General features: G+C 40.9%; 54 protein-coding genes, 2 tRNA genes and 1 other annotated feature (2 of these 57 cut by a window edge). Of the genes, 8 read left to right on the top strand and 48 right to left on the bottom strand.

Going from position 1 to position 57,671, the window contains the following annotated elements; genetic code table 11:
* The 22 genes from AC1D7X_RS08510 to AC1D7X_RS08405 all read right to left on the bottom strand — a co-directional run.
* On the bottom strand, positions 1–728 hold the 5' portion of the coding sequence (locus AC1D7X_RS08510) for a bifunctional folylpolyglutamate synthase/dihydrofolate synthase (protein ID WP_495455257.1). It extends 649 nt beyond the left edge of the window; only the first 728 of its 1,377 coding nucleotides appear in the window; its start codon is at positions 726–728; its stop codon lies off the left edge, out of view.
* A gap of 46 nt (positions 729–774) precedes the next feature.
* Positions 775–3,441, bottom strand: coding sequence for a valine--tRNA ligase (locus AC1D7X_RS08505; RefSeq protein WP_495475005.1), 2,667 nt, complete (start codon positions 3,439–3,441; stop codon positions 775–777).
* A gap of 59 nt (positions 3,442–3,500) precedes the next feature.
* Positions 3,501–3,778: a binding site (T-box leader), on the bottom strand.
* A 153-nt stretch (positions 3,779–3,931) separates the two neighbouring features.
* Positions 3,932–5,131, bottom strand: a complete 1,200-nt coding sequence (locus AC1D7X_RS08500) for a LysM peptidoglycan-binding domain-containing protein (protein ID WP_495455255.1) — start codon at positions 5,129–5,131, stop codon at positions 3,932–3,934.
* Positions 5,132–5,260: 129 nt separating this feature from the next.
* Positions 5,261–6,160, bottom strand: a complete 900-nt coding sequence (locus AC1D7X_RS08495; protein ID WP_495455254.1) for an RluA family pseudouridine synthase — start codon at positions 6,158–6,160, stop codon at positions 5,261–5,263.
* Entirely contained in the window at positions 6,157–7,458 is a 1,302-nt protein-coding gene (gene hemL, locus AC1D7X_RS08490; protein WP_495455253.1) for a glutamate-1-semialdehyde 2,1-aminomutase, read from the bottom strand. Before hemL ends, AC1D7X_RS08495 begins: the two co-directional genes overlap by 4 nt.
* A gap of 76 nt (positions 7,459–7,534) precedes the next feature.
* On the bottom strand, positions 7,535–8,536 hold the full coding sequence (gene hemB / locus AC1D7X_RS08485; protein ID WP_495455252.1) for a porphobilinogen synthase: 1,002 nt from the start codon (positions 8,534–8,536) through the stop codon (positions 7,535–7,537).
* A 566-nt stretch (positions 8,537–9,102) separates the two neighbouring features.
* A complete protein-coding gene (gene cobA, locus AC1D7X_RS08480; protein ID WP_495455311.1) occupies positions 9,103–10,644 on the bottom strand; it encodes a uroporphyrinogen-III C-methyltransferase in 1,542 nt (513 codons plus the stop codon).
* Between the two features lie 13 nt (positions 10,645–10,657).
* Entirely contained in the window at positions 10,658–11,614 is a 957-nt protein-coding gene (hemC, locus tag AC1D7X_RS08475; RefSeq protein WP_495455251.1) for a hydroxymethylbilane synthase, read from the bottom strand.
* 3 nt (positions 11,615–11,617) lie between these two features.
* A complete protein-coding gene (locus AC1D7X_RS08470; RefSeq protein WP_495475004.1) occupies positions 11,618–12,265 on the bottom strand; it encodes a precorrin-2 dehydrogenase/sirohydrochlorin ferrochelatase family protein in 648 nt (215 codons plus the stop codon).
* 8 nt (positions 12,266–12,273) lie between these two features.
* A complete protein-coding gene (gene ccsA, locus AC1D7X_RS08465; protein ID WP_495455249.1) occupies positions 12,274–13,101 on the bottom strand; it encodes a cytochrome c biogenesis protein CcsA in 828 nt (275 codons plus the stop codon).
* A gap of 15 nt (positions 13,102–13,116) precedes the next feature.
* Entirely contained in the window at positions 13,117–14,511 is a 1,395-nt protein-coding gene (gene hemA / locus AC1D7X_RS08460) for a glutamyl-tRNA reductase (protein ID WP_495455248.1), read from the bottom strand.
* A gap of 217 nt (positions 14,512–14,728) precedes the next feature.
* Entirely contained in the window at positions 14,729–15,253 is a 525-nt protein-coding gene (locus AC1D7X_RS08455) for a hypothetical protein (protein WP_495455247.1), read from the bottom strand.
* A gap of 112 nt (positions 15,254–15,365) precedes the next feature.
* Positions 15,366–15,764 carry an adenosylmethionine decarboxylase gene (gene speD / locus AC1D7X_RS08450; protein ID WP_495455246.1) on the bottom strand — a complete coding sequence of 133 codons (399 nt, stop codon included), beginning with the start codon at positions 15,762–15,764 and terminating at the stop codon, positions 15,366–15,368.
* Between the two features lie 273 nt (positions 15,765–16,037).
* Positions 16,038–16,625: a non-ribosomal peptide synthetase module gene (locus AC1D7X_RS08445; protein WP_495455245.1), complete on the bottom strand. Its 588-nt coding sequence runs from the start codon at positions 16,623–16,625 to the stop codon at positions 16,038–16,040.
* Positions 16,626–16,833: 208 nt separating this feature from the next.
* A complete protein-coding gene (gene yihA, locus AC1D7X_RS08440) occupies positions 16,834–17,454 on the bottom strand; it encodes a ribosome biogenesis GTP-binding protein YihA/YsxC (protein ID WP_495455244.1) in 621 nt (206 codons plus the stop codon).
* A gap of 17 nt (positions 17,455–17,471) precedes the next feature.
* A complete protein-coding gene (lon, locus tag AC1D7X_RS08435; protein WP_495475003.1) occupies positions 17,472–19,808 on the bottom strand; it encodes an endopeptidase La in 2,337 nt (778 codons plus the stop codon).
* Between the two features lie 88 nt (positions 19,809–19,896).
* Positions 19,897–21,633, bottom strand: coding sequence for an ATP-dependent protease LonB (gene lonB / locus AC1D7X_RS08430; RefSeq protein ID WP_495455242.1), 1,737 nt, complete (start codon positions 21,631–21,633; stop codon positions 19,897–19,899).
* A 137-nt stretch (positions 21,634–21,770) separates the two neighbouring features.
* Complete coding sequence (gene ispG / locus AC1D7X_RS08425; RefSeq protein ID WP_495455241.1) at positions 21,771–22,880, bottom strand: flavodoxin-dependent (E)-4-hydroxy-3-methylbut-2-enyl-diphosphate synthase; 1,110 nt, start codon at positions 22,878–22,880, stop codon at positions 21,771–21,773.
* 120 nt (positions 22,881–23,000) lie between these two features.
* Positions 23,001–24,275, bottom strand: coding sequence for an ATP-dependent protease ATP-binding subunit ClpX (gene clpX, locus AC1D7X_RS08420; protein WP_495455240.1), 1,275 nt, complete (start codon positions 24,273–24,275; stop codon positions 23,001–23,003).
* Between the two features lie 11 nt (positions 24,276–24,286).
* Positions 24,287–24,877 (bottom strand): ATP-dependent Clp endopeptidase proteolytic subunit ClpP, encoded by a 591-nt coding sequence (clpP, locus tag AC1D7X_RS08415; protein ID WP_495455239.1) that lies wholly within the window; start codon positions 24,875–24,877, stop codon positions 24,287–24,289.
* Between the two features lie 246 nt (positions 24,878–25,123).
* Positions 25,124–26,455, bottom strand: coding sequence for a trigger factor (tig, locus tag AC1D7X_RS08410; RefSeq protein ID WP_495455238.1), 1,332 nt, complete (start codon positions 26,453–26,455; stop codon positions 25,124–25,126).
* 163 nt (positions 26,456–26,618) lie between these two features.
* Entirely contained in the window at positions 26,619–27,383 is a 765-nt protein-coding gene (locus AC1D7X_RS08405) for a hypothetical protein (RefSeq protein ID WP_495475002.1), read from the bottom strand.
* 328 nt (positions 27,384–27,711) lie between these two features.
* On the opposite strand from AC1D7X_RS08405, the gene AC1D7X_RS08400 reads away from it, so the two are divergent.
* Positions 27,712–27,785, top strand: a tRNA-Arg gene (locus AC1D7X_RS08400).
* A gap of 379 nt (positions 27,786–28,164) precedes the next feature.
* Here AC1D7X_RS08400 and AC1D7X_RS08395 read toward each other — a convergent pair.
* From AC1D7X_RS08395 to AC1D7X_RS08370, 6 genes are all read right to left on the bottom strand, one after another.
* Positions 28,165–28,368 carry a sporulation protein Cse60 gene (locus AC1D7X_RS08395; RefSeq protein WP_495455236.1) on the bottom strand — a complete coding sequence of 68 codons (204 nt, stop codon included), beginning with the start codon at positions 28,366–28,368 and terminating at the stop codon, positions 28,165–28,167.
* Between the two features lie 32 nt (positions 28,369–28,400).
* A complete protein-coding gene (locus AC1D7X_RS08390) occupies positions 28,401–28,850 on the bottom strand; it encodes a GreA/GreB family elongation factor (protein WP_495455235.1) in 450 nt (149 codons plus the stop codon).
* Positions 28,851–29,026: 176 nt separating this feature from the next.
* Positions 29,027–29,794 (bottom strand): VOC family protein, encoded by a 768-nt coding sequence (locus AC1D7X_RS08385; protein ID WP_495455234.1) that lies wholly within the window; start codon positions 29,792–29,794, stop codon positions 29,027–29,029.
* Positions 29,791–30,603: a pyrroline-5-carboxylate reductase family protein gene (locus AC1D7X_RS08380; RefSeq protein WP_495455233.1), complete on the bottom strand. Its 813-nt coding sequence runs from the start codon at positions 30,601–30,603 to the stop codon at positions 29,791–29,793. The genes AC1D7X_RS08385 and AC1D7X_RS08380 overlap by 4 nt, the downstream gene beginning before the upstream one ends.
* Before the next feature lie 12 nt (positions 30,604–30,615).
* The gene (locus tag AC1D7X_RS08375) at positions 30,616–31,446 is read right to left on the bottom strand and encodes a MetQ/NlpA family ABC transporter substrate-binding protein (RefSeq protein ID WP_495475001.1); all 831 of its coding nucleotides are present in this window, start codon (positions 31,444–31,446) and stop codon (positions 30,616–30,618) included.
* Positions 31,443–32,474 (bottom strand): uroporphyrinogen decarboxylase family protein, encoded by a 1,032-nt coding sequence (locus AC1D7X_RS08370; RefSeq protein WP_495455231.1) that lies wholly within the window; start codon positions 32,472–32,474, stop codon positions 31,443–31,445. Before AC1D7X_RS08370 ends, AC1D7X_RS08375 begins: the two co-directional genes overlap by 4 nt.
* A gap of 293 nt (positions 32,475–32,767) precedes the next feature.
* On the opposite strand from AC1D7X_RS08370, the gene AC1D7X_RS08365 reads away from it, so the two are divergent.
* Genes AC1D7X_RS08365 through AC1D7X_RS08355 form a run of 3 tightly spaced genes read left to right on the top strand, consistent with a single transcriptional unit; the run spans position 32,768 to position 35,648 of the window.
* Positions 32,768–33,925: an amidohydrolase gene (locus AC1D7X_RS08365; protein WP_495475000.1), complete on the top strand. Its 1,158-nt coding sequence runs from the start codon at positions 32,768–32,770 to the stop codon at positions 33,923–33,925.
* Between the two features lie 44 nt (positions 33,926–33,969).
* Entirely contained in the window at positions 33,970–34,992 is a 1,023-nt protein-coding gene (locus tag AC1D7X_RS08360; RefSeq protein ID WP_495475019.1) for a methionine ABC transporter ATP-binding protein, read from the top strand.
* Positions 34,989–35,648, top strand: a complete 660-nt coding sequence (locus tag AC1D7X_RS08355) for a methionine ABC transporter permease (protein WP_495474999.1) — start codon at positions 34,989–34,991, stop codon at positions 35,646–35,648. The genes AC1D7X_RS08360 and AC1D7X_RS08355 overlap by 4 nt, the downstream gene beginning before the upstream one ends.
* Before the next feature lie 97 nt (positions 35,649–35,745).
* Here AC1D7X_RS08355 and AC1D7X_RS08350 read toward each other — a convergent pair whose 3' ends face one another.
* The 4 genes from AC1D7X_RS08350 to AC1D7X_RS08335 all read right to left on the bottom strand — a co-directional run bounded on the left by AC1D7X_RS08350 (position 35,746) and on the right by AC1D7X_RS08335 (position 37,151).
* Entirely contained in the window at positions 35,746–36,162 is a 417-nt protein-coding gene (locus AC1D7X_RS08350) for a DUF1259 domain-containing protein (protein ID WP_495474998.1), read from the bottom strand.
* 206 nt (positions 36,163–36,368) lie between these two features.
* Positions 36,369–36,442 (bottom strand) — tRNA-Arg (locus AC1D7X_RS08345).
* 172 nt (positions 36,443–36,614) lie between these two features.
* Positions 36,615–36,746, bottom strand: a complete 132-nt coding sequence (locus tag AC1D7X_RS08340; RefSeq protein WP_495455227.1) for a hypothetical protein — start codon at positions 36,744–36,746, stop codon at positions 36,615–36,617.
* A 75-nt stretch (positions 36,747–36,821) separates the two neighbouring features.
* Positions 36,822–37,151, bottom strand: coding sequence for a hypothetical protein (locus tag AC1D7X_RS08335; RefSeq protein ID WP_495455226.1), 330 nt, complete (start codon positions 37,149–37,151; stop codon positions 36,822–36,824).
* A gap of 157 nt (positions 37,152–37,308) precedes the next feature.
* Between AC1D7X_RS08335 and asnB the strand changes: the two genes are divergently transcribed.
* Positions 37,309–39,153: an asparagine synthase (glutamine-hydrolyzing) gene (gene asnB, locus AC1D7X_RS08330; RefSeq protein WP_495474997.1), complete on the top strand. Its 1,845-nt coding sequence runs from the start codon at positions 37,309–37,311 to the stop codon at positions 39,151–39,153.
* A 64-nt stretch (positions 39,154–39,217) separates the two neighbouring features.
* Here asnB and AC1D7X_RS08325 read toward each other — a convergent pair whose 3' ends face one another.
* The 3 genes from AC1D7X_RS08325 to AC1D7X_RS08315 form a co-directional block, all read right to left on the bottom strand.
* Positions 39,218–39,841, bottom strand: coding sequence for an XTP/dITP diphosphatase (locus tag AC1D7X_RS08325; protein WP_495474996.1), 624 nt, complete (start codon positions 39,839–39,841; stop codon positions 39,218–39,220).
* A 1-nt stretch (position 39,842) separates the two neighbouring features.
* Positions 39,843–40,604 carry a ribonuclease PH gene (gene rph, locus AC1D7X_RS08320; RefSeq protein ID WP_495455309.1) on the bottom strand — a complete coding sequence of 254 codons (762 nt, stop codon included), beginning with the start codon at positions 40,602–40,604 and terminating at the stop codon, positions 39,843–39,845.
* 93 nt (positions 40,605–40,697) lie between these two features.
* On the bottom strand, positions 40,698–41,774 hold the full coding sequence (locus tag AC1D7X_RS08315; protein WP_495475018.1) for a GerMN domain-containing protein: 1,077 nt from the start codon (positions 41,772–41,774) through the stop codon (positions 40,698–40,700).
* Positions 41,775–41,908: 134 nt separating this feature from the next.
* Here AC1D7X_RS08315 and AC1D7X_RS08310 point away from each other — a divergent pair, with 134 nt between their 5' ends.
* A complete protein-coding gene (locus tag AC1D7X_RS08310) occupies positions 41,909–42,484 on the top strand; it encodes a phosphatidylglycerophosphatase A family protein (RefSeq protein WP_495474995.1) in 576 nt (191 codons plus the stop codon).
* 139 nt (positions 42,485–42,623) lie between these two features.
* On the opposite strand, the gene AC1D7X_RS08305 is transcribed toward AC1D7X_RS08310, so the two are convergent.
* A complete protein-coding gene (locus AC1D7X_RS08305) occupies positions 42,624–43,613 on the bottom strand; it encodes an MBL fold metallo-hydrolase (RefSeq protein ID WP_495474994.1) in 990 nt (329 codons plus the stop codon).
* 338 nt (positions 43,614–43,951) lie between these two features.
* Here AC1D7X_RS08305 and AC1D7X_RS08300 point away from each other — a divergent pair, with 338 nt between their 5' ends.
* Positions 43,952–44,767 carry a TerC family protein gene (locus tag AC1D7X_RS08300; RefSeq protein WP_495474993.1) on the top strand — a complete coding sequence of 272 codons (816 nt, stop codon included), beginning with the start codon at positions 43,952–43,954 and terminating at the stop codon, positions 44,765–44,767.
* An 88-nt stretch (positions 44,768–44,855) separates the two neighbouring features.
* Here AC1D7X_RS08300 and AC1D7X_RS08295 read toward each other — a convergent pair whose 3' ends face one another.
* The 5 genes from AC1D7X_RS08295 to AC1D7X_RS08275 all read right to left on the bottom strand — a co-directional run bounded on the left by AC1D7X_RS08295 (position 44,856) and on the right by AC1D7X_RS08275 (position 48,948).
* Positions 44,856–45,617 carry an ABC transporter permease gene (locus AC1D7X_RS08295; protein WP_495474992.1) on the bottom strand — a complete coding sequence of 254 codons (762 nt, stop codon included), beginning with the start codon at positions 45,615–45,617 and terminating at the stop codon, positions 44,856–44,858.
* On the bottom strand, positions 45,611–46,387 hold the full coding sequence (locus tag AC1D7X_RS08290) for an ABC transporter ATP-binding protein (RefSeq protein WP_495474991.1): 777 nt from the start codon (positions 46,385–46,387) through the stop codon (positions 45,611–45,613). The genes AC1D7X_RS08295 and AC1D7X_RS08290 overlap by 7 nt, the downstream gene beginning before the upstream one ends.
* The gene (locus tag AC1D7X_RS08285; RefSeq protein WP_495474990.1) at positions 46,368–47,336 is read right to left on the bottom strand and encodes an ABC transporter substrate-binding protein; all 969 of its coding nucleotides are present in this window, start codon (positions 47,334–47,336) and stop codon (positions 46,368–46,370) included. Before AC1D7X_RS08285 ends, AC1D7X_RS08290 begins: the two co-directional genes overlap by 20 nt.
* A 249-nt stretch (positions 47,337–47,585) precedes the next feature.
* Positions 47,586–47,810 (bottom strand): helix-turn-helix domain-containing protein, encoded by a 225-nt coding sequence (locus AC1D7X_RS08280; RefSeq protein WP_438347154.1) that lies wholly within the window; start codon positions 47,808–47,810, stop codon positions 47,586–47,588.
* 229 nt (positions 47,811–48,039) lie between these two features.
* Complete coding sequence (locus AC1D7X_RS08275; RefSeq protein ID WP_495474989.1) at positions 48,040–48,948, bottom strand: YhcN/YlaJ family sporulation lipoprotein; 909 nt, start codon at positions 48,946–48,948, stop codon at positions 48,040–48,042.
* Between the two features lie 171 nt (positions 48,949–49,119).
* On the opposite strand from AC1D7X_RS08275, the gene AC1D7X_RS08270 reads away from it, so the two are divergent.
* Complete coding sequence (locus AC1D7X_RS08270; RefSeq protein WP_495455216.1) at positions 49,120–50,199, top strand: glycosyltransferase family 4 protein; 1,080 nt, start codon at positions 49,120–49,122, stop codon at positions 50,197–50,199.
* A gap of 115 nt (positions 50,200–50,314) precedes the next feature.
* Here AC1D7X_RS08270 and AC1D7X_RS08265 read toward each other — a convergent pair whose 3' ends face one another.
* The 7 genes from AC1D7X_RS08265 to AC1D7X_RS08235 form a co-directional block, all read right to left on the bottom strand.
* Positions 50,315–51,031 (bottom strand): glycosyltransferase family 2 protein, encoded by a 717-nt coding sequence (locus tag AC1D7X_RS08265; protein ID WP_495475017.1) that lies wholly within the window; start codon positions 51,029–51,031, stop codon positions 50,315–50,317.
* A gap of 7 nt (positions 51,032–51,038) precedes the next feature.
* Positions 51,039–51,959, bottom strand: coding sequence for an NAD-dependent epimerase/dehydratase family protein (locus AC1D7X_RS08260; protein WP_495474988.1), 921 nt, complete (start codon positions 51,957–51,959; stop codon positions 51,039–51,041).
* Positions 51,956–52,783, bottom strand: a complete 828-nt coding sequence (locus tag AC1D7X_RS08255; RefSeq protein WP_495474987.1) for a dTDP-4-dehydrorhamnose reductase family protein — start codon at positions 52,781–52,783, stop codon at positions 51,956–51,958. The genes AC1D7X_RS08260 and AC1D7X_RS08255 overlap by 4 nt, the downstream gene beginning before the upstream one ends.
* On the bottom strand, positions 52,780–53,766 hold the full coding sequence (locus tag AC1D7X_RS08250) for a polysaccharide biosynthesis protein (RefSeq protein WP_495474986.1): 987 nt from the start codon (positions 53,764–53,766) through the stop codon (positions 52,780–52,782). The genes AC1D7X_RS08255 and AC1D7X_RS08250 overlap by 4 nt, the downstream gene beginning before the upstream one ends.
* The gene (gene wecB, locus AC1D7X_RS08245; protein ID WP_495455212.1) at positions 53,756–54,850 is read right to left on the bottom strand and encodes a non-hydrolyzing UDP-N-acetylglucosamine 2-epimerase; all 1,095 of its coding nucleotides are present in this window, start codon (positions 54,848–54,850) and stop codon (positions 53,756–53,758) included. Before wecB ends, AC1D7X_RS08250 begins: the two co-directional genes overlap by 11 nt.
* Positions 54,851–54,927: 77 nt before the next feature.
* Positions 54,928–56,589 carry a glycosyltransferase family 4 protein gene (locus AC1D7X_RS08240; RefSeq protein WP_495455211.1) on the bottom strand — a complete coding sequence of 554 codons (1,662 nt, stop codon included), beginning with the start codon at positions 56,587–56,589 and terminating at the stop codon, positions 54,928–54,930.
* A 73-nt stretch (positions 56,590–56,662) separates the two neighbouring features.
* Positions 56,663–57,671: the 3' portion of a CgeB family protein gene (locus AC1D7X_RS08235; RefSeq protein ID WP_495455210.1), read on the bottom strand. The gene runs 92 nt beyond the window's last position; the window shows 1,009 of its 1,101 coding nt (coding positions 93–1,101); its start codon lies beyond the right edge, outside the window; its stop codon occupies positions 56,663–56,665.

The following is a 57,671-nucleotide window of genomic DNA, read 5'->3' as shown; positions in this document are numbered from 1 at the left end:
CGTTCATACGTGAACTGTTCATTTGCAAGATATAACGTTGAGTTGGTTCTCTTGGCTGCTGCTCTAATCACTTCTACAACTTCCGGTTGTGTTGCACAACTAACGACCGGGACACCAGGCTTAATAATTCCTGCCTTTTCCGTAGCAATTAATTGTAACGTATCTCCTAAAATATCGGTATGGTCCATGCCCACATTCGTAATGACCGATACGACCGGATTAACAATATTTGTTACATCAAGTCTTCCCCCTAGGCCCGTCTCCCATACCACAACATCAGGTACACAGACCTGTGCGTAGTATAGGATAGCAAGCGCCGTAGACACTTCAAACATGGTTGGAGAACCAAGTTCAGTTTGTGCAATACTCTCTACTATAGGACGCAAACGATTGGTGAGATCAAGTAAGGTTTCTTCAGGAATATCATCGCCATTATATTGAAAACGATTTGTGAATTTAGTGATATACGGCGATGTGAACGTTCCTACAGAATATCCTGTTTCTAACAGCACTTTTGTTAAAAAAGCGCACGTAGAACCTTTTCCATTTGTTCCTGCTACATGAATGAACTTAAGCCGACGATGGGGTTGTCCTAGTTGCTCCATCATGGCCTCCATGCGAGATAGACCCGGTCGAATTCCAAAAGGGATCAAACCATTAATCCAGTTGACTGCTTCTATATAAGTTGTAAGAGGAGCCTTATGCTCGGTTCCAATCTGATCCTCCATACTCTCTCACCTTCAGGTCTATGAATTGGTTGTTACGTTGTTACGCTTAGCCTTTAAGTTCTTCAATTCTAGCTAATACTTTACTACGTTTATCCGAATAGTCTGCCTGCTTCGCACGTTCTTCATCAATCACTTTCGCAGGTGCCTTAGCAACAAAACCTTGATTACTAAGTTTCTTCTCAACCCGCTCTACTTCAGCATTTAACGTTTGTACTTCCTTTTCCAGACGAGCAATCTCTTGTTCAATATCAATTAATCCAGCTAAAGGTAAGTACAACTCAGCACCTGTTACAACAGCGATCATCGATTTATCTGGGGCTGGAATATCCACACCTACTTGGAAGCTAGATGTATTACAGAAACGTTTCACGAAAATCTCATTACGACTTACAATACCAAACACATCAGCATCTCCAGCTTTAACAATTAATTCTACCTTTTTACTCATCGGTACATTAACCTCAGCGCGGATATTACGAACCGTGCGGATGATATCCATCAACATATTCATTTCGTTAACGGCATCAACATTTTCAAAAGATGCGTTATACTCCGGCCATGCAGCCAACGTAATCGTATCCCCTTCGTGTGGAAGGTGTTGCCATATTTCTTCCGAAATGAACGGCATGAACGGATGAATCAAACGAAGCGTACGGTCAAGAACATAGGCAAGAACCGATTTCGTACTCTTCTTAGCAACTTCATCTTCACCATATAAGGACAATTTGGCAAACTCAATATACCAATCACATAGGTCATCCCATATAAAGTTGTATAACAGTCGTCCTGTCTCACCAAACTCGTAAGCATCTATTAGACGCGTAATGTCACGTGAAGTTTCGTTTAGGCGATGGAGAATCCACCGATCAGACGTTTGTAGTTCTCCGCTGATATCAATATCTTCAAATGTGAACCCTTCTAGATTCATAAGTGCAAATCGAGAAGCATTCCATATTTTATTAGCAAAATTACGTGCTTGTTCAACGCGTTCCCAACGGAAACGAAGATCTTGACCAGGTGTACTACCTGTAGAAATCATATAACGCATAGCATCCGCGCCATATTTCTCGATAACTTCTAGAGGATCTACCCCGTTACCCAGCGACTTCGACATCTTCAGTCCATCGGAATCTCTAACAAGACCGTGCATTAATACATCTTGGAATGGAATCTGATCCGTAAATTCAAGCGCAGTGAAGATCATGCGAGCTACCCAGAAGTAAATGATGTCATATCCCGTAACGAGTACATTCGTTGAATAGTAACGTTTCAAATCTTCTGTATCATCAGGCCAACCTAATGTTGAGAAAGGCCACAACGCTGAGCTGAACCAAGTATCAAGTACATCTTCATCCTGTCTAAGTTCGGTACTTCCACATTTCGTACATGAAGTAACATCATCATGTGCAACATGAAGCTCACCACAAGACTCACAATACCATGCCGGAATACGATGACCCCACCAGAGTTGTCTTGAAATACACCAGTCACGTACATTCTCGATCCAATTCAGATAGATTTTCTCGAAACGGTCCGGTACAAAGTTAACACCCTTACCTGATTTCTGTACCTCAATGGCTTTTTCAGCCAATGGCTTCATCTTAACAAACCATTGCGTAGAAAGGTACGGCTCAACTACAGCTCCCGTACGTTCACTATGTCCAACTTGATGAACATGATCTTCGATCTGAATAAGAACACCTTGCTCTTGCAAATCCTTAACAATCTGCTTACGGCAGTCACTGCGATCTAGACCTTCATATGGGCCTGCTAGATCATTCATAGTGCCCGTATCGTCCATAACACTAATCTGTTCCAACTGATGACGCTGTCCTACTTCAAAGTCATTAGGATCATGGGCAGGAGTGATCTTCACAGCACCACTTCCGAATTCCTGTTCAACATAATCATCGGCGATAATCGGTATTTCACGACCCACGATGGGTAGTACAACCATTTTGCCAATCATATCTTTATAACGATCATCTTTAGGATGAACAGCAATAGCTGTATCTCCTAACATTGTCTCAGGACGAGTAGTCGCAACAGTAATATGACCACTTCCGTCTTTCAAAGGATATTTCAGATGATAGAGATGTCCTTGTACCTCTTTATACTCTACTTCAATATCAGAAAGAGCTGTACGTGCAACGGGGTCCCAGTTAATAATATATTTACCACGGTAAATAAGACCCTTCTTATACAAACTTACAAAGACTTCACGAACAGCTTTAGATAGCCCTTCATCCAATGTGAACCGTTCCCTTGAGTAATCCAGAGATAAGCCCATCTTAGCCCATTGTTCATGGATTGTATTCGCATACTGATCTTTCCACTCCCACACCTGATCAAGAAACTTTTCTCTTCCAAGATCGTAACGGGATAATCCCTGGGAACGCAGTTTCTGTTCAACTTTGGTCTGTGTAGCTATACCCGCATGATCCGTTCCAGGAAGCCATAAAGCGTCATAACCTTGCATCCGTTTGGTTCGAATGAGTATATCTTGCATCGTGAAATCCATAGCATGACCTATATGAAGCATTCCTGTCACATTGGGTGGCGGAATTACAATTGTATAGGGTTCTGCTTCTGGTCGTTGGCCTGCTTTGAAAAAGCCACCGTCGATCCAATACTTGTACCATCTCTGCTCAGCAGATTTCGGATCATACGTTGTTGGCATTTCAGTAGTGATCTTAGTCTCATTATCCGTCATAATTAACACCCTCCATTACATCTTCAGAATATCTAAGAACACAAAAAAACCTCTCGCCCTCAAAGGACGAAAGGTTATCTTTCGCGGTACCACCTTTGTTTCATGGTAAGTAAAATAATAAGCCATTATGTTCAGGCTTATAACAATACAAATCATGACACTCATACAGATAACGGCTGCAACCGGCCATATTCTATGCTATTGAGGATAACCTCAAGTATTCAAATAGGCAACTCCAGGGCGACCTTCGTTTGGCTGCATCCTGCGGAATCTTCCAGCGTTACAATTCCGCTCTCTGAAGGGCAACCCAACTACTCTTCCCGTTCACAGTTTATTGTTAAATATTCTACTGTAATAATAACGTTCAAAACGCTCATAGTCAACTTCCCATTCACCCGTTTCTAAGGAAATATACGGAATAGAATAACAAGAAACCCCGTACACAAGAAAAATGTACGGGGTTGGACTTAAAAAAGAGCCATTTCACATGTTATGGAATATACAGGATCTGACCTTCTTCTATCGTCTGCTCTGATAGACGGTTATATAACAGTAGTTCTCTAGGACTCAATTGGTAGCGATCTGCAATGAGATCTAGCGTCTCTTCTCTTTGTACGATGCATAGACGAACTTTACTAAATGGCGTCTTCTCAGATGCACCTCCAAGGAATAGGCTCTTCCATTGAACATCTTCGCTAGTCGATTGATTCTGTTCTTCTTCCCGAGCAATAAGTTGTTCCTCTTGCGCTTGTTGTTCTTGATCTCTGAGCGTTCGCGATCGACTGGAGGTCAATATTGACGATAAGCCCACGTTATCTTGTGAATTAGCAGACGGCTCCTTTTTACTACCAAAACCTATTCTTAACTCTGCTTTCTCCTCATTCTCTTCACTTTGTGTGAATTCAGGTGATGCTGCAGCCGGATTTAAGTCCTCCTCAAACAATTCATTTTCCAATGAATATACTGGAGAAGGCTCATTTACCTCTTCGAGGAAGGTCTCTGCGGATACTTCGTTCACTGTAGAATTTTCATTCTCATCCTTGAAGCCAATATTCCATACATTAGAGTGATCCTTATGACGAGCAAGTTCATCCTCCGTATGTTGCACTGATTCTTGAGCTTCAATGACTTCATGAACACGTTCATCTTGAGCGAATAACACCTCAGGTACATTTCTCTCTAACAAATGCTCTTCTGAGGAATCTACATTTACATAAGTGACATCCTCACTAGTTGGCCGAGAAGCTTCACTTTGATCTGTTTGCCATTCGGGTGTATGAACGACCGTGAAATCTTCCACATTCCAGGATGGCGTATCACTAGGAAGCGTTTCAATTCCTCGTAAAGACAATACCCCAGTAACGTTAAGACTTCTCTTAGATAAAAGATCCACGTCGAAATTCTCGATTTCTACAGCAATCTCATCCAAAGAAGTTACCCGGTTAAGAGGAACGGTGATTTCAACTGGAATATAATGTTCAAGTCGCTCAGTTCCGCTCTCCTCGCCTTCCCCTCTGTACAATCCGGTTAGGATCAAATGACCTCGGAGTGTAGCTTGATCTTCCTGACTTATTACCTGAATATGCGGTAACATCTCAACTTCTTCAAGTTCCGCAATTCCAGCCACTTCTTCTGACAATTGAATACGTTCATAAATATCAAAGCGCAAACCGTAGGACTGGTCAAACACAGGTAACGTCCTCCTTTCGGCATATTATAACCATGAGTCGTCTCACGGCATGAGCCCATTTTTTCTTAACTCATTTTATCTATATGCTTTAAAAAGAAGAGCATGACTCTTTTACCATTATCCTTTGACTTACGTTCTTAGAACATGCTGTAATTCACTCAAATCTGCCGGCCACGGATCTTCAATTTCTATGTATTCTCTAGTAAACGGATGCGTGAAACACAACTTTTCTCCATGTAGTGCCTGTCTGTTCATAACGCTACTATTTCCTCCATACAACGAATCACCTAACAAGGGATGACCCAGATGACTTAAATGAACACGTATTTGGTGCGTACGTCCTGTGTCCAGTTCGAGGTGAACAAGGCTCGCATTCTGATAATGTTCTTTCACTTGTAGACGAGTGATCGCTGATTGCCCTGTAGGAGAAACACGTCGACGCTGAGCGTGATGTCGATCTTTTCCGATTGGTAGATCAATCACGGAAATATCCGGGCTAACATGCCCTTCAACAAAAGCAATGTACTTTCGTTCAATTTGTTTGGAACGCATGTCCTCATCTAACTTTAGTTGAGCCCATTCGTTCTTTGCATATAGAACCGGACCTGATGTGTTCTGATCAAGTCTGTGAATATGTCTAACCGCGACCTCTTCACCCATACCCTCATAATGAGCTGCAACAATATGATCGAGTGTAACCTCACCCTTACGCCCATCGGGATGCACAGTCATTCCTGCCGGTTTGTGCACAACTAAACAGAAGTCATCTTCATAAAGAACTTCAAGTTCCTGCCAGACTGGATTTATGCCAAAAGACTGAGAAGGAAATAGAGCCAGCCGTAGCCTAGCTCCATTCCACTGAACCTTCTTCTCATGTGTTAGTCGTCGTAACAACTTCTCCGGCATCCCCATCGTGTTGCTCAACCAGTTCAGCGTCTCTGCATCACGATCTTCTGCACCTTGAATTGCTTTACCCGGATTGAGTTCTAACCATTCCCCTCGTCGAATCCAGTTCTCTTGTCTACTCATAGAGTCTTAAGCGCATTATAATTGGCTTCAATACTTAAATCGATATCTTCGACACTATGGGCAGCAGAAACGAACATTCCTTCGAACTGTGATGGCGCTACGCTCACACCGTTGTGAACCATAGCCGCAAAATATCGACGGAATGAATCTATATTACTGTTCTTCGCTGTATCAAAGTTGGTCACAGGTCCATCCGAGAAGAATGGACATACCATCGATCCAACGCGGTTGATGGTAACAGGTACACCAAGTTCTTTGGCATTCCGTTCAAATCCTGCCTGTAATTGAGCGGCACGTTCTTCTAACTGCTGATACACTTCTGGCGTAAGTAGCTTAAGTGTTGTATATCCTGCCATCATAGCTAATGGATTACCGCTAAGGGTACCCGCTTGATAGATGGGACCCGCTGGAGAGACCTGTTCCATAAATTCACGTTTTCCACCATAAGCACCTACAGGTAGACCTCCACCAATGACTTTTCCAAGACAAGTTAGATCTGGTGTTATACCAAATAATCCTTGAGCACATTCCCGGTCTACCCGAAATCCTGTCATTACTTCGTCAAAAATAAGCAAACTACCATATTTCGTGGTTAGATCACGTAATCCTTGAAGAAATCCAGGTAGAGGGGGTACAACACCCATATTACCTGCAATGGGTTCAACGATGATACATGCAAGATCCTCACCGTAATGTTCGAATGCAACTTTTGCAGATTCAAGATCATTATAAGGAACCGTGATCGTATTCGATGCTACCCCTTCTGGTACACCAGGGCTATCCGGTAAACCTAACGTAGCTACACCAGATCCTGCTTTGATCAGTAGGCTATCTGCATGTCCATGATAAGAACCTTCGAACTTTAGAATCTTACTTCTACCTGTAATTCCGCGCGCAAGACGAATTGCACTCATCGTTGCTTCCGTTCCAGAGTTAACCATCCGAACAATATCGATTGAAGGAACGCGTTCACACACTAACTTAGCCATCTCTGTCTCAATCAACGTTGGAGCTCCGAAGCTCGTCCCTTTTAAGGCAACTTCTCGGATAGCTGAGATCACTTCTGGATGGGCATGTCCCATAATCAAGGGTCCCCAAGAACAAACGTAATCAATAAAGCTATTTCCATCAATATCATAAATGCGCGAACCTTCTCCACGATCAACATAAATTGGCGTTAATCCTACGCTCTTAAATGCACGAACAGGACTGTTAACTCCACCTGGAATATACTGTTTAGCTTCTTCAAAGGCTGCTCTTGACGCCTCTTCTTTACGATTACCAGACATATTACTCATTCTCGCAACTCCTATCATTTCAATGGTGATAAAATCATCTATCGTATCTAACTCATTCGTTGAAGTCGTAATCTATTTATTTCTCAGTTAACCAACCCGCCATATCCTTAGCAAAATAAGTGATGATAATATCCGCACCAGCGCGCTTCATTCCTGTAAGCATTTCTTGTACAATGGCCTTCTCATTAATCCAACCCTGCTGTGCAGCAGCTTTGACCATAGAATATTCTCCACTTACATTATAGGCTACCAACGGAAGGTCGAATTGATCCTTAATCATCCTCATGATATCCATATAAGCTAACGCGGGTTTCACCATCAACATATCCGCACCTTCAAGCACATCTGATTCTGCTTCTCTAAGGGCTTCTCTTGCATTAGCAGGGTCCATTTGATAAGTTTTACGGTCACCGAACTGAGGTGCCGAATCAGCCGCTTCGCGGAACGGACCATAGAATGCTGATGCGTATTTCACGGAATAGGACATAATCGGAATGTGCTGATATCCCGCTTCATCCAGACCTTCACGAATCGCTTGGACAAATCCGTCCATCATATTAGATGGTGCGATGATATCTGCTCCCGCTTTCGCTTGGGATACGGCAGTCTTCACTAACAGAACAAGTGACTCATCGTTTAGTACATCTCCGTGAACATGGCCATCGTGTTCAAACGTATGTACCATCCCACAATGTCCGTGATCCGTAAATTCACACAGACATGTATCTGCAATGACTAACAATTCTGGATACCAGCTTTTGATCAGGCGAGTGGCTTCTTGCACAATACCATCTTCTGCAAATCCAGAAGAACCCACACTATCCTTTGTTTCTGGTATACCGAACAATAGTACTGCCGGGATTCCTAATGATGCAATATGATCTACTTCATTCTTCAACGTATCCAGTGAGAAATGATATACACCTGGCATAGATGTAATTTCTTTCTTTACATTCGTACCATAGGTTACGAAAATCGGTTGTACCAAGTCTTGTACATTCAGAACCGTCTCCCGTACCATATTACGAATACCTACAGATTGACGTAAACGACGATGCCGTACTAATGGAAAACTCATAGTTGAAAACCTCCTGAAATTTTTCGAGCATATACTGCTTGCGTAACTTCGAGAAAAATTCTACGGAAGCATATGCTTAAATTTTTCGAGCATATACTTCTAGCATAATCTTCGAGAAAAATACTACGAAAGCATATGCTTAGTTTTTTTGCATAATCTTCCGTGATACACTTCGAAAAAACTCGCTTCGAAAGCATAATCCTTTTTCAAGCATATACTTCATAATTACCCTGGACTTGAGGTGAGCATGACCGCTACGGTAACAGATTGTCCTTACGATCGCTGTTGCCCTCAGATTTCTTTATTATATACCGCCTTTAGCGGTAGAAATCCGATGGCAAGATTATGCTTCCGATGTAGCTTTCCTAAGGAAAGCTTTTAGGCGACCGCTTCGCTTCTACAGGACAATTCCGCTCCCTTCGCTACTTCCATCATTACATTATTTCTACCAAGGGACAGATCTTGGTATATTTCAAGAAAACTATTTCATGGGCAGTATCTAAGTTTTTCAGAATATTCATTCTGTCAAACTCCAAAAGATCATTCTACACCTTGATCCTCTAAGTTTAAACTTCCGACGCATTCCAAGAGCATAAGGATTGAATTAAGCTATCGATGGTCGCTTCTTCCGCAATGCGAACTACGGATAGACCTGCTTCGATCGCTGTCTTAGCAGTAATTTCCCCAATACAGAGGATTTCAACCCCTTCTAGTCGCTTAATAGGGTCTTCAATTCCCATTCGTTTCAGAATGGCTATAAGATTGCTGACTGTAGAGGAGCTTGTAAAAGTAATAGCATGAATACCGCCCTCGTCAAACATTCTTAACAGTTCAACATCATCTTCCCCGGTCATAACGTTATGATAAGTAACCGTATCGGTTACTTCTAGTCCCATCTCTGTAAGCTTCTCAGGAAGCCACATTCTACCTTTATCTCCACGTGGTAGCAGAACCTTCTGTCCTGCCTTCAATCGATCCCCTAGCACCTCTACCATGCCTTCAGCTTGGAATCGTTCTGGGAGCTGTTCGGGGATTATAGAACGCGATTTTAAAGCCTTAGCAGTAGATGGTCCCACAGCTACAATCTTAGCCTGATGTAATGAACGGATATCCTTCCCTTGCTCTTGTAAATGCTGAAAGAAGAACTCCACGCCATTTACACTAGTGAAGAAGATCCAATCATACTCACCTATTGCTGCAAACGTCGTTTCTAAGTTTGATAGTTCAATCGGATCTGACGGCTTCACGATCTCAATAACTGGGAACTCGTAAGGTTCTCCACCTAGCTCTTCGATTCTATTCGCCAGCTCGCTGCTTTGCGAACGAGCACGGGTTACGAGAATTCGTTTACCGAAAAGCGGCATATATTCTGCCCACATCAACTTTTCACGTTGCAATACTACATCACCCACCACGATAACAGCAGGTGCTTGAAAATTAGCAGCTTTCACCTTTTCTTCTATATCTAGAAGAGTCCCGGTTAGCGTCTCCTGCTCAGCACGAGTTCCCCAACGTACGAGTGCAACAGGAGTACTCTCAAGACGTCCATTCAATATTAATTGTTTACTAATATATCCTATTTTGGCGACACCCATCATAAAGATGAGCGTACCCGTTGCATTCGCTAGCTTATCCCATTGAATCATTTTATCAAGTTTGTCAGGGCTCTCATGTCCTGTAATAATTGAGAGTGAAGAAGCCATATCACGGTGAGTCACAGGAATACCCGCATAGGCTGGAACACTTATAGCGGAAGTGATACCCGGAATGATCTCATAACTGATTCCATTTCTTCTAAGCAGTTCTGCTTCCTCTCCAACACGTCCAAAAATAGTAGGGTCTCCCCCTTTCAGCCGAGTCACCGTCTTACCCTCAAGTGCAAGATCGACCAACAACTGATTAATCTCCTCTTGCTTCATCGTATGACGGTCTGGAAGCTTACCAACGTACACCTTCTCTGCACCTGGCTTCATCGATTGTAACAACCGTGGATTTGCCAAACGGTCATACACAACGACATCTGCCTTCGTGATACATTTCAACCCTTTGACTGTAATAAGACCCGCATCTCCCGGTCCGGCTCCCACTAAATATACTTTCCCATGAATGAATGACATTTCGTTATCCCCTTACTTGTGCCAATATATTCTCCGCCCCTTGAGCAATTAACTTCTCTGCAACTTCCAGTCCAAGCTTCTCTGGTTGTGATCCTGTTAAGGTCTCTTTCAAAATGATATCCCCATCAGGTGACCCGACCATACCTGTTAATTGTATAACTTTGGCACCCGTTTGGGAAACATCTGCTGGATCAGTCACCCACACCGCATGTGCACCAATTGGCACCTGACATCCACCATTCAGAACGCTTAGAAACTTCCGTTCAGCCTCTACCGTTAACGAAGTAGCTTCATCATTATAAAGAGCCAGAAGCTTACGCAGCGATTCATCATCTTCACGACATTCAATCCCTAATGCACCTTGACCTACAGCAGGAAGACACACGTCTACCGCAAGATACGATGTGACACGATCTTCCCAACCCATGCGATATAGACCCGCAGCTGCAAGTAGAATAGCCTGAAACTCCCCATTCTCAAGCTTACGAAGACGAGAGTCGATATTACCTCGGATGGATTCTAATTGGAGATCAGGACGATAAGCCTTAAGTTGACTAGAACGTCTTAAACTACTTGTACCCACTTTAGCCCCTTGAGGCAATTGGTCTAGATTCAATCCTTCTGTAGAGATAAGACAATCACGTGCATCTACCCGAAGTGGAACTGCGCCGTTGATCAGCCCTTCAGGCAACTCAGACGGCATATCTTTCATACTATGTACAGCCATGTCGATTTCTTTATCCAACATTGCCTGTTCAATCTCTTTAACAAACAGACCTTTACCGCCTACTTTTGAAAGAGTCACATCCAGAATGCGATCACCTTTTGTAATAATCTTCTTTACTTCAAATCGAAAATCCATCCCATGCTCATCGCTAAGTTTCTGTAACGCATCAATCACTTGACCTGTTTGTGTTAAGGCTAGTGCACTTTGTCTACTACCTACAATAATTGTCCGCATTCCTTATGCCTCCTTATGATTTACAATCCATTGTTCTATTTCAGTATCACTCCACTCCCTGAAGGCACCTCGTCTGATGTCCTCGAGAATGGGTTGTTGGGCTAATGATCTAAATAACTTATGGCGTTGCTCAGGTGATTCTACCCGTTTCTTTATTTCTAAACGCATCAGATGAAGGAAATCCAGATAACACTCATATTCATCGCCATATGCCTCATCCAAGTTCTTGCACAAACTTTTTGCTACCGAAGGACCAGCACCATCAGTGGACACAGCAATAGTAAGTCGCCCACGCCTCATGACTGCCGGGTTAATAAACGTACCCATTTCTCCATGACTCGCAACATTGACGGGAATTCCGTTCAACTTCGCTTCTTCTGCTATTTGCAGATTCATCGCCTCATGACCCGTTGTAGCATGGACGAGCCAATATCCTACAGTATCTCCCTCATCAAATGCACGTGGTATCCACTGTATACGGTTAGTTTCATATAACATGAATAACCCCTGTGTAAGTTGTGGGCTAATGATCGTAATCATAGCTTTTGCTTCAAGGAGTGATCTAGTCTTTCTTTCTGCAATCATCCCTCCACCCACAACCAAGCAGGGACGCTCTTCACAATCTAACAGTATAGGAATATAACTTGCCATATTATCGATTACACTCCCGTCCACCAATGAAAATTCGACCACGAATTCAGCAAGAGATTTAAGACAATAACCGCATAACCAATTAATGCCCATTTAGACATCGTAACACCTGAATTTTGTTTTGATCTTCTTTTGACAAAATAATATATGAAGACGCCTAGGCCAATGAATGTTGTCAGGACTTTGGAATCTAACAGCAACTCCAATCTCCCTTCAGCAATAATGGAGAGTACCGCTACAATTAATGATATTGCTAAAAGCGGAGTCCCTATCAACATACCATAGTAAGACAACTTATCCATCATTTCAAGACTAGGCAGACGTCTCATCGTGTCATTCCATTTCTTGTTTTTCAACTTTTTGTGAAGAAATAGATACATCGCTGCAAATACAGCAGACACCGTAAATGACACAACGCTTAAATTAGCTAACACGATATGAAACAATAACAATCCATGCACACCTTGCCAATTACTCAACGGGTTATTACCCGAGTCAAACCACAAGTGATTAAACACAAGAGCGCAGAAACCAATCACACTGAACAATAAAATCGTGAATTCGGATTTCCGAAAGAAACTCATTAGTAATGATGCAACCACTAGAATAAATGAAAACATGAACAAGAAATCGTAAAGCGTGACTATGGGCACGATAACTTCCTGCCAAGTACGCACTCCAAGTACTGTGCATAATAACACTAACACAATAATAAGAAGCCCTGTGCCCATCCGCTTCGCACTCGAATTGCGACGAATGCAATCCCAGAAAAAAAACAGAAGGCTCAGGGCATAAATATAAATGCCTGTATCATAAATTTTACTTACTAACCACATATAATTCACCCACCTTTATAGGCCGGCAGGCATCAAAGATGCCTTAGAGAGTGAGGATAGGATGTCCGAAGATTTACTTGATGTACTTACAACTTGAGGTTTAGAACCAGAGACCCGATCTTTGTCGTTATCCTGTTCGTGCATTTGATCTTCTAAGGCAAATATCTGCGTAAAGAAATCCAGAGCCTCATTTCCTTGCTTCTCACCCGTCATTTCCTTAATTCGATTAATCGGATCATGCATCATTTGATTCACGATACTTTTGGTTAACCGACGAATGACCTTCCGTTGATGATCATCCAGTTCTGGAAGCTTATTGAACAAGCTTTCCATAGTCTCTTCATGAATCGTATTAGACTTCTCTTGCAAAGCACGAATAGCAGGTCTAACGCCAAGTGTCTTCAACCACTGATGAAATACAGCGATCTCTTCCTTAATCATAATTTCAATCTTAACCGCTTCAGCACGGCGCATCTCAAGATTGCTCTCCACGATCCCTTCCAAGTCATCGATATCATATAAAAACACATTATGAATATCGCCTATAGCAGGATCTATGTCTCTTGGCACAGCAATATCAATCATAAATAGCGGGCGAGATTGTCGATTCTTCATGCTCTCCTTGACCTGCGAAGAAGTTAATACATAATCTTTAGCTCCCGTAGAACTAATAAGAATATCCACTTCATCCAAACGACTGATAGCTGTCTCAAGGGTGCATGGCGTACCATTAAACTTAAGAGCTAGTTCCTGTGCTCTCGCTAGCGTACGGTTAGCTACAATGACTTCATCTGCACCGTTAGCATACAAATGTTTCACCGTTAATTCGCTCATCTTACCTGCACCAAGAATGAGTACCTTTTTGTCTGTAAACAACCCAAAAATACGCTTTCCAAGTTCAACCGCAGCATAACTTATGGAGACAGCACTTTCCCCAATATTGGTCTCGGAATGAACCCTTTTGCCTAGCGTTACGGCTTGTTTAAACAACATATTAAACCAAACACCTGTTGCATTATTCTGTTGCGACTGTAGAAAAGCGTTCCGAACTTGACCTAAGATTTGCGTTTCACCCAGAACCATCGAGTCTAAACTACATGTCACACGGAATAAATGAGAGATAGCCTGTTCATCTTCATATATATAGAGATGATTTGTGAATTCTTCACGCGAAATACCGAACCATTGTTCCATAAAACTTCTTATAAAATAGCCGCACATGTGTAGTCGATCAACGACCACATAAATTTCTGTACGATTACAAGTCGCAACAATGACACCCTCTAAGACACTCTTAGTAAGCTTCAATTGGCGCAGGGCTTCCGGTAGATCTTTATCTGCGAATGTAAATTTCTCTCTCACTTCCACAGGCGCCGTGCGATAATTCAACCCTACAACGACGATGTGCATTACGATGTCACCTGCCTCAGTTAAAATGAAATAATTGAACCGTTTAAAGTGGTGTATATCGAACATTCAAACAATTAATTTCAGAATCAATATGTTAATTATATCACACTTGTTCGACACACCATGTCGATTTTATGACATGTTTATGAACCCATATTTCTTCCATTAGTGTTAGTAGTATCTTCATTATCTATACTTCTCATCCTGTACCCGAATCCTAATCTGAAATTAGCTTATCCAATTTTTGACCGAGTTGATCTAATTGATTCGCTTGGTTCTTCATAATATGATGGCTTCCATCTACAAGAAGACTATAGATCGGTAAAAGTTCCGCAAATGATGTGCTATATTCTACTAATTGATCTCGTTCATTCTGTTGAAGCGGTCGTTCTCCACCAATCTGCCAACTGGTAATCTTATTCACCAATTCTTCAATAGCAGGTAACCGATTCAAGTTATTCTCCCCAAATGTTTTTACCATTCGTTCGTGACCAAAGTGTGCTGAATACGCTGCTAGCTTAAGTCCATTCAACTGTTCGGTAGTATCCATATGAATTACATCCATTAAGGATGAGTTCAATATTTCCATCTGAAAATGTACAACTTCAAAGAGCATTTGACCCGCATCTTCTTGTTCCTCATGTTGTGGGTTGAATATCCGATACCCTTGATACACTAAACTCCCTATTAACAACAATATGACACATAGGAATAAAATGTCCCTATTCTTTTTTCGTTTCATTCACAACGCCCCCTTATACATGAATACCTATGTAATAGTGTATGGGGCTTTAAAAAAACAAATAACCATGGACGTCCATGGTTATGTTCTAAACGATATGATAATGACGTTATTATACGAGCTCGACTGGTTGCATTTCTGGTGTTTCTACAGTCATTTCTCCTAAACCACGCACAAGCTTTTTAGCAAACGTTTTTTCCGGTTTCAATACGGATACCAGGTAATCAATAGCCAATTGTGGATCAACTGTTTCTCCACAGGTATAACAATCAATGGCTGCAAAACCTCTCTCAGGGTAAGTATGAATCGAGAGATGACTTTCTGACAACAATACTAGCACAGTAGCACCTTGTGGTTCAAACTGCTTAGATTGCACGGACATAACCGTTGCTCCACACGCCTCCGCAGCCTCCACCATGTGATTCTGCAAAAATTCGGCACTGTTAAGCATTCCAAAATCGACACCCCAAGTATCTACAGCAACGTGTCTTCCGAAAGTCGAATATTCCATCTTTCGGTTTCCCCCTTCCTAGGAATAAAATGTTTGAAAAATTTCATCCGCTAGGACCTACGTCATTCACTTCTCGAGGGATAAATCTCTCGTAACATAATGTCCTGAGTGAATCCTGGTTCCTAATATTCTTTTCAACGAGATTAAAAATAACATCTATTGGAATGAATTGCAATACTTTTTTTAAGAATTTCAAATTTATAATATGCTCATAAATAAAAAAGGGAACTCTTTTCGATAGTCGAAAAAAGATCCCTTTGTTAACTAGATATATCAAGCTTCCATTGCAAACCATTTCGCACTACCTAATCGAAGCTTCTCATCAATGATTTGAATATCATTAGTGCTATTAGCTTTGTTCCGTTGATCTAGCCAAAAGTTAATATCCTTGTAAGTTGCAGAAATTTCTTGTTCAACTTCTTTAGATTGAAATAATTGTTCTAGATCTGCCAAGTCATGTTTGTGTTCAAACACTAAGCGACTACCTTCAGAGGTCATTTCCTCAATTCGTTGAACCGATCCATGCGTATAATAATACATCATTGTGAATCCTTGATAAATACGATTCACCTTACCATCACCTTTACAAGTCATGAATAACGTACGAACCGCATTTGTCAGTCGAGGGTTCACCAAGCGGCATGACAACTCACAGAGGTATACACCATCCTTGCATACAATAGGTAAATGAACTTCCTCCCCACTCACGTCCTCGAGCACGATCTCTTGCTCTCCACTGCCTAACACTAACACTTTAGGATGTACATAGCAGTGTTCCATCGATTGCAGAAACTGATTCATTTGAAGTTCTGTTAATTGTAATTTGGCTTTTACATATTCTGTGGCTAACCGCTGAGCCATAAAAATCTCCTCAATTCTTTGTTTCAATACTTAGTATTATTATACAGCACAATTATAATAAATTTCTTGTCAACAAATCATTGATTTTCCACTAAATTTCATAAAAAATCCGATTAATCCCGATTGTATTATGAATTTCATATAGGATGCTCACTTTCATAGCTGAAAAACGCTGAATACCTACGTCATTCATTGAAATATAAGATCCCTACGCTTCAGGAAGATCGTCTTCATTCTCTGATGTAGGCATAGTGTGAGCTTCAATGATACTCCATAACTCATCTTTACCCAATCCAGTCTCAGATGAAAACAAAACCATCGGATGGTCAATTCTCAAACTTAAGCATTCTTTCATTTGTTTAATCTGTTTCGCCCAACGACTACGCGGAATTTTATCTGCCTTCGTTGCAACTACACAGACGGGCATATCATAATGGGAGATCCAATCATACATAATCACATCATCTTTGGACGGCGGATGCCGTAGATCCACAATCAGTAACAGCAATTTTAAAGTATCTCTTTCTAATAGATACCTTTCAATCATTGTACCCCATGCCTGCCGCTGTGTTTTGGAGACTTTAGCGAAACCATAGCCTGGGAAATCCACAAGATATAATAGATCATTAATACGATAATAATTTAATTGCTGTGTTTTACCTGGCGTGGAGCTTGTACGAGCCAAGTTCTTACGATTGATCATTTTGTTAATGAGTGACGACTTACCCACATTGGAACGCCCTGCCAGAGCAATCTCTGGCAAGGCGTCCTCCGGGTATTGATCAGGGCCAACAGCACTAATCACAAACTCGGATTTAGTAACTTTCATAATTATATAATTCCTCTCTAGTGCACTCCCGTATGTTCCACAAGCGCATGTTGTAGTACCTGGTCCATATGCGACACAGGTATAAATTCTACTTCATTCTTTATGCTGTCAGGAATCTCACTTAAATCCCGTTCATTATCTTTAGGGAGCAGAATTTTTTTGTAGCCTGCACGATGGGCGGCAAGTGATTTCTCTTTCAATCCACCTATGGGTAACACGCGTCCTCGCAAGGTAATTTCACCTGTCATAGCCACATCCTTGGATACGTATTTCTTTGTCAAAGCAGATATTAAGGCCGTTGCAATCGTAATTCCTGCTGAAGGTCCATCCTTAGGTATAGCTCCTTCAGGAATATGAATGTGAATATCATTTTTCTCATGAAAATCAACTGAGATACCTAGCTCTTCTGATTTAGAACGAGTATAACTAAAAGCTGCTTGTGCTGACTCTTTCATCACATCACCTAGCTGGCCTGTTAACGTTAGTTTACCCGAACCTGGGACAACTGTCACCTCAATCATTAGCGTCTCTCCACCCACTTCAGTCCAAGCGAGACCTGTCACGGTTCCAATCTGATCCTCAAGATCAGCCACACCATGACGGAATTTCGCAATACCTAGCTCATCCTTAAGATCATCGGGTGTTATGGTTGTTATGGATTGATGTTGTGATACGATCTTCTTAGCTGTTTTACGACACAAAGAAGCAATTTGCTGTTCTAAATTACGAACCCCTGATTCTCGCGTATATTCACGAATGACCTTTAATAAGGCTTCCTCTTCAATCTGCAGTTGATCAGGTTCTAATCCATGGTCACGTTTCTGCTTAGGCAATAAATATCGCTTCGCGATCTGTAACTTCTCAAGCTCCGTATATCCCGGAATATGAAGCACTTCCATACGATCGAGAAGAGGTCTTGGAATATTGTGTATCGCATTTGCGGTAGTAATAAACATGACTTGAGATAAGTCAAAAGGAACCTCTATAAAATGATCGCTAAATGTATTGTTCTGCTCGGGATCTAGAACCTCAAGCAACGCAGAGGATGGATCTCCTCTAAAATCAGCTGCCATTTTATCAATTTCGTCTAGAAGGAATACCGGATTTATAGATCCTGCCGTTTTCATTCCCTGTACAATGCGACCTGGCATCGCACCTACATAAGTACGACGATGTCCTCTAATCTCGGCTTCATCCCTTACGCCACCTAGAGATATCCGCACGAATTGCCGTTCTAACGATCGAGCAATGGAACGTGCTAAAGATGTCTTACCCACACCTGGTGGGCCAACTAAGCAGAGGATTGGACCCTTCATCTTCTTAACAAGTTTCTGAACAGCCAAGTACTCGAGAACACGTTCCTTAGGTTTCTCAAGACCATAATGATCCTCGTTCAGGATATCTTCTGCTCTCTGAATATCAAGGTCATCCTCAGTCTTATTACTCCAAGGCAAACTCAACAGCCAATCCACATAGTTACGGATCACTCCGCCTTCTGCTGAACTTGCTGGCATCTTCTCGAGACGATCAATTTCCTTATCAACCTTTTCTTTCACTTTATCCGGAAGATCTTTCTCCTCCATCAGCCCACGAAGTTCATCCACTTCGCCAGCACGGCCTTCCTTCTCTCCTAATTCTTTCTGAATCGCCTTCATTTGTTCACGCAAATAATATTCCTTCTGGGTCTTCTCCATTTGTTTCTTAACCCGTTGGCTAATTTTACGTTCCAATTCAAGCACTTCACGCTCGTTATTTAGGATATCAAGTAACTTCTCAAGCCGTTGATGTACATCAATCGTTTCTAATATTTCCTGTTTATCTTTAATCTTGAGCGTTAAATGACTCGTGATCACGTCTGATAAGCGACCTGGTTCCTCAATATCTGAGACAGCAGCCAACGTCTCTGGCGTTACCTTCTTCGATAAATTAATATAATGTTCGAACTGAGTAAGTACGGTCCGCATCAATGCATCTATCTCAGGATCATCACTTTCCTGCTCTGGAAGTTCACGCGCAATAACCTCGTAATACTCCTCGTTATCTGTATACTGAAGAACCTCCGCTCGTTCCATTCCTTCTATTAACACACGAATAGTTCCATTTGGAAGCTTTAGCATTTGTCTTACTTTCGCTACTGTACCGATCCGAAATATATCATCTTGAGTTGGTTCTTCAATGTTCACTTCAGATTGAGAACAAAGGAGAATCAAGTTATCATCTATCATTGCTTTCTCCAAAGCCTTGACCGATTTCTCACGACCCACGTCAAGATGAAGCACCATGCTTGGGTATACAAGAAGTCCTCTCAAAGGCAATAACGGAAAACGACGACCTTTGGGTTTACTAGTCCCCATCGCTTTCGCACCTCCATTTGCTCTCTTAGGTTATACATCTTCACTATTTTAGCAAATAACATGTTGAAACACCAATAAAACACTGATTTTAAAAACTCCCCGAATCCGTTACTTGACCTGGCCGCGCTAATTTCGCGTGAAGATATGATGAAGGGACTTCCGTATAACCATCCGTAATCTCAGGGAGCAAGGTTTCTTGTAGATTATTCACCAATTCCTTGCCAAAGACATGCTGGAATACTTCCTGAATAGATTCTACTGGGATAACTTTTAGTCCATTAAGATCCTCAAATAACGATTGCCAATTTTCCTTTGGAATAATAACCGTCGTTGCACCTGCCTGGAATGCAGCTTCAACTTTCGCAATAACGCCGCCAATAGGTTTGACCTTTCCATGAATGCTAATCTCTCCAGTCATAGCAATACGATGGTCAATAGGAATCTGCTTCACTGCAGACACAATTGCTGTAGCCATAGCTATTCCTGCAGATGGACCGTCAATGGGTGTTCCTCCAGGAAAATTGATATGCAATTGATAATCGTTTGAATCTAGGCCCATTAAACGAAGGACGGTAAGAACATTCTCCACGGATCCTTTTGCCATACTTTTACGTCGGATGGTTCTTGAACCTCCACCGATCTCTTCCTCTTCAACTACTCCAGTAACATTAAAGGCACCCTGCCCCTTAGCCACTGGCGAAGCAGATACTTCTATCTCCAGTAACATCCCCATGTTAGGGCCGTACACGGCAAGCCCATTGACTACACCTATTTGTGGGTACGTGGCGATTTTTCGATCAGGGCGAGGTTGAAGTTGACTGCTGTTCGCAACCCACTCCACGTCGGACGCTTCTAATGAATCCCTCTTCTCCGTAAGAGCTAATCCAGCAGCAAGCTGAATAATATTAACAGCCTCTCTTCCGTTCGTAGCATAGTGTTTCACTACTTCTACTGCAGAAGGACACGGTGTAAGGCCAATTTTTAGAATAGCATCCTCAGCGATAGCCCCAATCTCTTCTGCTAACAAAGGTCTGAAGTAAATTTCCATACAACGAGAACGAAGCGCAGGAGGAATTTCTTGCGGAGAACGTGTCGTTGCCCCTACAAGACGGAAATCAGCAGGCAATCCATTTTGAAAAATATCATGAATGTATGCTGGTGTATTATTGTCCTCGGAGTTATAATATGCACTCTCCAACAAAACCTTGCGATCTTCTAGCACCTTTAATAACTTATTTAATTGGATAGAATGTAATTCACCAATTTCATCGATAAACAAGATCCCTCCATGCGCTTTAGTTACTGCACCTGGTTTCGGTTGTGGAATACCTGCAACGCCCATTGAGCCTGCACCTTGATATATTGGATCATGAACAGACCCAATCAATGGATCCGCAATACCACGTTCGTCAAAACGAGCTGTTGTTGCATCAATCTCTGTAAATTTTGCATCACTTTTAAATGGAGAAGAAGGGTTCTTCTTAGCTTCCTGTAGAACTACACGTGCTGCAGCTGTCTTCCCTACACCTGGAGGGCCATATATAATGACATGCTGAGGGTTCCCACTACACAATGCTGCTTTCAAGGCACGTAGTCCATCCTTTTGTCCTACGATATCCTCTATGGATTGTGGTCGTGTTTTCTCTGCAAGAGGTTTGGTAAGTGATACAGATCGAAGTTTCCGTAATTTCTCTAACTCCTTTTTCGATTCTCTGTCGACTGCTGAACGGTTGGTCTTCTGACCACGCAATAGATTCCAGAAGTAAATACCGATCACAACACCGAAGAACAATTGAACTAACATAAATATCATAGTAAAATTCATGGTCATCCTCCCGTTTCTTTAACTAGTATTAGGTTAATACTTGATAGTATTGCCTTTTCCTCTCCCAATAAACGCAAAAAACACAAAAAAGAGCTATAGTCCCCATTCATCAGGGCTTTAGCTCTCTTCTTACAAAATTATGATTGATGTTGATGATTACGGCCAGGAATTTCTCCTGTTGCTTCGAATACTTCAACAATATGATCTATTTCTTTCTTCAGTTCACTAACCAGATCAGCTTCAGGGACCTTACGGATCATCTCTCCATAACGGAAGAGCATTCCTTCACCTCGTGCTCCTGCAATCCCAATATCTGCCTCACGAGCCTCGCCTGGACCATTTACAGCACATCCAAGAACCGAAACCTTAATAGGCACCTTCAATTTAGAAATATATTCTTCAACCTCGTTGGCAATAGAGAACAGATCTATGTCTAGTCTTCCACAAGTAGGACATGAGATCAACGTAGGAGCGTTAGAGATTAATCCGAATGACTTCAGAATCTCACGCGCTACCTTTATTTCCTCTACTGGATCTGCACTAAGTGAAATGCGTAAGGTATTACCAATCCCCATAGATAATAGAGCTCCGATACCCGCAGAACTCTTTATTGTACCCGAGAATAATGTTCCTGCTTCTGTAATTCCGAGATGCAATGGATATGGAATAACTTCTGCTGCCTTACGATAAGCCTCAATAGCCATCGGTACATCTGACGCTTTTAGGGAAACGATAATATCGTGAAAGTCTAGCTCTTCCAAGATCCCAATGTGAAAAAGAGCACTCTCAACCATGGCATCCGGTGTTGGATAGCCGTATTTCTCAAGCAAATGATTCTCTAGAGAACCTGCATTGACACCGATACGGATGGGAATACCGTGAGCTTTACAAGCTTTAACAACCTCTTCCACTTTCGAGCGACGACCAATATTACCAGGATTAATACGAACTTTATCAATCCCATTCTCAATAGCTTTCAAAGCTAATCTATAATCAAAATGAATATCCGCAACAAGTGGAATATGAATTTGTTTCTTTATTTCCTTAATAGCATCTGCCGCTTCCTCATTGTTAACGGTGACCCGCACCATTTGGCAGCCTGCTTCTTCCAAGCGTAATATTTCAGCAACTGTCGCTTCTACATCCGCTGTCTTTGTTGTACACATACTTTGAATGATAACATCATCGCTTCCACCAATAACTAGGTTTCCAACTTTCACAGGACGTGTGTCTTTTCTTGAAAACATGTTTACCTCCCCTTAACGCTAAAACTCCACCCCTAACCCCAAACGTCAAAATTTGCACGGTATAGGGTAGAAGTGGACCTTCGGCAATCGCTTTATAAAGTCCTTTAGGATGTTGTTCCTTTAGGCGCTTTCTTCCTGCTTCTTACTATCATTACCGTTTCCTTCTTTGTCAGCATGTAGTTCAGGAATGATCTTATCTTGAACTACCTTTTCAGTAATGACACATTTCTTGATATCATCACGAGATGGAACTTCATACATCACATCAAGCATGATGCCTTCGATAATGGCTCTCAAACCACGAGCACCTGTATTACGCTTAATAGCTTCCTTAGCTATAGCTACCAAAGCTTGTGGTTCAAATTCTAGATCTACATTATCCATTTCTAGAAGTTTCTCATATTGTTTAGTCAGAGCATTCTTCGGTTCAGATAGAATGCGAACGAGCGTATTCTCATCCAAAGGCTCCAAACTTGAAATAACAGGTAAACGACCTACAAATTCCGGAATTAGACCGAATTTCAAAAGATCTTCAGGAAGAACCATCGATAAATATTCTCCTTGTTTCAGATCCTTCTGAGCATCTCCACCTGAACTAAAGCCGATGACTTTCTTACCAATCCGACGTTTAATTAGCTGTTCTAATCCATCAAATGCACCACCGCAAATGAACAATACGTTTGTAGTATCAATCTGGATGAATTCTTGATGAGGATGCTTACGTCCGCCTTGTGGTGGTACAGAAGCAACTGTTCCTTCAAGAATTTTTAGAAGGGCTTGCTGTACTCCCTCACCTGATACATCACGAGTAATCGATGGGTTCTCTGATTTACGAGCCACTTTATCGATTTCATCGATATAAATAATGCCTCGTTCTGCTTTCTCTACATCATAATCTGCAGCTTGGATAAGCTTAAGTAGAATATTCTCAACATCTTCACCTACATAGCCTGCTTCTGTTAAAGAAGTAGCGTCTGCAATAGCGAATGGAACGTTTAGAACTTTCGCCATCGTTTGTGCAAGTAATGTTTTACCAGATCCCGTAGGACCTAATAAAAGAATATTACTCTTTGTTATTTCTACATCGTCAATCTTACTTTGTGTGTTAATCCGTTTGTAATGGTTATACACAGCAACAGACAACGACTTCTTCGCTTGATCCTGTCCAATAACATATTGATCAAGAATATCGCAAATATCTTTTGGTTTCGGAATATCTTTCAAGTCCACTTCTTCCTCGTGGCCCAATTCTTCCTCTACAATCTCTGTACATAACTCGATACACTCGTCACATATATAAACACCGGGACCAGCCACTAATTTACGTACTTGCTCCTGGGTTTTACCACAGAAAGAACATTTTAATTGCCCTTTCTCATCATTAAATTTAAACATATTACCACCCCTTAAGATTTAATCGGTGAAGAGAGAACCTGGTCAATAAGTCCGTAAGACACCGACTCTTCGGCGCTCATGAAGAAATCACGATCCGTGTCCCGTTCGATTTTTTCGAGGGGCTGACCTGTACGTTCAACATATATTTGATTGAGCTTTTGTCTCGTTTTAATAATCCAATCGGTGTGGATCAGAATATCTGACGCTTGCCCTTGAACTCCACCCAAAGGCTGGTGAATCATCACTTCACTATTGGTCAAAGCATATCTCTTGCCTTTTGCCCCAGCAGTTAGTAGTAAAGAACCCATACTCGCAGCCATTCCCACACAAATCGTGGATACATCCGGCTTAATGAATTGCATTGTATCGTATATACCCATTCCCGCTGTAACAGAACCACCTGGTGAGTTAATGTACAAGCTTATGTCTTTCTCAGGGTCTTCAGCCGCAAGGAATAATAACTGTGCTATGACGAGATTGGCAACATCATCATCAATGGCATTACTTAGAAAAATAATGCGATCCTTAAGCAATCTGGAGTAAATATCTGAAGATCTTTCTCCCCGATTGGTTTGTTCTACAACCATAGGTACTAGACTCATTTGTCCAACCTCTTTTCCATTTAAAGATAGAGTTTATTGCTTTCAACAGTATTTTACCATGTTAGAAGCACGATGTCATTTTTTCAACTTTAATATTGAAATTCCTTTTTCAAAAAAAATATGTATTTGTAAAAACATCCAATCACGATATGTTTTATCCATAATTTGGATGCTATAAGTTGAAAATAAGGCACGTAAAAAAATACGTGCCTTATCATCTGTATGGCAGCCTAGGCAGCAGCCTTCTTATTTATCTTCTTCAGTTGATTCTTCTACAACTTCTACAGCAGCAACTTCTTTGCTGTTAGTTAGCAAGAAATCAATTGTTTTACGTAGTGAAATTTCTTCACGTAGGCTATTCAATGAACCATTAGCTTCTAGAACACTACGAAGTTCTTCTGCAGAACGTTTGTAGGAATCAGCCAATGTGTTCAATTCATTCGTAACGTCTTCTTCTGTAACTTCAATGTTCTCTGCTTTAGAAACAGCTTCAAGAACCAAGTTGTTACGAACACGTTTCTCAGCATCGCTTGACATTTGTTCTTGTAGATCTTCAGTAGTCTGACCTGAGAAGCTTAAGAACATTTCAAGGTTCATACCTTGTGCACGAAGACGATTATCGAAATCACGCATCATATTTTGAACTTCGCTAGCGATCATTGCTTGAGGAATTTCAACTTCTGCTAATTCAGAAACCTTATCCACTACAAGACCTTCTTTAACACCTTTTGCTTCTTGATTTTTACGAACCTCAAGTTGTTTGTTCAAGTCTTCTTTGTACTCAGCCAATGTTTCGAATTCACTAACATCTTTAGCAAACTCATCATCCAATGCAGGAAGTTGTTTGCGTTTGATTTCATGAATTTTCACTTTGAAGATAGCTTGTTTACCAGCTAAGTCTTCTGCATGGTAAGTATCTGGGAATGTTACTTCAACGTCTTTAAGATCGCCTGTAGCCAATCCTACAACTTGCTCTTCAAATCCAGGAATAAATGTGTTACTTCCTAGTTCCAATGAATAATGTTCTGCTTGTCCGCCTTCGAAAGGAACACCATCTACAGATCCGTCAAAGTCAAGAATCGTGATATCGCCATTCTCAGCTACACCCTCTTCAATAACAACTAGTTCTGCATGACGATCTTGTAAACGAGTCAATTCTTCATTTAATTCTTCTTCAGTAACTTCAACCTTTTGTGTTGGTACTTCTACACCAGTGTATTGACCAAGTGTCACTTCAGGTTTTACAATTACTTTTGCTTTGAATTTAAAAGTCTGACCTTTTGCAAATTGATCGATATCAATTTCCGGACGATCTACAGGGAAAATATCTGTTTCGTCAACAGCCTCTGTGTAAACTTCTGGAAGCAAGATATCAATAGCATCTTGATACAAACTTTCAACACCGTAACGTGATTCAAAAATAGAACGTGGAACTTTACCTTTACGGAATCCAGGTACATTTGCCTTCTTAGATACTTTAGTAAAAGCTTTATCAAGTGCCTCGGTTACACGCTCTGCTTCTACTTCTACTTCAAGAACCCCAAGGTTCTTCTCTATTTTTTCCCAGGTTGCTTTCATTTTATGCTTTCCCCTCCAAAAATATTTCACATGATTTATCATTATCTACATAATTTCACGCACAGAACAACCATTTTAGTATAAACAACATTGAATTCTTTTTCAAGAGCAGGGGTACCTCAAGATACTAAATAACTATGGCAATTTTATTACTTGTTATTACTTAATCTGCTACACCATCTGAAATAAATTGTCTCAGAGTCCGATACACCTGTTCAAATTGAAAACGAATATTTTCTGTAATCCCATACACAGCACGTGTTTCTTCTTCATTTCTGTCCCCTGTCAGACTTTCCGATACAATCTGATGAAGTGCTGCTGCCCAAATATCCAAATCTAAATCTTCATCTACTATTAATAAAGATTGATAAATACTTGTTCCATATATAGCTTTAATAAACTGTATCCATAACTCTTGTGCAAAATAATAAAGCGTAGGTTCCTGAACTTCCGTATGTTGTGCAACCCGATCTACAATGTGCTGAACGGCAATCGGAAAGTCGCTATCTTTCAGTGGAACATTGTCAATCTCAACTTCAACTTGTTCCTGACCGCGCATAAAAGTAACGTACCCCAGCATACCTCGCTTATGAAGCGTCTGTAGGACACGATACTGTAATAGTGGATGCATCTCTGTATTCTGCAACCATTTCGTCAGAGCCTCATCGATTAGATCACCATTCAAATAAGAAAGCTGTTCTAAGGCCAACATGGTTTGTTCTGACAAAGGTTCATGCATGATGGTGTGAAGTAATTTATTAGCATACTCAGCGTCTTCAGCAAGCTTACCTTGAACTCGAAGACGAGTTAGATCTTCTTCATCGAAATCATTATCTTTATCCATAGGAGAATGTTCATTATCTTCTCCCGTTATATATTGTGGGAACGCCGTTTCTAACCATTCAAGTAACGCCTGCCATTCGTCCACGTGTCGTTCTTCCTGCCCTTGGCATTGAAGCAGAAACCGAAGTAGATCCATTGCTTCTCCATATCGTTCACTTTCCAGCATGACTGTAAGTTGAATCTGGTAGTAATCCAAAGTCTTCGGAAAAAGTACAAGATTGTCTTTAGCTGGCGTGTTGGTGGTGTCGTTTATAATTGCCCCTCCTCTCTTTCATTTTTCCGTTAATTCAAATTATATCACACCTGTTCCAAGAAAAAAAAACGCCGTTCACTCATCAGAGGAATTTTTTTTCATAAATATATCTTGCTATTATGTGTTGCCCATGATATATTATTAATTGTTCGTTTTTCGCGTCTCAGTAGCTCAGCTGGATAGAGCAACGCCCTTCTAAGGCGTCGGTCGGGGGTTCGAATCCCTCCTGGGACATATAGTAAGAGGATCTCCAATATGGAGATCCTTTTTTTGTGTCCGGAGGGTGAGAATCCCCAATGGGGGGGGCGTCGGAGCATAATCATCGTTAGCATGCACTTCGCAGTCTCGACCATAGGGAGAGTATCCCTCCTGGACATACACAACAAGGGGTTCTTTTCTACGAAAGCAGAAAAGAACCCCTTGTTGTGTACTAACTTCTTAGGTTGTCATCTATTGAAAGATAGCATTAACAATCAAGTAAATGGTGGTTGACACAATGAACACCGTCGAGACGGAAGACAAAGTTAAAAAAAACACTTTATACTTCTGTTCTTGTGCACTCTCAACATTGGAAATTCTCATAAAGCTCCTTTCATTACCAGTTAAAGCTACCTTATTCCTGATCTGCTTTATTATCCGTTCTGTACACGACTAGGATGGTGCTTCTTTGGCGTTCTGTTTTAGATATACTGGACTTAACGACCGATTCATAACAGATGTTAATCACTTGTTCTTCTTTTAAACCCGCTAAAAATTGATTCGCCTTATTCTCAGCATAAGAATTATCTGAATCCACGAACTCTTTCACTTGGATCATATTAAACTCTCCTTTGTTGGTTTTGCAACCTATTATTTCTCTGTATCGCCATAATTCATAAATTTAATATCCTTGATTCTTACTTTCATGGTACCAGAGGGTACGATAAATTCATATGAGTTATCTATTTTCGTCATTAATAGCTGCAATCCAATCGGTGACAGAAATGAAATCCAATTCTTACTCGGATCCGTCATGTGCGGAAACACAACCGTGTACTGATCTTCATAACCATCTTCTTCGTAACAAAGAGTTACTTGACTCCCAATGAGCACCATGGAGTTTAATAACTCTTGGCTGCCTTTAGGAATGATACTCTCAAGTGATGTTGTATACATTGAAAGGACTTGATCCATTCTAATCCGTTCTTTCAGATCGTGGGGTATATATCTTTTAAGGAAAGATTGCTTCTCTTCATCAAAGAATACAAGCTGATTCACCAACTGGGTATTAGAACCCTGATGAATAGTACTATGGTTCATAGTAGATTTCCCCCCCTGTCAGTTGCTTCTTCCTTTCTGATCCATGATAGCGCTTCATCATAATAATCCCTCCATAAACATATAGACCTCGTGTAAGGAGGCCTCCATTGTATCTTATCAAATATTTACTTTTATTCCAATGAAAAAGAACACCTACGAATCATTAAATTTACCCATTAGTGAAACACATACTCTCCTTGCCCAATATGAATCGTTTTACCTCTCAATTCAGGAGATTCCGTACTAAAAACCAATTGGCTTAATTGTTCTGTATTTCCCTGCTGAAATAGAAATGTCTTATCTCCAATGCCAAGTGTCACAGAATGGGCCTCAGACGAAATACGAGTGAGGTTAAATACCTTGCTCCAATGTGCCGCAACAATAGAAGGCTCAGACACCGTAAAGACTGCCATTTCGATTGTAACTTCCCCTACAGGATGAGGCTGAATTACTCCCGTTTCAGTTAGCTTGGTCAAGCGTTCGTCATCTGTTCCTATCCACTGAATAATAAATGGGTATACCAATCCATGAAAGTCACCATGAATAGTCATCATGCGCCATTCAATCCATTGTCCCTGTGCGTTCATTCGTCTACCATCTATAATCGGAGACAAATCTAAACCCTGTAATCTTAATGATTCAGCCGTTTGGTCGATGTCATCTGTGCGAATAGCCACTCGACTTAGACTTTCATGGTCAGGTAAATTCGTTAGAGAATCCTTGACGATGAGGTTTGAAGTGTCCGCCTTCGTTGCTAATTCACGGTCTTCAATTCCTAGAAACTCAATATAAGTCAAATCAAAATAGCTTAGTGCATTATAGGTACCCCATTGTTTATGTGAACCACCATGAAAAGCCCTCAATCCATGATTCTCAAATGTACGAATAGCATCGCTCAAATCATTCACATAATGCACGGTATGATCCCATTGTAATTGTGTCATTCATGAACCGCTCCTAACTCTGTTGTTCGTTTAACAGCTGCTAGAACACTTCGTTGAAGTCCTGCTGCAAAGTCACTGTTATTCAATTCGTAAAGTGCATGCATCCCTACTCCACCAGGTGAATTATTAATATCCAGTAATTGACGAGGATGTAGCTGAGTGTGTCTTAACATCTCTACCGAACCGGCAACATTCTCGAGAGCAACTTGCCAAGCTTGCTCTCGAGGCAGACCAGCCAGTACCCCTGCATCCGTTAATGATTCAATGAAATAATAAACATAGTTAGGACCCGCAACGCCATAACCTGTAAAAATATCAATCAAGGATTCACTCAAGTATTGTACTTTTCCAAATCCATTCAAAAAGGCACCCACCTGAATCTTACTTGCATAATCATTTAATGCTGCTCCGCTATAACCCAGCCCTGTATCCGTTAGTGTATTAGGGATCACTCGAATGATCGAACGTTCCCCACCCATATAACTAGCAAGTTTATTTAGAGTTACTCCCGCAACAATCGAACATACTGCACTTTCCTTGGAAGAATATTGTTGAATAAGACGGCCTACACCAGCCAAATCATCCTGAGGTCTAACAGCAATTACGATAAGGTTCGCCTTCGCAAGAGCGCTCTCTTGAGCATCCGATGTTTGAACACCATAGGTTTCACTTAGGAATCGGAGACGTTCTTCATGGATATCGCTCACGCTAATGTGGTCTGCTGCTATCGCTTGGTTCTTAATCATTGCGCGGATGATAGCCTCAGCCATTTGACCTCCACCCACAAAATGAATATATTCCATAGTCATTTCAGTCACTCCTTAGTTATTCTCCCATGCCTCTGGTAAAATAAATCCATCATATTTCTCTTGGGAATCAATATATTCTTCAAATTCCTTGGACTCATAGGCTGCTTTCAGATCCTTAGCCCATTGTGTATTCTCATTCGCCTTATTAATAGATACAATAATCCGATGTTCTAATGGCGTATTCTCAATTTTAAGTGCTTCTGTAATTTTTCTGTTCGCATTAGCAATGTAGTTCCCGTTCACAACACCATAATCCACATCTTGTAGAGATACTAAGATCTGCGCTGGATCTAATACTTTAATATCGATAGCGAACTTATCGGATTCCACACTATTTAAATTAAAATCCGTTGTCCCAGCATCCGCCTTTACTTTAACCCATCCTAGGTCTTCCATAATTCGAACAGCACGCTCTTGGTTAACAGGATCATTCGGTACAGCCACTGTAGTTCCGTCCTTAACATCATCTAATGTCGTGTGATTTACGGAGTAAAGGCCTTGTGGTGCTCCCGGTACGTAAGCGATATTAATCATATCCGCCTTGATCTCTGCATTAATTCCTTCCATATAAGCGGTACTTTGAAAGATACTAGCGTCAATAGATCCTTCCTTCATAGCTGGATTAACCTGCATATTTTGTGAGAACGTTTTGATATCTACCTTGTACCCCTCTTTCTCTAGAATAGGTAGAATTCCTTTTCGAAATTGTTCCTCGTATGTACCTACGCCAAATCCAACCTTAATTTCTTTCTTCTCTTGCCCAGCTGTATCTTTATTTTCACACGCTCCAAGGATCAATACCATTCCTACTAATGAAGCTAATACTAATTTTTTCATCATCATACGTTCCCCTTTTCAAATATAGAATCATGTAGCTGTTGTAATGCCTCATCCGTCACATTAACAGGGATAGAACAATTAGGTGCTAGTATAAAAGGTTGATTAGCCATAATTCTTAAGGCTTCATGAGCTTGAGCGCGAATACTCTCTATATCATTTGAGGCGAATAAGCTGTGGTCAACACCACCCACTTTCGTAGGTCTAAGTTTCCCATCCAGATACATATTACCAGCCGCTTGTGTATCCCAGCTTATTCCTTCAATTGGATAGTCATTAAAACGTTCAGGATGCGAGTACGCACCACATGTGTGTAAAATACGCCTTCCATAATGCGCTGCATCTAGAACGATAGAATCATAGGGTCTAGAGAACTCGTTGAAATCCGCTTCATGTAATAAGTCAGGATGAGCCGTCCCCGTAGTTGCATAGAAAACACCATCTATTCCACAGCTCCCTAATTCCTGCACATAATCTGCTAGAGTCATCGAGATGGCATGTAATGCATGATGCACACCTGCTCTGTTCTCTGTTATTAAGGATGTAAGATTGATCTTATTATCACTACCATAGATGGTCTCTGAGACATAAGCAGACTGTCCGATCAAGAATAGTAATATGGTCAGTGGTGAAAAGATCGTCTGTATAAGCGGCGTATCTGGAAGCCCCTGTCTAATCAGCTTAGCGGCCTCTAATTGTTCTATTAAAGGAGCAGATTGGGTAGCTCGTGTCACTTCGATATTCCATACATCACGAGCTGTTTCTATGGCTGCTCTCGTTTGCTTAGGAAACACTGACCTATAGTCATGTAAATCGTATGTATTACCCCATACTTCTGCATAGTAGGTTGCTCGTGGATTTATTTTGACCCAGTCCCAATCGAATTTCTTCGTATAGGCTATCGTAGCTTCTGCAAGATCACTTGCATTGTGCTCTTTATCCAGAATGTGACGCCATCCACTTACAATGGGTCGATCTGCAAGTTCACCTGATAGTAGAGCTTCAAAACGTTCCTTCTTGTTCCATTCACCCATTTAATGTTCCCCCCAGCATTGGATTTGCTTCCTTAATTCCGACTTAATCAATTGGATTAATTAATTGGATGATACCACGGTGTAAAATATATCGTCAATATTTAAAAATATGACTTATAATTCACAGCATAGTTGATTTAGTTCTTTTCATAATCTTAGGAAACGATATTGACAAAAGTTCTATTGTAGAGGTAACATAACCATCAAAATATAAAGCATATCGGATAACTCAGAATTGTAATATAATTATAGTTAATGAGTTTATCTAACCATATAGAAATGAGGGTCATCCCATGACTAATGTACCTTATATAGAATCGGATCAAGCATTATCCCAACGTTTAATTGAAGTTCGACGTAATCTCCATCAAGAACCTGAATTATCCAATGAAGAATTCAAGACGACTGTAAAAATTCGCGAATGGCTAGCAGAAGCTGATATTCGTATACTCGATGTTCCCCTAGCAACCGGGGTTATCGCAGAAATTGGTACTGGCGAGGAACCGATTATCGCAATCCGTTGTGATATAGATGCGTTACCAATCAAAGAACAAACAAACTTACCCTTTGCTTCAGGAGTAGATGGAAAAATGCATGCTTGCGGTCATGATTTCCATACGGCATCCATCTTAGGAGCAGCTTATCTATTGAAATCCCGTGAATCAGAGTTAAAAGGGACGGTTCGCGTCTTATTTCAACCTGCTGAAGAAACAGGTCACGGTGCCACTTCCGTGTTAAATTCAGGCGGTCTTGATCGTGTATCTGCTATCTTTGGTCTTCATAACAATCCTGACTTACCCGTTGGAACATTTGGCACCCGAACAGGGGCATTAACAGCAGGGGTTGATCGGTTTGAAATCAGCATTAAAGGTAAAGGAGCCCATGCTGCATTCCCAGAGAATGGTGTAGATAGCATCGTAACAGCATCGCAAATTATACTTGCCTTGCAGACGATCTCTAGTCGAATCACAAGTGCCACGGAACCTGTAGTTGTCAGTGTGACAAGAATAAGTGGTGGTAATACGTGGAATGTCTTACCCGAAGTCGTTGAATTAGAAGGTACCGTCAGAACCTATGATGAAGATATACGTCGCCTCATTCCAGAGAAAATAAAACAGATTATTCAAGGAACAGCTGCTGCTGCTGGAGCAGAAGCTGAATTACATTGGTACCCAGGTCCCCCTGCTACCATTAACGATGGGGATTGGGCAGACTTCAGTAAAGAAATTGCAGCCCTTGCCGGTTATAAAGTACTCGATTTATCACCTCAAATGAGTGGTGAAGATTTCTCTTTCTACCTACAGAAAATTCCGGGAGTATTCGTAAATATCGGAAGTAATAGTGCTTATGGACTCCATCATCCTCAATTCGACGTAGATGAAGATGCTATATTACCAGCTTCACACTATTTCGCATTACTGGCAGAATCCGCATTAAAGAAGCTTACCTAACGTAATACTGTACCTTATTTCAACGAGAAGCGAGTTGAATGGATATGATCGAGATCAAGGACGTGTATAAGACATACGAACGTAAAGGAATTCTTAATGAAGCGCTAAAGGGGATTAACTTAAAGGTAAACAAAGGGGATATTTTCGGCGTCATCGGGTATAGTGGTGCTGGAAAAAGTACATTGATCCGTCTCGTAAACTATTTAGAGAGGCCCACTGAGGGGCAAGTATTCGTAGACGGTCAGGATTTGGAGGAATTCAACCCTTATCAATTACGCGTAATGAAGAAACAGATTGGCATGATCTTTCAACATTTCAATCTACTTGAGTCAAAGACTGTCTTTAACAATGTGGCTACCCCTCTTATTTTATCAAAGAAGAGTAAGAAAGAAATACAAGAAAGAGTGACCGAATTACTCGCATTTGTAGGCTTAGAGGACAAAGCCAAGAGTTATCCAAGTGAATTGTCGGGTGGACAGAAACAGCGGGTAGGTATTGCACGAGCCCTCGCCTCCAATCCTTCTATTCTATTATGTGATGAGGCGACGTCAGCCTTGGATCCACAGACCACACGATCTATTTTGCAATTACTAAAAAAGATCAACGCCGAATATAACATTACAATTATGATTATTACGCATGAAATGGCCGTTATACAAGAAATTTGTAATCGTGTAGCCGTGATGGAAGCAGGGGAGATTATTGAGCAAGGATCTGTATTAGAGGTCTTCGGACATCCTACACATCCAACCACTCAGAATTTCGTCAGAACCGTTATCCATGATAGCATTCCAAATAGTGTCCAAAGGTCATTGAAAGATGAAGCTGGACAACGCCTTTTTAAACTAGAGTTCATTGGTCAAGCAGCCTCTAACCCTATTATGAATACCCTGATTCGACAATATGATCTACATGTGAATATTTTGTTTGCTAATATGACTGAAATTCAGGACACGACATTGGGCAGTATGATTATTCAGATGCAAGGGGATCATTCTATCGTAAATGAAGCAGTCCACTTCTTAAAAGAACGTGATGTATTGATTGAGGAGGTCTTCGGAGTATGATATCGACATCGATTACTTTAGAACAATTTATACAATCCATTTCTGAAACCATTTATATGGTGGGCATCTCATTACTCGTCGGAGCTCTGATTGGAATCCCGTTAGGCATATTGCTTGTTGTCACAAGATCTGGTGGAGTCCTTCAGAACAAGGCATTATATGCGATTCTAAATCCAATAATTAATATTGTCCGTTCACTCCCATTTATTATATTGTTAGTGGCTATCATCCCTTTCACCCGTTTCATAGTTCAGACATCCATTGGAACAAATGCAGCCATAATACCTTTGATCATTTATATCGCTCCGTACATAGGTAGACTAGTAGAAAATTCATTACTTGAAGTCAACCCTGGTATTCTAGAAGCAGCGGATTCTATGGGAGCTACCCCATTTCAGGTGATCTGGCATTTCCTTTTACCAGAAGCGTTCACTTCCTTAATCTTAACGCTTACTACAGCTACCATCGGATTAATTGGAGCTACTGCCATGGCAGGAACAGTTGGTGGTGGTGGAGTAGGTGATATGGCGATCGTCTACGGCTACCAACGTTTTGATACTGTCGTTATGGTGCTTACCGTCGTTGTGTTAATCGTATTCGTTCAGGGGATCCAATCCCTAGGGAATTGGTTAGCGCGTAAAGTAAGACGCAACTAACATGACATGACAAGGATTAAACCTTACGCAAGTTTAAAAAAGTAATCATAAAAACAAACAATCACCCATTATTCTAAGGGTGATTGTTTGTTTTTATCTATCCCAAGAAAGCAATAGACTGTTTTGTTTTTCTTGCAAATGCTACTGGTTCATCGATGGCCTGCCAATGAACATACATGATTCTAGGATTTTCTTTTAACCAGTGATTATGAAGAGCTGTTACTGTAATCCCTTGGCTCTGAAGATTACGAATTAATCGATTGGCTTGGCTTTGAAGAAGCCCAGTTTCACCTAAACAGAGCGCACGACCCGATGAATCTAAGGATTCAAAGGAAAAGAGTTGATGACTAACCAACGGTGAGTGCGTACGTCTTCCCTCGATTGTCGCATTAATTCTTCTTGACCGATTGACGAAACATACAGGACCTGGAGTAATTTCATGTGCACCACCTAGAATTGATGCAAATTGGTTACATAGTCTTTGAAATCTCGGACTTACTTTTACTTTAGCCATTATATACCTCCTATCATTTGATAGTAGTATTCTATGGTTGATAGAGTTGTAGTGATTGTACTTTAATCTCTGTAGCATCAAGTTAGGGTTCTCACCCTCAGGGCATAAAAAAACCAGCCCCTTCTATACTAATAATAAAAGGTTGGTTTTATCTTTAAATCAGTCTGGACGCAAAAAAGGATCTCCTAAAGGAGATCCTTTTTTTATGTCCCAGGAGGGATTCGAACCCCCGACCGACGCCTTAGAAGGGCGTTGCTCTATCCAGCTGAGCTACTGAGACATGAACATAATGGTTTGCACCTTGGTTTATAGAATAATGACATATGTATGGAAGAAGTTGAATTTGTCATAACTCTTTTAAGAGGGTGCGTTATTTATTATAACGCATCCTCGCAATTTATCAATACCCAAACCAGAGTTAATTATTTACAAATTCAATTAAGCGTCTTATTTTACCTGTTACCACGACGCCAATCTATTCTGTCATCGGTATGTTTGACTGGATGTTTGGCAATAACCTCTTCAGCGAATTCATTATTATGAGTATACTTATTACCTTTATTTTTCTTGAATTTCTCCGCCATCGAATATCACCTCCTGTCTATAGTATGGTAATACCGAAGATTGAATATGAGTTATATAATTTGGATGGTATGCTCTTATCCGTCATATGAATGTAGAAATGCATTCACGCCTGATTCCTTCATCTGTTTACGAGTATCCATCGAACCCCACTCATAAATTCGCTGATACACATCATCTAGTGCATTCTGATAGGTCATATTTACAACAAGCTCGGGCGTATCTGGCCAAGGAAATGTGAACCCTAAAAAAGCATCTTCTTCCTTATCTTTTACTAATTCCATTAATCGTCTGATTTCTTGAGCTTGTTCCTCTGTCGCTTCGATCTCCCATTCATAAGTCGTTGCACCCCTGTCCATTAGAACCGATCTTCCATGTACGGATACATAATACTTACGTTTATCCACGACATCTTTTCCCCCTTTTTCGACGCTGTAATCATGAGACTCACCTATAGTTTTCCTTAAAGGACAGACATTTTATCCCTTCCTTCGGCATATTCTATATGACTTTGGTAAAAGAAAGGGCAGATATGGACAACCGACAAAGAGAGGATGAACCGTCATGTGCGGAATAACCGGATTTATACAATGGAGCGGTGATTTAACACAGAATTCACAATTGCTCGTCCAAATGACTGACAGTCTAGCTCAACGTGGGCCTGATGCTTCTGGAACTTGGATCTCCAATCCTTGTGCATTCGGACATCGACGACTAAGTGTCATTGACCCAGAGAACGGTGCACAACCCATGATTGTACATCAGGATGATGATGTGTACGCCATTGTATATAACGGAGAACTATATAATGCGGCAGAACTTACAAAAGAATTACGCCAACGTGGATATCAATTCCGTACGCGTTGCGATACAGAAGTATTATTAGTGTCTTATATTGAATGGGGACCCGATTGTGTGGATCGTTTCAATGGTATCTTTGCTTTTGCCATCTGGGATAGTGTTCGCCAACAAGTCTTTTTTGCGCGTGATCGCGTAGGAGTAAAACCACTTTTCTATAGTCATATCGACGAAACACTTATATTCGGTTCGGAACCTAAGGCTCTTCTTCAGCATCCAAAAGTGGAACCCGTTGTGGGACCTGAAGGATTAGCAGAAATCTTTGTTATTGGGCCGGCACGTACGCCAGGGCATGGTGTATACCGCAACGTTCATGAACTTCGTCCAGGAAACGCCATGATTTTTAACCGTAATGGTCTACGTACTTACCCTTACTGGAAGCTCGAGAGTCATGTACATGAAGATGATGAGAACACTACCGCACGCAAGCTAAAGGAAATTCTTCAGGATACACTTGAACGCCAATTAATATCTGATGTTCCCGTATGCACGCTGTTATCCGGTGGTCTAGATTCCAGTGCGTTAACTGCATTAGCTGTAGATTTCTATCAACGCTCAGGGCAAGAACAAATGCACACCTATTCCGTTGATTATGTGGATAATGATAAACACTTCAAATCCCATTCATTCCAACCCGGAGCCGATGCTCCTTGGATCAAACGCATGGTCGAAGAGCTTGGGACTACACACCACTACATTGAAATTGATACTCCCGAACTCATTGGCGCGTTAGAAGCTTCTACTAGGGCTCGGGACTTACCTGGAATGACTGATGTGGATTCATCTCTGTATTTATTCTGCCAAGAGATCAAGAAGGAAGCTACTGTTGCAGTCTCTGGCGAAGCTGCTGATGAGATCTTTGGAGGATATCCGTGGTTTCACCAGGAAGAAATGTTAAATTCGGGAACATTCCCTTGGGCTGTTGCATCAGATATGAGGGCTAGTCTGCTATCTCCAGAAATACGCAATTGGATCTCTCCTCTCGAATACCTAGGTGACAAATATTCAGAAGCCGTAAATGAAGTCCCTAAACTATATGGAGAAACCGGTAAACAAGCTCAAATGCGAGTCATGTCTTATCTTAATATTACACGCTTCATGCCCACCCTCCTTGATCGTAAGGACCGAATGAGTATGGGGGTCGGCTTGGAAGTCCGCGTTCCTTATTGTGACCATCGATTAATACAATATGTATGGAATATTCCTTGGGACATCAAGATGACAGGTAATCGTGAGAAGGGCATCCTTCGTAAGTCTTTGGAGGGGGTACTCCCAAATGATGTTCTTTATCGTAAGAAAAGCCCTTATCCTAAAACACATAACCCTGATTTTCTTGCAGCCGTAAAACAGCAACTACTAACCATCTTAGATGACCCTACATCACCACTTCTACCCCTCATTGATGTCGCTAAAATTCGGGAAATCGCCTCATCTCCAGATGCATCTTCTAATCTACCGTGGTTCGGTCAATTAATGTCAGGTCCCCAATTATTTGCCTACTTAGCTCAAATTGATTATTGGCTCCGCACATATCATGTATCCATTCGCTAAAATAAAAAAGGCTACCCTAGAGGTAGCCTTTTTATTCTTTATTAACGCACATTGAAATGTACATTTATCCCTTTAATTTAGCTATTAATTCCCGCAATGCTACACCACGATGACTTATAGACTGTTTCTCTTCTATGGATAACTCAGCCATCGTCTTATCATATTCTGAGAGGTAGAACAGTGGATCATAACCAAACCCACCAGCACCTGCAACATCTGTCGTAATCCAGCCAGAGACAGAACCCGAAGTCTCAATATGCTCGCCTGTAGCTGGATTATACAGTACTAAGGAACAGATGAATCTCGCTGGGCTTAATAAGGTTTGTTCCGTATCTTCACCCAGTTTCAACTGGCATAATTCATGTAATAATTTCTCATTGTTCTTCTGATCCGTTGCATGCTCACCGGAATAACGTGCAGAGTATACACCCGGTTGTCCATTTAACGCCTCTACAGACAGCCCCGAATCATCCGCGAGTACTGGAAGCCCCAGCGTATCTCCAACCGTCTTTGCTTTCTTAAGAGCATTCTCAGCAAACGTAAGTCCGTCTTCAACCACATCAGGAAGTTCAGCATAATCAAACATACTCTTCACTTGCTTACCCAATTGTGCAAAAGCATGCTCAAATTCTTTCACTTTCCCTTTGTTCTTAGTCGCAACAATGATAATATCCTGATCTAGCTTCATGTTAGACTCCTTTTGCCGCTAATCCAGAGCCGATCAGAAGTGATATTGGACCAAGAATTTCTTTTTGGCGTGAAATAATTTCTTTAATTCCCTCTTCCCCAATCTGAAGCAATTGATTCAGCTCTTCACGGGAGAATGGACTTTCTTCACCTGTTCCTTGCAATTCAACGAATTGTCCTTTTCCTGTCATGACCAAGTTCATATCCACTTTAGCCTTAGAGTCTTCTTCATAATTCAGATCCAATAATGTCTGGCCACCTACAACACCAACACTAACGGAAGCCAAATAATCTGTAATTGGAAATACAGGAAGCTTGTGCTGTTGAGCAATCTTATTCACAGCAATACATAGGGCTACAAAAGAACCTGTAATGGAAGTCGTTCGCGTACCCCCATCTGCTTGAATCACATCGCAATCCAGTGTAATCGTACGCTCACCCAAAGCCTGTAGATTCACTACAGAGCGGAGCGCTCTTCCGATTAGACGCTGAATTTCCATCGTCCGACCAGTAAGCTTACCACGATTGGCTTCCCGTTGATTTCGGGAATGAGTCGCTCTTGGCAACATGGAATATTCCGCTGTTACCCAGCCTTTTCCCTGTCCTTTTAGGAATGAAGGTACTTTCTCATCCACTGTTGCTGTGCAAAGGATCTTGGTGTCTCCCATTTCTATATATACAGAACCTTCTGCATATTTATTTACATTTGTCGTTATATTCATTGTCCGAAGTTGATCGTTATTCCGTCCGTTTGATCTCACAATTATCTGCCCCCTACATCATTAGCGTCCCTATTTTGCAAACCTTATTTTATCAAAGTGTAGGAATAAAAGCACCTTTTGAAGGAGGAACCTCTTTTAGATTGGTATTTGGTTAATATACTTCGGTCTTGATACAGGCTCACTATATACTTGATTATCTTCACCTACAACTTTAGATTCCCCATTAAGCTGTATTTTCACCTTGTTATTAACCGTATTCTCAGTAACCGTTAATACAACAGATTGTAGGAACTGAGAAGGAACTTTCTCCCCTTTAAGAAACATATCTTCCTTGAGAGAAACCGTAACCGTTCCGTCTTCCGCTGTCTTCACAGACTCTAGAGACGTGTCCGACGTCATTACCTGTTCCAGCCCCCCTCTTAGTTGAGGACCTTGAATGAGCTCATCGAGCGCTGCTTGTAATGTATTCTGTCCAGGTGCAACCAACCTTGTTACCGGCACATAATATTGTATTCCATCTGGTGATTCTGAGGAGAAATACACCGTTACTGAGCTAGAATTGGTATAGGTTGCCCCATCCCCTTTTTCCAAATTAATTCCCATACTTCGTCCGAGTGATTGAACAAGCGGCGTATGATTCAGAGGCATTTCCGTTATTTTTTCCCCATCTACCCAAAATTGAACCTGGTTAATGTTGGCATCACCCGTAAGTGTCCAAGTTACCGCCTCTAACATTTTTCGTTCATTCTGGGCATCATATTGGGTAAACGACTTGTTGAATTCCACCACTGCAAGTTTCTTTTCCTTCTCAATCGTGACTGTCTTCACCTCTGTACCTTTAGGTAATACCGCTGTGAACCCCTTTGGTAAGTATGCTGCATAAGGTCCATCTTGGACCATAGCTTCGAGAGATTGACGGAGTAGCATATTATCTTTGTTCTCTTGTGGTGGCAACCCTAGAGATACTGGAGCCAACAATCCATATTGATCTGTTAAATATACGGTAGATGTTGGTGCCATTGCTGGAGCTGTACCCTGTGGGGATGGTGTAACGACACCATTTACAGCTTGTAACATTTCGGCTTCCACTTGAGCTGGCGGTGGATCAATATCCATCGATTGTTTAGTAAATCCTCCACATCCAGATAATATAATGGGAACAGCCAACAGTCCAGCAGCGGAGATGCTGCGAATTTTATTTTTTGACATAATCTATGAGCCTCCCTAACGTATTTTATACAGTTTGTACTAGTATATATACGAGCCCTTTTCTAAAAAATAACTATTATTTTGCCATTAGGGTCAGAAAGTGAAATTTATTAAAACCAAAGAATGAGGTGTAAGGTATGAAAGATGAACGTAATCCGTATAGTCTAAATAGTAAAGCTGTATCTGAAGCCACTTTTAAATTGCTTGATCAACGAGGTGTCCAGATTGATGACATTGCTGAACTCGTGATGTTACTTCAGAAAAAGTACTATCCTAACTTGACGATGGAAGAATGTGTCCACAATGTCGAGATGGTACTTAGTAAACGTGAAGTACAGAATGCCGTCATAACGGGAATTGAGTTAGATATATTAGCAGAAGAGGGCAAATTGCACTCTCCATTACAAGAAATGTTGGTCAATGACGAAGGGCTTTATGGTGTGGATGAAATATTGGCTTTCTCTATTGTCAATGTCTATGGCAGTATTGGGTTCACGAATTATGGATATGTGGACAAGCTAAAGCCAGGTATTTTAGAAAGACTTAATGATAAAACCTCAGGAGAAGTTCATACTTTCCTCGATGATATCGTCGGTGCAGTCGCTGCTGCAGCCAGTAGTCGTATCGCACATAGAAAACAAGCAGAAAAAGAGGAGAATTTCGCTGAAGATGGCAAAGAATTCAACCCACTGTCTGAAGAAGGGCTAGAATAAGTTGGTGTTTTTTTGAATTCGCCAAAAAGGAAGGAAACTCTAATTTATGGATACTTAGATCAAAAAAACCGTAGGCCAAGGTATCAATCTTGGTCTACGGTTTTTCTATTCGCCTTACTATTTTTTAACACTAATTGAATTAATCATTAGTAATAATGGCTTTGAAGAGAATGTCCCCCTCTGAGCTAGATGTCGATTGCGCTTTACCTCGACGAACTAATTCCTGGACATGTGCAAGAGCTTCACATAGGGCAAACCTCATTTGATGAAGGGTTAGTTTATTCCCAAATAGATAGATACAAATCTCATACCCACTTCGTGGGGATTCAGCTAGCAACTTCTCAACCTCCACTAATCGTTGTTCATGGTGTATCTGTAAATGATCTATACGATGATGAAAGGTGGAGAATGGATTCCTATGCCCTGGAAAGGCCTGTTTCACCTCATATTGATTGAGTTTCACTAAACTATTCATAAAGGTATACAACGGTTCAGGATCACTACCCGGAATGAGACTTACATTAGGTGAAATCTGGGGCAAGACTGCATCCCCACAGATGATAAGGCCATACTCTTGATTATATAAAGATAGATGCCCGGGCGCATGGCCCCCTGTTTCTATGACCAACCAAGGTAGACCACCCATCTCTAGGATGCTTCCACCGTTAACGATGGTAATATGTGGTGTAGGCGAAACTTGTGGGATGAAATCAAGGAAGTGCTGCTCCATCTGATCAGCCCATTCATCTGGCAATCCATGCTGTCGCAACCATAACGTGAAATCCCTATGGATGACAGAATCTGAGCCCCACATTAGGAGAGACTCATCATGAGCTCTTTGAGACATGTATACCGGACAGTTACATTGTGATTGAAACCAACCCGCTAATCCATAGTGATCTGGATGATGGTGAGTTACAAATACTTCACTTACGTCCTCGATTGAATATCCCAAACGTTCAAGTGCCTTCTTCCACTCTTCCTCGGTTTCATCATTGTGTGGCCCAGGATCGATAATCGTAACACCCGATGAATGATGTAACACATAACTATTGACCCAGCGTAATGGATAAGCCATTGATATTTTAACTTGGTGAATCCCATAGTCCCAAGTGGTTATTTCAGGCATTTTCACTTTTTATCATAACCTTTCTATTGACAATAACTCCGAAAAAATATATGATTCGGCTATATTATTCTAACATACACGAAATTCTATATACCCGTAAAGGGGAGTAGCTGTATAAATAAAGTCGTCAATACGAGAGTAGTTTCTCCGGCTTTATTGGCAATTGTTATATACAATTGTTAGCGAGACCTTTACCAAATTGGGAATACCTTTGATTTTATTGAAGGGATTCACACTTTTGGTAAAGGTCTTTTTTAATGCTCATCGTTAAGGCACGTCAATTGACGTTTTTCTTATATATTTTGAAACATACTAAGGACACTAAGGGGGAGCGCAAAATGGATTTAGGATTAATATTAGAGTATGGTTGGGTTCTTCTCGTACTCGTAGGTTTGGAAGGACTTCTCGCCGCAGATAATGCGTTAGTAATGGCTATTATGGTAAAGCACTTACCTGATGAGCAGAGAAAAAAAGCGTTGTTTTATGGACTTGTAGGAGCATTCGTCCTCCGTTTCGGATCATTATTCATGATCTCATACCTAGTCGATATCTGGCAGGTGCAGGCTATTGGAGCTCTTTACTTATTGTTTATTGCTGCGAATAACATTATCAGGAAGTTTGTCAGCAAATCTAAAACGGATGAAGCTCTCGAAGGTTCTTCTGTTAAAGAAAAAAAGAAATCCGGATTCTGGATGACAGTAATCAAAGTCGAAGTAGCAGATATCGCGTTTGCAGTTGATTCTATTCTAGCTGCGGTAGCTCTTGCAGTAGCTTTACCTCCAAGCGGAATAGGACATATTGGTGGTCTAGATGGAGGTCAATTCCTTGTAGTATTTGCTGGCGGGCTTATCGGACTAATCATTATGCGTTTCGCTGCATCTTACTTTGTTACGTTGCTACATTCCCGTCCGGGGCTGGAAGTTGCTGCATTCGCCATTGTCGGTTGGGTAGGAGTCAAGTTAGCCATTATCACCCTTGCTCATCCCGAATTGGGCGTTCTACCAGAAACATTTGCCCATAGCACAGCATGGAAAGCTACGTTCTACATTGTTCTCATATTAATTGCAGTCATTGGCTGGTTTACAAGTGGTAAGAATGAAGATCAAGGCGATGAGAATCCTATTGCTGAAGCTGATAAACAACTAGGGAAGTAATTTTATTGAACTAAACAAAAAGGGACCAATTCCAAGGGTTACTACTAACCACTGGGAACGGTTCCTTTTTGATCATAATCTATTGCACTTATGAATTCCGCCACTTCATGAATCTAGAATCTAGATAGTCTACCAACATAAATAGTACAAATCCTATCAGACTAAACAACATAATCCCCGCATACATCTCTGTATAATCCATCCTTAACCATGCATCCATAATAAAATACCCCATTCCATGCTCTGTACCATAGATTTCTGTAAAGAAAAGAACAGATATGGCTGTACCTAATGAAATCCGAATCGTACTGAGTATTACGGACAAAGCGCCAGGTAACGTAACATGCCAGAATTTCTGCAATCGACTTGCGCCGATACTGGTCAATACATCGTATGTACTATCTGGGATCGCCTTCACACCATCGCGTACAGATATAATGATCTGAAAAAGTAATATCAACATAATCATCAAGATCTTGGAGGTTTCACCCAGCCCGAAGAATAACATCACAACGGGTAATAAGGCAATTTTGGGAATGGGATAGGTTAGATAAACAATAGGATCTAATAACTTATTCCAAAGCCGGGAGCGACCCATAAGCAAGCCAATCAACATGCCAATCGTTAACGCTAATAATAGACCGGCACAAATACGAAATAGACTATAGCAAATATGAAGCCAAATCGATTTCTCGTCCAAATTTCCTATAGAGAAATATACCGCGAGCGGACTTGGAAGGATCGGGTGGCTAATGAGCAGGTAGGCAATATACCACACCACATTCATTATGAAAAATACGAATAATAGCCTAACGATATGAAGGATATGTTTCTTATTTCGGTTCACCATTGTTCCTGTATTACCTTTCTAATCCTCTTAGTCTGTTGAAAAAAAATATCACTATCGCGCTTGTCTTCATATTTCATATGAAATACGGAGGCGTTATCGATGATAAGCGGTGATTCTTCTTTATTCAATGACATAACGATTATTTTTTCTCCAAGTAGAATGGCCTCTTCTACATCATGAGTAACGAATAACGTTGTTGCCGGATGCAGAGTCCAATTTTCTACAAAAAGCTGTTGAATCGTTTCACGTGTGACCGCATCTAATGCTGAAAAGGGTTCATCCAACAACATGATCGTTGGCTCTAGTGCAAAGGCTCTAGCAATAGCTACCCTCTGCTGCTGACCACCACTGAGTGACAGAGGATAACGTTTGGCTAAGTCAGCAATACCCATGGCTTCAAGCCACTGCTTGATTTGCCGTTCCTGATTCTTCTTTTGCATCCGATCACGATGACTGATTTTTAACGCTATATCAATATTAGATTGAACCGTTTTCCAGGGAAGAAGACCGTAACTTTGCGGCACAAGTCCAATTAACGTCTCGCTTCTATGAACGGATTCCCCCTCAAGGATGATCTCCCCGTCGTATTCTTGGATTAGACCCGCTACAGCTCTTAGTAGAGTAGACTTCCCGCACCCGGATGGACCAATTATGGTGTAAATGCTATGCTCAGGAACGGTTAAATTAATACGTCTAAGTACCCCTTCCCCTTCTACATAATTAACAGTTAGGTCCTTGATCGTAAGTCCATTATTTCTTAAATGCGACATCAGATATCACTTCTTCTGGCAATATATTTTTACTAAGAAGCCCTTTTTCCCTTGCCCAAGTAAAAGCTGCTTCAACCTCTTGTACATTCACCTGATTAGAAGGAAGGTATTTAGGTACGATAATATCGTTCTTCAAACTCTCTGGATATCCAACTTCTTTAATAATCAGATCCATGTATTCCGATTGATCATGCGTTTTCATATAGTTAACTGCGTCATCATACGCTGCATACATGGCCTGAATCTCTTGTTCTTTATCGCTAATGGTCTTCTGTTGAAATGCTAAGACAAACGGATTCACACCCGCATCTAACGTCGAGCTTAACACACGTAATCCTGCAGATTTCCCCATAGTGACATATGGCTCAGGTAAAATAGCTGCATCCGCCTTATTATTCTTTAATAATTCTAATCTTGTTGGAATCTGAGGTACTTCCGTTACCTTGATATCTTCTTCCGTGAGACCTGCCTTTTTGAGCATCGTTGCAACCGTATATTCGGTAGAAGTATTTTTGGATAAAATTACGGTCTTTCCTTTTAAATCCTTCACTTCACGAATATCATTATTTCCTGTTAATAAATCAAATTCTCCAAAAGTGGTACTAGTCACTTTAACATCCAGTCCTGCCTCATTATAAATGGCTATTGCAATTAAATCGGCGCTAATGCCATCCAGTTTTCCTGCTTGAAATGCCACATCACGGTCTTTGGCACTTTTGAACGTCTGAATATCCAAGTTCACGCCATGTTCCTTATCGAACCCCTGTTCATGAGCGACGATGAATGGAATAGCATCAATTGAGGGTAGCAATCCTAACGTTAAAGAAGATGTGGCTTCTATTCCATCAGTTTCCTTATTATTAGACGTGCTACATCCAACACCAAGCACGCTAATCAACAGAACCACCATACATACCATCATTATTTTTTGTTTATTTCTACGCTCCATTACCTATCATCCTCCATATCCTGTTGTTATTTATCTCTATTTCATCTCTAACTCTTCTGTTTGTGCATTTATTCACAATTCAAAAGATAATGTCATTTTACATCAATAATCACATTTTGTATATTTCAAATTAGAACATTTCTTCAACGTTAGACATTAGAACACCACCAAAAAACCTTCTGATGATATCTTCATCCTTAAAGGAGAAGACATCATCAGAAGGTCAAGGGTGCTCTTTGAAGGCTTGGGTCAAATAATAAGTTCGCCTAATTTAATTAGTTCAACTACGGCTTGCGAACGGCCTTTGACATTGAGTTTTTGCATGACGTTCGAGATGTGGTTACGCACCGTTTTTTCGCTTATGAATAATAGCCCGGCGATGTCGCGTGTCGTTTTATCCTGAACAAGCAATTCAAAAACTTCACGTTCACGGTGGGTCAATAAAAATTTGCTATTGTGCTCGTTTCCCTTCAATGGTGTCACCCCTCCTTGCCCGGGTTTTTTATGGTATAACAAGGTAAAGGGATACAGTCAACTCATTCTATGAATAGCATGGGGTAAAGGTGCTTTGTAATCGTAAAATAGGCTCATTCAAGCTTATGTAAATGGTTCTTCAAATCGATAGATTCCTTTTCTGTAGTGGACACAAAAATAGCCAAGAACCCTAGGGTTCTTAGCATTTATTCAGATCATACCTTTTATTTTAACGTCCCATATTGTTTAAGGGTCCGTTCGTAGTATTGTTATTTACATTGCTCCCTGATTTCGTTGGGAAAATGCGATTAACTAAGGTTTGGAATTCATCAGTAATACCACTAATGGGATGACCATTAGATACATCTGACACATATCCTCCTACACGATCCACAAATTCAGGATTCGCTGATACATATACATTTGTAATCGTAGGATCACTCTTCTTAATCTTGTCTGAAATCATGTCTTTTACTTCTTGCGTGATGTTGTGATCGTCATTACCTACAACACCATTACCGGTTCCTGGTGCAGGAGAAGTTGTTAATCCACGCATTAGCCCGTAACTACTTGTCCCCAATGATCCGTATCCATGATCTCTATTGGTTGGGTAATTACCACCACCACCCGTTTGGTTTGTTACGTTTGAAGTTACACCATTTTGAGTAGGTGCCCCAAGGCCCATCATATTCCCACCTGTACCCGTGCCTGTACCCATGATGGTTGAATCATTTATTCCAGTATTTAAATTCGTTGATGTGCCATTCATGGTGTTACCACCATTCATCGTATTTCCACCATTCATGGTGTTACTATCCTTTATGGACACAGCAACGTAAGCATTATGATCCGTTAACATGACTTTAGCAGATCCAACCTGTTTCATCTTTGAAATTTTATCCGATAATTCCTTGCTGTACCTTAAATTCCCCATCATGTTATCGCTACGCTTAATGTTATCATTCACAGAATTTATACCAAACCGATTACCGTTATTTAATGTACTATTTCTTGTGCTTTTTGTACTCATATTATTATCAGCATTTTTTGTAGTGCCACACCCTGTTAATCCTGTAACCGTCATACCCAATAAAAGCGTTGCAGATAGTACGGATACACTAACGGTTTTTATTCTCACGCTAAGATCGCCTCCTTATAATGTTGGACTTCATGTTTAACATCATATAGAGTGCACGATACTGCGTAGGGCTATGCTGGAAAGGTTTTGTATCTACTTCAAAAACACACACACTCCATTTCTCGGATTCACGTATGATAGGGTATGAATCCAGAAAGGGGGTGATTTTCCGTGAAGGTTCTATTTATATTTTATATACCAAGTGGAGGGGTGGAGACGTTAAATCGGCTTCGATGTCAAACATTGAAGCAACATGGAGTCGAATGCCATTTATTATATCTGCAACCCGGATTAGGACTACAGAATATGCATACGCTGAATGATATTCCAATGTACACCACCGATTCAGATAACGACATTACAATCATTCTACGAGCGAATCAATTCGACGCTATTGTGGTCATCTCAGACTTTCTCATGTTGGAACGATTGCGACGTTTAGGATATAGTGGTCCCCTTATTTATGAAATACAAGGATTTGGTACTCGTGAAAAAGCAGCTCATGTACTACAAGAAGCTGTCCCGATCTTAAGTAGTTGCTGTAATGCTGTTATCCTTCCTAATACATCCCATTTATTTGAATTGGTGATAGAGATATGTCCCTGGTTGCATCGCTTTATCCTTCCCAATATGATAAATACCGCTCAATTCAAGTATGTAGAGACGGATTACACCTCTCCTCCCGTCATTAGCTGGATTGGAAGATTGGAGCCCAATAAGAATTGGAATGAATTCCTACACATTGGTAGAAGACTTATTGATATTCATCCTGAAATGAAGTTATGGATGTTTCATGATGAGACGATCTACGTCGAAGAAGACAAACAAAATTTCTATCGTACATTAGATCAACTTCAATTGGGTCCTCATATCCATCTATTATCCAATGTTCCTCATGCTGAGATGCCAACGTATCTATCCATGACTGGAGATTCGGGTGGTATTCTACTATCGACTTCCGTCATCGAGGGATTCGGGTATGCTGTTGCTGAAGCCATGTGCTGTCATTGCCCTGTTCTAAGCACGGATTCTGATGGCGTACGTTCATTTATTAATCATAATGTTACCGGTAAATTCTACCCATTAGGTCATGTCGATGTAGCCGTAGCAGAGGCTTTAGAACTTATGCATAATCAAGAACTCAGAAATAATATCCGTCGCCAAGCCTACACTCATATTGAGTCTAAATTTACTCCTGACCAATATGGTACTTCTTTTGTGCAGATCATGAATGCATTAAATGTATTCTAAAATAGAAAAACGGTTCTGCAGATATGTCCTGCTAACCGTTTTTTTGTGCATGTTTGAACATATATGTGAATTCACTTTATTTATCCCTTGAATACTATTGGCGTGCAGGGAGATCCTACCCATGAAGCGTTCCTACAAGATGTTTTAACGCATTCTCATATCGCATCAATGTTACCTTAACTTCAGCTTCGATAGCAGCCTGATGTTTCAGGGTTCCCATGCCTGAATGCCATCGGTATACGGTCAATGGTTCATTTAGATAATGAAAGCCATGCCCACTAAGAATTGTTCTACACCATAGATCTAGATCATGTGTATACGGTAATCCTTCATCAAATAACCCCACCCTATTTAACAATTCCTTTTTCATCATCACAGTACAGCCATTCACACAATTTCCCAATAGAAAAGAACTATAAAACTGCTTCACGGTGGTGAAGGAAGCTCCTGCCCATTGTTGTGTGATATGACTTGCTTCATTCATTACATTAAAATTAGTATGAGAAATATCTGAATGATTCTCTAACATAAATTGAATTTGTCTTGTTATTTTCCCTGGGTAGAATACATCATCTGAACTTAACCAAGCTATATAGTCTCCTGAAGCAGACCTTAGACCATGATTCAATGCGCTTGCCGTTCCCCCATTCTGCTTACCAAGGTAATGAATATAGGGATAATAAGGTCTTAATAACTCCGCATGTTGCGTAGATCCATCATCTACAACGATGATCTCTATATTACCATATGACTGGGACAATGCACTTTCCACAGCGTGGAGAATGTATGGATCATTGTAAAACGGAATTACAATTGTCACTCTTGGTGTCATTGTCATGTCATTCCCTCTCCTCATCACGATAGTATTGAATAACATCTTGAAGCGATTGATGAATACTAAAGGTTGTGTTCCAACCTAATTGGTCAAGTTGGGATCGTGGAGAATGTGTAATATGCTTATGCTGTAAATCAGAGCTCGTAATTTGTTCTATGACTTCTGGAGGAATCGAAATGTCAGACATCTGGAGCATTAGTTCAGCTATACTTCCTAATGTTCGTTCAACTCCAGAACATATAGGATAGATCTCCCCCGGTGTTCCACTAGTAAGGAGTACTTCATATGCACGAACCGCATCCCGTACATCTAGAAAATCTCGTGTTTCATAAGGAGAAGATAATTGGAAGGAATACTCTACCAGACCACGTTCAACCTGTACAATATGTCTTCCTAATAAGGAGCATATCCCTGTGGATGGGCCGGGACCTACTAGATTACTAGGCTCTGCTAACAGAACATGTTGCTTAAATAAATGCATCCATGATTGTACGGATAACATTTCTAAAGTCTTGCTAAGACTGTAAGGGTGAGGTGGTTGTGGAGAACGATCTAACTCGAATGTAAGTCGAGAGCCGACGATAACAATTCGGCTCTCTGGAGAAACCCTCATAGCATCTAGCAAATATAACGTTGCAAGTACATTCGTCTCTATATACATTAATGGATGCTTCCATGATTCTGGTACAGAATTGTTACCTGCTAAATGTAATACATCATCAGGTTGCTCTTGCGAAATAAGCTGTTGCACCTGTTGTTTATCATTTAATTCGCATACTCGCTCAACTACTTGGAGTTGTGAAGGCATTGCACCTTTCCTGCGAACGACCGCAATCACCCTCACACCTTTCTGTGCAAAATACGAACATGCATGTCTTCCAGTAAATCCCGATGCGCCAGTAATAAGAAGCGTTCGCCTCTTCATGACGTCCTCATCCAACATTCCAATTCTTTAAGCATCATTTCATAAGAAGGAACTTCATAATAAAGATCCTTTCGCGTGTTTACTAATGTCTTATCCTGTGTCAGTTGCGTGTCCGGGAGAATGCGAACATCACTTTTACCCCAAATTACTTGAAATAGAAGTAATAAATCGTGCTTATTCATAGGTTTCGACTGCACAAGATGAATAAGACCTGACAATTCCTTTTCCAGAAAGGAATCCATCGCTTTTGCTAACTCTAGTGTTGTAATCCCGTTCCAGAATACTTGTTGATAGCCTAAGATATCGCCCTTTTGCTTCAGAAACCAATCTAATAGGCCAATTCTATGGGCACGTATTTCTGGACCAATAATAGATGTTCTTATCGTAAGATGGCCCTGTGAATGAATTTCTCCAAGTGCCTTAGACATAGCATACACCGTCATGCCATCAGGAGCATCTGTCTCCGTATAACTTCCTCTTGTCCCTGAGAAGACACAGTCGGTACTAATATGCATAACCCTTGCACCTATGTTGTCTGCCACATTACGAATTCGATGAGGTAGAATCCCATTAATGTAATAGGCATCAATGGGATTCTTCTCTGCTTCTTGATTCAATACTCCTACTGCGTTGATAATGACATGAGGACGAACCATCTCTATTAGTTGTTCAACTAGATGACTATCGGTCATATCAACAATAAGCCCTCCATCATCTGAATTGTTCCTCGTTGTGTAGAATACCTGATGACGTCCCTGCAGACGGAAATAGTCGACTAACATATGCCCAGCCATCCCATTTCCACCCATAATAAGGAGCTTCATGATAGAAACCCTCCAGCTACGAGGATATCCTTTATTTCCTTTTTACTCATTAAGTTATCTTCTGAGCTGAAGCTGTTAAAAGAAACTAATGGATACTTATTGTAGTGAAGCTTAAGCTTCGGAATATCGACTGTCGGAAGGATAACCAAATATTGATCATCATACACAACGGTCGTCTTACTTTCAAAATCACTCATTAGTATTTCATGAATTTTCTCACCAGGTCGAATACCAGCCTCAACGATCTCTACATCATGCTTACCAGAAGCCTCAATTAAGACGTCTGCTAAATCCACAATACGGCAAGTTGGCATCGTCATTACAAATATTTCACCACCAATACTCTCAACGCATGCCTTGAACAGCAACGTAATGGCTTCCCTCAAGGTCAAGAAAAATCGGGTCATGTTCACATCTGTAATGCGGACTTGGTTCTTAAACTCGATCTGATTCATGAATAGATGAACTACACTTCCATTCGTTCCGAGTACATTTCCCCCACGAACACATACGAACTCTGTATCCGACCGTAATAGATTTGCATATACGATTAACTTCTCTCCAATGGCCTTGGTCATCCCATAGAAATTAGAAGGATTCGCTGCTTTATCGGTCGAAATATAAATAACTTTCTTCACTTTGTTCTCAATAGCTGCTTCTATGACATTTTGAGTGCCTACTACATTTGTCTTAAGCGCTTCGTAAGGTTGATCCTCACATACAGGAACATGCTTTAGTGCTGCCAAATGAAATACATAATCCACTTCCTGACAAGCAATAGTTAGCGCATCCTTATCTCGAATGTCCCCGATACAAAAGCTAAGTCGTTTATCCTCAAATAAACGATTCATTGCTACTTGGGTTGACTCATTACGAGAGTAGACAATAACTTCTTTGGGGTTCTGCGGTAACAATTGCTTAATCAATTCATATCCCCAAGAACCGGTACCTCCAGTTACCAAAATACGTTGATTATTGAACATGTAGCTTCCCTCCAAGTAGAAATTTAACGACTCTTAAGCTTACATCTTCAACGACATACCCCTTAGGAAATTCCCAGTTTCTTGGTAGATCCACCATCATCTTTGCAGCACCTTGTATATCGTCAGCATGGAGACCGGATACGACGTTACTACCACAATCAATCGTTTCTGGTCGCTCAGTCGTCCGTCGAATCGTTACAGCAGGGACATGCATGATGCAACATTCCTCCTGTACTGTTCCGCTATCAGTAATGGCGCAGCAGGCAAACTTCTCTAACTTAATGAAGTCAAAAAATCCAAATGGTTCATAGAACTCAACAAGAGGATGCATAGCGATATGGAGATCAGTAGATATACGGGATCGTGTACGAGGATGAATACTGCAGATTAGGCGACGTCCATGAGCTTCGGCGATCCCATTTAATCCCTTCATAATCTCAAGCAAGTGGGGGGTATGGTCAACATTCTCAGCTCGATGTGTCGTTACGATGAAATATTGCTGTGGTGTGAGGTTCAATCTTTCCAGAATATCGCTTTGATTAATTTCTTGATCATAATGTTTCATAACTTCGTAGATTGGATTGCCTGTTAGGATGATCCGTTGACTAGGTACTCCCTCTTGAAGTAAATTCTGCTTACTCTGCTCCGTATAAGGCATATTAATAGAAGAAATCGCATCAATAACCTTTCGGTTCTTCTCTTCGGGTACATCTAGATCGAAGCACCGATTTCCCGCCTCCATATGGACTACTGGGATTCCCATTCGTTCAGCTAGAATAGCGCATAATGCACTGTTCGTATCTCCAAGTAAAAGCACTTTATCCGGTTTTTCCTTCACTAGGATGGCTTCCATTTGCAGAAACATCGCTGAAAGCTGTCCTCCTAGTGTCGTTCTCTGCTCCCGAAACACATAATCAGGCTCTCGAATCTGTAACTCCTTGAAGAAGATATCACTCAGACTCACTGTGAAGTTCTGCCCCGTATGCACAAGTACATGTTCCGTAGCATATCGATCTAGCAACGATATAATAAGACTCAGACGGATGATTTCAGGTCTCGTACCCAAAATCGTCATAATCTTCATATTCTTTACGCTCCTTCCACACCCGCACTCCATTGATGCGATTAGTAATCATTCATCTCATTTAATTCATTTGGTGATTATCGTCTTGATCGACTGGCTCTTGATCGAGAGTGCCTACTTTTTCTTAATTTCGCTCTTTTAACTTTTGATGTATACCGTCTTCTCACAAGTTTTTTAATTCGTATTTTTTTAAGCCGAATTTTTTTAACTCTTATTTTTCTTCTGTGATGTTTCCTACGGTGGTGTGATCTATGCTTCCTTTTCCTTGACGATTTGGACCTTTCTTCACCCTTTTTATGCCTGCGTACCCTAATAGGCTTCTCAGCTTCACTTAAACTTTCTTCTGTTGACACATTAGAGATCGGGCTCAGCATCTCTTGAGAAATATGAACGGTTGGGAGTGATGTCTGAGGAATTTGGTATATAATTTCACCTGGTAATTGTCTAACCCGTACTTGATTGACATCATCAACGGTAACTGTCTGTAATTCTCCATTCTCAAGACGTAACAAATGGCCTTCTGGAGCTTGAATAAGAGGGAACCAGCCAGAGCGCTGTTTTAACCAAGCAATAACCATGGACTTTAGACGCTCCCGATATGTTTCTAAACCAAATGCGATATGAACACGCTCTTGACCATGAGCCCCTACACTAGCGCCACCATCAGGACTCTCAAGTAACTGACATACTTTAGAGGCTAGTGATTCCTTGTCCCCCGGGGGAGCTAAATAATCTTCACAATCAGCCAATTGCAGAATTTCACTCAATCCACCTGAGGCGTAAGCAACGACTGGCTTTCCTAACACGAGTCCTTCAAGTGCAGTCATTCCGAAGCCTTCTCTAATTAGACTAGGAATAACAACAATGTCCATTGCACAATAAGCCGACTGTACGGAATCTTCGAAGGGTATAAAAGTAAACCTATCTCTTATTCCAGCTTCTTCAATCTTACGAAGGCAATTGTAAAGGAAAGATTCATCTATAGAACTACCAATAACAAGAAAACGCGACTCTGGAAATTTAGGTGCAACGTTTATGGCCATATCAATGAAATGATCTAGCCCCTTCTCTTGATTAATAAAGGAAGAAATGTACCCAACTAACCGATGTTCGGTACTTAGATTTAACGTATTTCTCTTTTCATTACGGAGTTGTGGCCAGACTTCTGGATGTAGTAGTAACTCTTCACTCCAGGATGGAGGAAGTATGCTCATTTTCGATTGTCTTAGCTCTTGTGAGAAACAACTAGATACACTGTCAGAAATAGCAATAATCCAATCGCTATATTGGTTAATTAAATCGACTGAAATGGAGGTATATGCATTATCCGTAATCACTTCTGTAACTTTCCATATGATGGGTACACCAAGTTCCTTCGCTGCCATAGCAGGGAGAATATGAACACACGTATTTGTAATAATAAGATCGGGCGATTGGCTACGAATGAGTTCTTTCAAAGATTCATATTCATTATTATGTTTCAAATGATCGATCACTTGAGGTAAATCAAGACTAGGCGTATATACTCCATGAGCTAAAGAAATCGGTAGAATGATAACCGTTATTCCCTGTTCCCTTGCCTTTTCTGATAATTTACCATCATTAGGAACTACGAGAGTACATTCAAAGAATTCAATCATTTGAATGCAAAAAAATAAGAGTACCTTCTCCGCTCCAGTAATACTGTTCTTATTCGACAAATGCGAAAATACAAGCAACGTGGGTTTTGGATTAGTCATAGTTATTGAACCACTGCATGCTACTCGCAGGGTACATACTCACCTCCCATTCACTATTATTTTGATATCATTCTTAATCAAAAATAACGGCAAGCATTTGTTTGAGCCTCTGAGTATACGTATGATCTCGTAACGTTCGCTTTAAAGCATTCAGAGCAATCTCACGTCGTTCTGCTTCATGAGTTAAGTAATATTCCACTTTATCCACTAATTCTTGTTGACTTGAATACGTCTCAATCTCCACTCCTGGGATATAGTGATTTGCTAGATCGTCTCGTATATCTGTCAACTGTAGTGCACCACAGGCTGATATTTCAAAAGTACGTGGGTTAGGAGAAACCGCAGGAATTTTTAGACTATTATTATTTACGGTATCGTCCATATGGGAACGGTGTAAATTCAATACGATCTTACTCCCGCTGTACACTTCTGCTGTTTCTTTAGGACCCATCCATTTGTTCAAATCAATCTGAGATTGATATTCTGCATAAGATGGAAGGCGATCCCACCATATGCCATTAATCATTAGATTTCTAGACATCAATTGGGGTAATATTGGATTCAAAAATTCAACGCGATTCCAATATCCCGATCCGATAAAGCTAATATTTCTTCTAACCATAGAAAGTGATGATGTTGGTCTGAAATGCTCTAGGTATGCACCAAAAGGGAGATAATGCACATGTGGACAACCCAGTTGCTGATAGTAAGCCACAGTACTTAGCTCCAAAGTAAACACATAGTCATAATATAGAACTATCTCTGAGGTCCGATCTGTATAATAGGGATCATCCGTTAGCCAGATCGCTGTCCGTATGCCCTTCTGACGAATAGAGATAACCTGGTCTACCGGTACTTCCATTCCGTCGAGCATGATTGTTATATCAGGATTCATCTGAGCAGCGATTTCCGCTATCGGTTGTCGAGGATCCGTCACGGTTACCTCGGCTACCATAGACTGTAACGTATGAATAACAGCCTCATCCAAAGGGGAATATGGAAGGCCCTTACCAGAAGAAACATATAGAATACGTAGGGGACGATAAGGCATGGGCTCTTGTGGAATACTTAATATCGATTGA

Source organism: Paenibacillus sp. Y568 (genome assembly GCF_059445545.1).
This window is presented reverse-complemented; position numbering and strand designations above follow the sequence as displayed.

What these genes read in the sequence shown, in the direction of transcription:
- AC1D7X_RS08505 (WP_495475005.1), bottom strand. Translation starts at nt 3,441, where the DNA reads ATGACGGATAATGAGACTAAGATCACTACTGAAATGCCAACAACGTAT.
- AC1D7X_RS08495 (WP_495455254.1), bottom strand. Translation starts at nt 6,160, where the DNA reads ATGAGTAGACAAGAGAACTGGATTCGACGAGGGGAATGGTTAGAACTC.
- hemL (WP_495455253.1), bottom strand. Translation starts at nt 7,458, where the DNA reads ATGAGTAATATGTCTGGTAATCGTAAAGAAGAGGCGTCAAGAGCAGCC.
- hemB (WP_495455252.1), bottom strand. Translation starts at nt 8,536, where the DNA reads ATGAGTTTTCCATTAGTACGGCATCGTCGTTTACGTCAATCTGTAGGT.
- hemC (WP_495455251.1), bottom strand. Translation starts at nt 11,614, where the DNA reads ATGCGGACAATTATTGTAGGTAGTAGACAAAGTGCACTAGCCTTAACA.
- AC1D7X_RS08470 (WP_495475004.1), bottom strand. Translation starts at nt 12,265, where the DNA reads ATGGCAAGTTATATTCCTATACTGTTAGATTGTGAAGAGCGTCCCTGC.
- ccsA (WP_495455249.1), bottom strand. Translation starts at nt 13,101, where the DNA reads ATGTGGTTAGTAAGTAAAATTTATGATACAGGCATTTATATTTATGCC.
- hemA (WP_495455248.1), bottom strand. Translation starts at nt 14,511, where the DNA reads ATGCACATCGTCGTTGTAGGGTTGAATTATCGCACGGCGCCTGTGGAA.
- AC1D7X_RS08455 (WP_495455247.1), bottom strand. Translation starts at nt 15,253, where the DNA reads ATGAAACGAAAAAAGAATAGGGACATTTTATTCCTATGTGTCATATTG.
- speD (WP_495455246.1), bottom strand. Translation starts at nt 15,764, where the DNA reads ATGGAATATTCGACTTTCGGAAGACACGTTGCTGTAGATACTTGGGGT.
- AC1D7X_RS08445 (WP_495455245.1), bottom strand. Translation starts at nt 16,625, where the DNA reads ATGGCTCAGCGGTTAGCCACAGAATATGTAAAAGCCAAATTACAATTA.
- yihA (WP_495455244.1), bottom strand. Translation starts at nt 17,454, where the DNA reads ATGAAAGTTACTAAATCCGAGTTTGTGATTAGTGCTGTTGGCCCTGAT.
- lon (WP_495475003.1), bottom strand. Translation starts at nt 19,808, where the DNA reads ATGGGGACTAGTAAACCCAAAGGTCGTCGTTTTCCGTTATTGCCTTTG.
- lonB (WP_495455242.1), bottom strand. Translation starts at nt 21,633, where the DNA reads ATGAATTTTACTATGATATTTATGTTAGTTCAATTGTTCTTCGGTGTT.
- ispG (WP_495455241.1), bottom strand. Translation starts at nt 22,880, where the DNA reads ATGTTTTCAAGAAAAGACACACGTCCTGTGAAAGTTGGAAACCTAGTT.
- clpX (WP_495455240.1), bottom strand. Translation starts at nt 24,275, where the DNA reads ATGTTTAAATTTAATGATGAGAAAGGGCAATTAAAATGTTCTTTCTGT.
- clpP (WP_495455239.1), bottom strand. Translation starts at nt 24,877, where the DNA reads ATGAGTCTAGTACCTATGGTTGTAGAACAAACCAATCGGGGAGAAAGA.
- tig (WP_495455238.1), bottom strand. Translation starts at nt 26,455, where the DNA reads ATGAAAGCAACCTGGGAAAAAATAGAGAAGAACCTTGGGGTTCTTGAA.
- AC1D7X_RS08395 (WP_495455236.1), bottom strand. Translation starts at nt 28,368, where the DNA reads ATGATCCAAGTGAAAGAGTTCGTGGATTCAGATAATTCTTATGCTGAG.
- AC1D7X_RS08390 (WP_495455235.1), bottom strand. Translation starts at nt 28,850, where the DNA reads ATGAACCATAGTACTATTCATCAGGGTTCTAATACCCAGTTGGTGAAT.
- AC1D7X_RS08385 (WP_495455234.1), bottom strand. Translation starts at nt 29,794, where the DNA reads ATGACACAATTACAATGGGATCATACCGTGCATTATGTGAATGATTTG.
- AC1D7X_RS08380 (WP_495455233.1), bottom strand. Translation starts at nt 30,603, where the DNA reads ATGACTATGGAATATATTCATTTTGTGGGTGGAGGTCAAATGGCTGAG.
- AC1D7X_RS08375 (WP_495475001.1), bottom strand. Translation starts at nt 31,446, where the DNA reads ATGATGATGAAAAAATTAGTATTAGCTTCATTAGTAGGAATGGTATTG.
- AC1D7X_RS08370 (WP_495455231.1), bottom strand. Translation starts at nt 32,474, where the DNA reads ATGGGTGAATGGAACAAGAAGGAACGTTTTGAAGCTCTACTATCAGGT.
- AC1D7X_RS08365 (WP_495475000.1), top strand. Translation starts at nt 32,768, where the DNA reads ATGACTAATGTACCTTATATAGAATCGGATCAAGCATTATCCCAACGT.
- AC1D7X_RS08360 (WP_495475019.1), top strand. Translation starts at nt 33,970, where the DNA reads ATGATCGAGATCAAGGACGTGTATAAGACATACGAACGTAAAGGAATT.
- AC1D7X_RS08355 (WP_495474999.1), top strand. Translation starts at nt 34,989, where the DNA reads ATGATATCGACATCGATTACTTTAGAACAATTTATACAATCCATTTCT.
- AC1D7X_RS08350 (WP_495474998.1), bottom strand. Translation starts at nt 36,162, where the DNA reads ATGGCTAAAGTAAAAGTAAGTCCGAGATTTCAAAGACTATGTAACCAA.
- AC1D7X_RS08340 (WP_495455227.1), bottom strand. Translation starts at nt 36,746, where the DNA reads ATGGCGGAGAAATTCAAGAAAAATAAAGGTAATAAGTATACTCATAAT.
- asnB (WP_495474997.1), top strand. Translation starts at nt 37,309, where the DNA reads ATGTGCGGAATAACCGGATTTATACAATGGAGCGGTGATTTAACACAG.
- AC1D7X_RS08325 (WP_495474996.1), bottom strand. Translation starts at nt 39,841, where the DNA reads ATGAAGCTAGATCAGGATATTATCATTGTTGCGACTAAGAACAAAGGG.
- AC1D7X_RS08310 (WP_495474995.1), top strand. Translation starts at nt 41,909, where the DNA reads ATGAAAGATGAACGTAATCCGTATAGTCTAAATAGTAAAGCTGTATCT.
- AC1D7X_RS08305 (WP_495474994.1), bottom strand. Translation starts at nt 43,613, where the DNA reads ATGCCTGAAATAACCACTTGGGACTATGGGATTCACCAAGTTAAAATA.
- AC1D7X_RS08300 (WP_495474993.1), top strand. Translation starts at nt 43,952, where the DNA reads ATGGATTTAGGATTAATATTAGAGTATGGTTGGGTTCTTCTCGTACTC.
- AC1D7X_RS08295 (WP_495474992.1), bottom strand. Translation starts at nt 45,617, where the DNA reads ATGGTGAACCGAAATAAGAAACATATCCTTCATATCGTTAGGCTATTA.
- AC1D7X_RS08290 (WP_495474991.1), bottom strand. Translation starts at nt 46,387, where the DNA reads ATGTCGCATTTAAGAAATAATGGACTTACGATCAAGGACCTAACTGTT.
- AC1D7X_RS08285 (WP_495474990.1), bottom strand. Translation starts at nt 47,336, where the DNA reads ATGGAGCGTAGAAATAAACAAAAAATAATGATGGTATGTATGGTGGTT.
- AC1D7X_RS08265 (WP_495475017.1), bottom strand. Translation starts at nt 51,031, where the DNA reads ATGACACCAAGAGTGACAATTGTAATTCCGTTTTACAATGATCCATAC.
- AC1D7X_RS08260 (WP_495474988.1), bottom strand. Translation starts at nt 51,959, where the DNA reads ATGAAGAGGCGAACGCTTCTTATTACTGGCGCATCGGGATTTACTGGA.
- AC1D7X_RS08255 (WP_495474987.1), bottom strand. Translation starts at nt 52,783, where the DNA reads ATGAAGCTCCTTATTATGGGTGGAAATGGGATGGCTGGGCATATGTTA.
- AC1D7X_RS08250 (WP_495474986.1), bottom strand. Translation starts at nt 53,766, where the DNA reads ATGTTCAATAATCAACGTATTTTGGTAACTGGAGGTACCGGTTCTTGG.
- wecB (WP_495455212.1), bottom strand. Translation starts at nt 54,850, where the DNA reads ATGAAGATTATGACGATTTTGGGTACGAGACCTGAAATCATCCGTCTG.
- AC1D7X_RS08240 (WP_495455211.1), bottom strand. Translation starts at nt 56,589, where the DNA reads ATGACTAATCCAAAACCCACGTTGCTTGTATTTTCGCATTTGTCGAAT.